56 protein-coding genes are annotated in these 54,141 nt (G+C 68.1%); 23 read left to right on the top strand and 33 right to left on the bottom strand.

Going from position 1 to position 54,141, the window contains the following annotated elements:
• Positions 1–208: 208 nt before the first annotated feature.
• The 7 genes from FZ033_RS21725 to FZ033_RS21695 all read right to left on the bottom strand — a co-directional run bounded on the left by FZ033_RS21725 (position 209) and on the right by FZ033_RS21695 (position 6,537).
• Positions 209–868 (bottom strand): 2-hydroxychromene-2-carboxylate isomerase, encoded by a 660-nt coding sequence (locus FZ033_RS21725; RefSeq protein WP_149578152.1) that lies wholly within the window; start codon positions 866–868, stop codon positions 209–211.
• A 25-nt stretch (positions 869–893) separates the two neighbouring features.
• Positions 894–1,643 (bottom strand): ABC transporter ATP-binding protein, encoded by a 750-nt coding sequence (locus tag FZ033_RS21720; RefSeq protein WP_232847606.1) that lies wholly within the window; start codon positions 1,641–1,643, stop codon positions 894–896.
• On the bottom strand, positions 1,640–2,389 hold the full coding sequence (locus FZ033_RS21715) for an ABC transporter ATP-binding protein (protein WP_149578151.1): 750 nt from the start codon (positions 2,387–2,389) through the stop codon (positions 1,640–1,642). Before FZ033_RS21715 ends, FZ033_RS21720 begins: the two co-directional genes overlap by 4 nt.
• Positions 2,389–3,336 (bottom strand): branched-chain amino acid ABC transporter permease, encoded by a 948-nt coding sequence (locus FZ033_RS21710; RefSeq protein ID WP_149578150.1) that lies wholly within the window; start codon positions 3,334–3,336, stop codon positions 2,389–2,391. The genes FZ033_RS21715 and FZ033_RS21710 overlap by 1 nt, the downstream gene beginning before the upstream one ends.
• Complete coding sequence (locus FZ033_RS21705) at positions 3,333–4,199, bottom strand: branched-chain amino acid ABC transporter permease (protein ID WP_149578149.1); 867 nt, start codon at positions 4,197–4,199, stop codon at positions 3,333–3,335. The genes FZ033_RS21710 and FZ033_RS21705 overlap by 4 nt, the downstream gene beginning before the upstream one ends.
• Before the next feature lie 156 nt (positions 4,200–4,355).
• Entirely contained in the window at positions 4,356–5,543 is a 1,188-nt protein-coding gene (locus FZ033_RS21700; RefSeq protein ID WP_149578148.1) for an amino acid ABC transporter substrate-binding protein, read from the bottom strand.
• A gap of 280 nt (positions 5,544–5,823) precedes the next feature.
• Positions 5,824–6,537: a dienelactone hydrolase family protein gene (locus FZ033_RS21695; protein WP_149578147.1), complete on the bottom strand. Its 714-nt coding sequence runs from the start codon at positions 6,535–6,537 to the stop codon at positions 5,824–5,826.
• A gap of 109 nt (positions 6,538–6,646) precedes the next feature.
• Here FZ033_RS21695 and FZ033_RS21690 point away from each other — a divergent pair, with 109 nt between their 5' ends.
• The 5 genes from FZ033_RS21690 to FZ033_RS21670 all read left to right on the top strand — a co-directional run bounded on the left by FZ033_RS21690 (position 6,647) and on the right by FZ033_RS21670 (position 11,223).
• The gene (locus tag FZ033_RS21690) at positions 6,647–7,816 is read left to right on the top strand and encodes an ABC transporter substrate-binding protein (protein ID WP_188079626.1); all 1,170 of its coding nucleotides are present in this window, start codon (positions 6,647–6,649) and stop codon (positions 7,814–7,816) included.
• Between the two features lie 99 nt (positions 7,817–7,915).
• Complete coding sequence (locus FZ033_RS21685; protein WP_149578145.1) at positions 7,916–8,764, top strand: branched-chain amino acid ABC transporter permease; 849 nt, start codon at positions 7,916–7,918, stop codon at positions 8,762–8,764.
• Between the two features lie 35 nt (positions 8,765–8,799).
• Positions 8,800–9,717 (top strand): branched-chain amino acid ABC transporter permease, encoded by a 918-nt coding sequence (locus FZ033_RS21680; RefSeq protein WP_188079625.1) that lies wholly within the window; start codon positions 8,800–8,802, stop codon positions 9,715–9,717.
• Positions 9,718–9,719: 2 nt separating this feature from the next.
• The gene (locus FZ033_RS21675; RefSeq protein WP_232847609.1) at positions 9,720–10,499 is read left to right on the top strand and encodes an ABC transporter ATP-binding protein; all 780 of its coding nucleotides are present in this window, start codon (positions 9,720–9,722) and stop codon (positions 10,497–10,499) included.
• Complete coding sequence (locus tag FZ033_RS21670) at positions 10,489–11,223, top strand: ABC transporter ATP-binding protein (RefSeq protein WP_149578143.1); 735 nt, start codon at positions 10,489–10,491, stop codon at positions 11,221–11,223. The genes FZ033_RS21675 and FZ033_RS21670 overlap by 11 nt, the downstream gene beginning before the upstream one ends.
• A 32-nt stretch (positions 11,224–11,255) precedes the next feature.
• On the opposite strand, the gene FZ033_RS21665 is transcribed toward FZ033_RS21670, so the two are convergent.
• From FZ033_RS21665 to FZ033_RS21650, 4 genes are all read right to left on the bottom strand, one after another.
• Positions 11,256–11,690, bottom strand: a complete 435-nt coding sequence (locus FZ033_RS21665; RefSeq protein ID WP_149578142.1) for a carboxymuconolactone decarboxylase family protein — start codon at positions 11,688–11,690, stop codon at positions 11,256–11,258.
• Between the two features lie 122 nt (positions 11,691–11,812).
• On the bottom strand, positions 11,813–12,892 hold the full coding sequence (locus tag FZ033_RS21660; protein WP_149578141.1) for an ABC transporter substrate-binding protein: 1,080 nt from the start codon (positions 12,890–12,892) through the stop codon (positions 11,813–11,815).
• Positions 12,893–12,936: 44 nt separating this feature from the next.
• Complete coding sequence (locus tag FZ033_RS21655; protein ID WP_149578140.1) at positions 12,937–13,734, bottom strand: ABC transporter ATP-binding protein; 798 nt, start codon at positions 13,732–13,734, stop codon at positions 12,937–12,939.
• Between the two features lie 3 nt (positions 13,735–13,737).
• Complete coding sequence (locus FZ033_RS21650) at positions 13,738–14,598, bottom strand: ABC transporter permease (protein WP_149578139.1); 861 nt, start codon at positions 14,596–14,598, stop codon at positions 13,738–13,740.
• Between the two features lie 345 nt (positions 14,599–14,943).
• Between FZ033_RS21650 and FZ033_RS21645 the strand changes: the two genes are divergently transcribed.
• Positions 14,944–16,173, top strand: a complete 1,230-nt coding sequence (locus FZ033_RS21645) for an acyl-CoA dehydrogenase family protein (RefSeq protein WP_210247932.1) — start codon at positions 14,944–14,946, stop codon at positions 16,171–16,173.
• A gap of 76 nt (positions 16,174–16,249) precedes the next feature.
• Here FZ033_RS21645 and FZ033_RS21640 read toward each other — a convergent pair whose 3' ends face one another.
• The 3 genes from FZ033_RS21640 to FZ033_RS24175 all read right to left on the bottom strand — a co-directional run bounded on the left by FZ033_RS21640 (position 16,250) and on the right by FZ033_RS24175 (position 18,369).
• A complete protein-coding gene (locus tag FZ033_RS21640) occupies positions 16,250–16,795 on the bottom strand; it encodes a sigma-70 family RNA polymerase sigma factor (RefSeq protein ID WP_149578137.1) in 546 nt (181 codons plus the stop codon).
• Between the two features lie 144 nt (positions 16,796–16,939).
• Positions 16,940–17,626 carry an NrsF family protein gene (locus FZ033_RS21635; protein WP_149578136.1) on the bottom strand — a complete coding sequence of 229 codons (687 nt, stop codon included), beginning with the start codon at positions 17,624–17,626 and terminating at the stop codon, positions 16,940–16,942.
• 152 nt (positions 17,627–17,778) lie between these two features.
• Positions 17,779–18,369 (bottom strand): CGNR zinc finger domain-containing protein, encoded by a 591-nt coding sequence (locus tag FZ033_RS24175; protein WP_149578135.1) that lies wholly within the window; start codon positions 18,367–18,369, stop codon positions 17,779–17,781.
• A 177-nt stretch (positions 18,370–18,546) separates the two neighbouring features.
• Here FZ033_RS24175 and FZ033_RS21625 point away from each other — a divergent pair, with 177 nt between their 5' ends.
• Together FZ033_RS21625 and FZ033_RS21620 are read left to right on the top strand one after the other, a co-directional pair.
• Positions 18,547–19,476 carry an alpha/beta fold hydrolase gene (locus FZ033_RS21625; protein WP_149578134.1) on the top strand — a complete coding sequence of 310 codons (930 nt, stop codon included), beginning with the start codon at positions 18,547–18,549 and terminating at the stop codon, positions 19,474–19,476.
• Positions 19,477–19,564: 88 nt separating this feature from the next.
• The gene (locus FZ033_RS21620) at positions 19,565–20,578 is read left to right on the top strand and encodes an alpha/beta fold hydrolase (protein WP_149578133.1); all 1,014 of its coding nucleotides are present in this window, start codon (positions 19,565–19,567) and stop codon (positions 20,576–20,578) included.
• Positions 20,579–20,642: 64 nt separating this feature from the next.
• Here FZ033_RS21620 and FZ033_RS21615 read toward each other — a convergent pair whose 3' ends face one another.
• Together FZ033_RS21615 and FZ033_RS21610 are read right to left on the bottom strand one after the other, a co-directional pair.
• The gene (locus FZ033_RS21615) at positions 20,643–21,284 is read right to left on the bottom strand and encodes an NrsF family protein (RefSeq protein ID WP_149578132.1); all 642 of its coding nucleotides are present in this window, start codon (positions 21,282–21,284) and stop codon (positions 20,643–20,645) included.
• Positions 21,281–21,838 carry a sigma-70 family RNA polymerase sigma factor gene (locus FZ033_RS21610; protein WP_149578131.1) on the bottom strand — a complete coding sequence of 186 codons (558 nt, stop codon included), beginning with the start codon at positions 21,836–21,838 and terminating at the stop codon, positions 21,281–21,283. The genes FZ033_RS21615 and FZ033_RS21610 overlap by 4 nt, the downstream gene beginning before the upstream one ends.
• Before the next feature lie 264 nt (positions 21,839–22,102).
• Between FZ033_RS21610 and FZ033_RS21605 the strand changes: the two genes are divergently transcribed.
• Complete coding sequence (locus tag FZ033_RS21605; RefSeq protein ID WP_149578130.1) at positions 22,103–22,381, top strand: hypothetical protein; 279 nt, start codon at positions 22,103–22,105, stop codon at positions 22,379–22,381.
• 124 nt (positions 22,382–22,505) lie between these two features.
• On the opposite strand, the gene FZ033_RS21600 is transcribed toward FZ033_RS21605, so the two are convergent.
• From FZ033_RS21600 to FZ033_RS21590, 3 genes are read right to left on the bottom strand one after another with little or no spacing between them, the layout of a single operon-like run.
• A complete protein-coding gene (locus FZ033_RS21600; RefSeq protein ID WP_149578129.1) occupies positions 22,506–24,518 on the bottom strand; it encodes a hypothetical protein in 2,013 nt (670 codons plus the stop codon).
• Between the two features lie 38 nt (positions 24,519–24,556).
• A complete protein-coding gene (locus tag FZ033_RS21595) occupies positions 24,557–25,348 on the bottom strand; it encodes a molybdopterin-dependent oxidoreductase (RefSeq protein WP_149578128.1) in 792 nt (263 codons plus the stop codon).
• A 12-nt stretch (positions 25,349–25,360) separates the two neighbouring features.
• Positions 25,361–26,029, bottom strand: a complete 669-nt coding sequence (locus tag FZ033_RS21590) for a cytochrome b/b6 domain-containing protein (RefSeq protein WP_149578127.1) — start codon at positions 26,027–26,029, stop codon at positions 25,361–25,363.
• 119 nt (positions 26,030–26,148) lie between these two features.
• Between FZ033_RS21590 and FZ033_RS21585 the strand changes: the two genes are divergently transcribed.
• The gene (locus tag FZ033_RS21585) at positions 26,149–26,613 is read left to right on the top strand and encodes a PRC-barrel domain-containing protein (RefSeq protein WP_188079624.1); all 465 of its coding nucleotides are present in this window, start codon (positions 26,149–26,151) and stop codon (positions 26,611–26,613) included.
• 26 nt (positions 26,614–26,639) lie between these two features.
• Here FZ033_RS21585 and mtnK read toward each other — a convergent pair whose 3' ends face one another.
• From mtnK to FZ033_RS21550, 7 genes are all read right to left on the bottom strand, one after another.
• A complete protein-coding gene (gene mtnK / locus FZ033_RS21580; protein ID WP_149578125.1) occupies positions 26,640–27,914 on the bottom strand; it encodes an S-methyl-5-thioribose kinase in 1,275 nt (424 codons plus the stop codon).
• Positions 27,915–27,932: 18 nt separating this feature from the next.
• Positions 27,933–28,805, bottom strand: a complete 873-nt coding sequence (locus FZ033_RS21575) for a nucleoside phosphorylase (protein WP_210247930.1) — start codon at positions 28,803–28,805, stop codon at positions 27,933–27,935.
• A gap of 72 nt (positions 28,806–28,877) precedes the next feature.
• Positions 28,878–29,588: a glycosyltransferase family 2 protein gene (locus FZ033_RS21570; RefSeq protein WP_188079623.1), complete on the bottom strand. Its 711-nt coding sequence runs from the start codon at positions 29,586–29,588 to the stop codon at positions 28,878–28,880.
• Positions 29,588–30,655, bottom strand: coding sequence for a radical SAM protein (locus FZ033_RS21565; protein WP_188079622.1), 1,068 nt, complete (start codon positions 30,653–30,655; stop codon positions 29,588–29,590). The genes FZ033_RS21570 and FZ033_RS21565 overlap by 1 nt, the downstream gene beginning before the upstream one ends.
• A 31-nt stretch (positions 30,656–30,686) precedes the next feature.
• A complete protein-coding gene (locus FZ033_RS21560) occupies positions 30,687–31,529 on the bottom strand; it encodes a TIGR04282 family arsenosugar biosynthesis glycosyltransferase (RefSeq protein ID WP_232847605.1) in 843 nt (280 codons plus the stop codon).
• Between the two features lie 92 nt (positions 31,530–31,621).
• Positions 31,622–32,299 carry a pyridoxamine 5'-phosphate oxidase family protein gene (locus FZ033_RS21555; protein ID WP_149578124.1) on the bottom strand — a complete coding sequence of 226 codons (678 nt, stop codon included), beginning with the start codon at positions 32,297–32,299 and terminating at the stop codon, positions 31,622–31,624.
• A 55-nt stretch (positions 32,300–32,354) separates the two neighbouring features.
• Positions 32,355–32,906: a carboxymuconolactone decarboxylase family protein gene (locus tag FZ033_RS21550; RefSeq protein WP_149578123.1), complete on the bottom strand. Its 552-nt coding sequence runs from the start codon at positions 32,904–32,906 to the stop codon at positions 32,355–32,357.
• Between the two features lie 184 nt (positions 32,907–33,090).
• Between FZ033_RS21550 and FZ033_RS21545 the strand changes: the two genes are divergently transcribed.
• Complete coding sequence (locus FZ033_RS21545) at positions 33,091–34,020, top strand: LysR family transcriptional regulator (RefSeq protein ID WP_149578122.1); 930 nt, start codon at positions 33,091–33,093, stop codon at positions 34,018–34,020.
• A gap of 12 nt (positions 34,021–34,032) precedes the next feature.
• On the opposite strand, the gene FZ033_RS21540 is transcribed toward FZ033_RS21545, so the two are convergent.
• The gene (locus FZ033_RS21540) at positions 34,033–34,932 is read right to left on the bottom strand and encodes a LysR family transcriptional regulator (RefSeq protein WP_149578121.1); all 900 of its coding nucleotides are present in this window, start codon (positions 34,930–34,932) and stop codon (positions 34,033–34,035) included.
• Positions 34,933–35,027: 95 nt separating this feature from the next.
• On the opposite strand from FZ033_RS21540, the gene FZ033_RS21535 reads away from it, so the two are divergent.
• The 5 genes from FZ033_RS21535 to FZ033_RS21515 all read left to right on the top strand — a co-directional run bounded on the left by FZ033_RS21535 (position 35,028) and on the right by FZ033_RS21515 (position 38,856).
• Positions 35,028–35,654 carry an FMN-dependent NADH-azoreductase gene (locus FZ033_RS21535; protein ID WP_149578120.1) on the top strand — a complete coding sequence of 209 codons (627 nt, stop codon included), beginning with the start codon at positions 35,028–35,030 and terminating at the stop codon, positions 35,652–35,654.
• Positions 35,655–35,806: 152 nt separating this feature from the next.
• Entirely contained in the window at positions 35,807–36,763 is a 957-nt protein-coding gene (locus tag FZ033_RS21530) for a metallophosphoesterase family protein (RefSeq protein WP_149578119.1), read from the top strand.
• Between the two features lie 42 nt (positions 36,764–36,805).
• Positions 36,806–37,180: a cupredoxin domain-containing protein gene (locus tag FZ033_RS21525; RefSeq protein WP_232847604.1), complete on the top strand. Its 375-nt coding sequence runs from the start codon at positions 36,806–36,808 to the stop codon at positions 37,178–37,180.
• Positions 37,181–37,252: 72 nt separating this feature from the next.
• Complete coding sequence (locus FZ033_RS21520) at positions 37,253–38,023, top strand: sigma-70 family RNA polymerase sigma factor (protein ID WP_232847603.1); 771 nt, start codon at positions 37,253–37,255, stop codon at positions 38,021–38,023.
• Positions 38,020–38,856, top strand: a complete 837-nt coding sequence (locus FZ033_RS21515) for an anti-sigma factor family protein (protein WP_149578118.1) — start codon at positions 38,020–38,022, stop codon at positions 38,854–38,856. Before FZ033_RS21520 ends, FZ033_RS21515 begins: the two co-directional genes overlap by 4 nt.
• A gap of 3 nt (positions 38,857–38,859) precedes the next feature.
• Here FZ033_RS21515 and FZ033_RS21510 read toward each other — a convergent pair whose 3' ends face one another.
• From FZ033_RS21510 to FZ033_RS21500, 3 genes are all read right to left on the bottom strand, one after another.
• The gene (locus FZ033_RS21510; protein WP_149578197.1) at positions 38,860–39,612 is read right to left on the bottom strand and encodes a haloacid dehalogenase type II; all 753 of its coding nucleotides are present in this window, start codon (positions 39,610–39,612) and stop codon (positions 38,860–38,862) included.
• Between the two features lie 61 nt (positions 39,613–39,673).
• Entirely contained in the window at positions 39,674–40,264 is a 591-nt protein-coding gene (locus FZ033_RS21505) for a TetR/AcrR family transcriptional regulator (RefSeq protein ID WP_149578117.1), read from the bottom strand.
• Between the two features lie 62 nt (positions 40,265–40,326).
• Positions 40,327–41,040 (bottom strand): glutathione binding-like protein, encoded by a 714-nt coding sequence (locus FZ033_RS21500; RefSeq protein WP_149578116.1) that lies wholly within the window; start codon positions 41,038–41,040, stop codon positions 40,327–40,329.
• Positions 41,041–41,208: 168 nt separating this feature from the next.
• Between FZ033_RS21500 and FZ033_RS21495 the strand changes: the two genes are divergently transcribed.
• From FZ033_RS21495 to FZ033_RS21475, 5 genes are all read left to right on the top strand, one after another.
• Positions 41,209–41,919 (top strand): glutathione S-transferase family protein, encoded by a 711-nt coding sequence (locus tag FZ033_RS21495; protein WP_149578115.1) that lies wholly within the window; start codon positions 41,209–41,211, stop codon positions 41,917–41,919.
• Between the two features lie 37 nt (positions 41,920–41,956).
• Complete coding sequence (locus FZ033_RS21490) at positions 41,957–42,763, top strand: SDR family NAD(P)-dependent oxidoreductase (RefSeq protein WP_149578114.1); 807 nt, start codon at positions 41,957–41,959, stop codon at positions 42,761–42,763.
• A gap of 391 nt (positions 42,764–43,154) precedes the next feature.
• Positions 43,155–45,173: an anti-phage ZorAB system protein ZorA gene (gene zorA / locus FZ033_RS21485; RefSeq protein ID WP_188079621.1), complete on the top strand. Its 2,019-nt coding sequence runs from the start codon at positions 43,155–43,157 to the stop codon at positions 45,171–45,173.
• Between the two features lie 12 nt (positions 45,174–45,185).
• Positions 45,186–46,076 carry an OmpA/MotB family protein gene (locus tag FZ033_RS21480; RefSeq protein ID WP_149578112.1) on the top strand — a complete coding sequence of 297 codons (891 nt, stop codon included), beginning with the start codon at positions 45,186–45,188 and terminating at the stop codon, positions 46,074–46,076.
• Positions 46,073–47,482 carry an EH signature domain-containing protein gene (locus FZ033_RS21475; RefSeq protein WP_149578111.1) on the top strand — a complete coding sequence of 470 codons (1,410 nt, stop codon included), beginning with the start codon at positions 46,073–46,075 and terminating at the stop codon, positions 47,480–47,482. The genes FZ033_RS21480 and FZ033_RS21475 overlap by 4 nt, the downstream gene beginning before the upstream one ends.
• Before the next feature lie 108 nt (positions 47,483–47,590).
• Here FZ033_RS21475 and FZ033_RS21470 read toward each other — a convergent pair whose 3' ends face one another.
• Positions 47,591–48,538 carry an aldo/keto reductase gene (locus FZ033_RS21470; protein WP_149578110.1) on the bottom strand — a complete coding sequence of 316 codons (948 nt, stop codon included), beginning with the start codon at positions 48,536–48,538 and terminating at the stop codon, positions 47,591–47,593.
• Positions 48,539–49,281: 743 nt separating this feature from the next.
• Positions 49,282–50,475, bottom strand: a complete 1,194-nt coding sequence (locus FZ033_RS21465; RefSeq protein WP_149578109.1) for an MFS transporter — start codon at positions 50,473–50,475, stop codon at positions 49,282–49,284.
• A 125-nt stretch (positions 50,476–50,600) separates the two neighbouring features.
• Between FZ033_RS21465 and FZ033_RS21460 the strand changes: the two genes are divergently transcribed.
• Both FZ033_RS21460 and FZ033_RS21455 read left to right on the top strand, forming a co-directional pair.
• A complete protein-coding gene (locus FZ033_RS21460; RefSeq protein WP_232847602.1) occupies positions 50,601–51,485 on the top strand; it encodes a LysR family transcriptional regulator in 885 nt (294 codons plus the stop codon).
• A 146-nt stretch (positions 51,486–51,631) separates the two neighbouring features.
• Complete coding sequence (locus FZ033_RS21455) at positions 51,632–52,264, top strand: response regulator (protein ID WP_149578108.1); 633 nt, start codon at positions 51,632–51,634, stop codon at positions 52,262–52,264.
• Here the strand turns inward: FZ033_RS21455 and FZ033_RS21450 are convergent.
• On the bottom strand, positions 52,257–54,116 hold the full coding sequence (locus FZ033_RS21450; RefSeq protein ID WP_188079619.1) for an ATP-binding response regulator: 1,860 nt from the start codon (positions 54,114–54,116) through the stop codon (positions 52,257–52,259). The two genes, FZ033_RS21455 and FZ033_RS21450, sit on opposite strands and share 8 nt — an antisense overlap.
• Positions 54,117–54,141: the final 25 nt, after the last annotated feature.

Below are 54,141 nucleotides of genomic sequence, written 5' to 3'. Positions count from 1 at the left end.
CAATGGGCGCGGCGGTGGAACCAGGCCTGGAAACAGGCGCCGCGATCCTAAGATTGCCAATTTACATATATTGTCTATAGAAAAAGTGTTGTTAATTTGCCGCATCTGGGTGGCGCGACGCGCATGCCTCAACCGCGCCCACCGCTTGAAAAATGACGACCGCCGATGGGCGGGTGAACGGCTCAGGCAGGTCGTGTCGCGCAGATCCTCAGAGTTCCGAGGGCGACGTCGGCGGCACCGGAGGACGGCCGGAGGCGATGGCGGCGTCCAGCAGGTCGAGCCGGTCCTGCCCCCAGAAGGGTTCGCCGTTGTAGAAATAGAACGGCGCGCCGAACAGGTCGCGGTCGATGGCCTCCTTCGTGAGAGCCGCAGCGCGGTCGGCGTGAGCCTTGTCGTCGGCTGCGGCCAGCAGCGCGCGGCCGTCGAAGCCGGCCCGGTCGGCGAGCCCGACCAGGGTGTCGGGATCTTCGACGTTGAACTCGTCCGCCCAGACGGCCCTGAGGCCCAGGTGGGCGAAGGTGGCAAGGTCGCCGGCGCCGCCGGCTTTCACCACCTCCTGCGCCGCGAGGAAGAGCCGGTGCCCGCGGGCCGGATCGGCGGGATAGAATTTCGGATGGATGACCAGGGGGATGCCGCGGATGTCGCGCCAGCGCTTCATCTCCACGATGCGGTAGGCCTGCCGCTGCAGCGGGCGCTGCTTCACCGGCTTGCCCCCGCCCGAGGCGAACACCGCAAGCAGGTCGATAGGCTTGTAGTCAACTTCGATGTCGTGGCGCTTCACCAGGTCCTGGAAGGCCAGGCTGCCCACATAGGACCACAGCGAGATGAAGGAGAAATAGTATTCGACCTTGCGCTTGGGGCCGGACATGGTTGTTCCTCTCTGGAGCCGTTTTTCAGATGCCGAGATAGGCGCGGCGGACCGCCGGGTCGGCGGCGATCTCACCCACCGGCCCGCTGATGCCGGAGCACCCCTGGTCCAGCACGTGCGCGTAGTCGGCGAGGCCGAAGGCGATGGCCACGTCCTGCTCCACCACCAGCAGGCTGGTGCCGGCCGCGTTGATGGTCTTCAGCGCCGCCACCAGTTCCTCCACCACGGCCGGAGCGAGGCCCAGGGACAGCTCGTCGATGAGCAGCAGGCGCGGATCGGCCATCAGGCCTCGGGCGATGGCGCACATCTGCTGCTCGCCGCCGGAAAGGGTGGATGCATCCTGCCGGCGCCGCTCGGCGAGGCGGGGAAAGAGCGCGTATATGCGCTCCACGTCCGCGCGCACCTGCCGCCGGTCCGTGCGCGCATAGGCGCCGAGCAGCAGGTTGTCGTAGACCGAGAGCCCGGCGAACAGGCGCCGGCCTTCCGGCACCAGCACGAGGCCGCGCGCGACACGGCCGCGGGCATCGTCCGCGGTCACGTCCTGCCCGTCCAGGAGGATGGTGCCGCGGCGCGGCCGGAGCGTGCCCGCCAGGGTCTTGAGCAAGGTGGTCTTCCCCGCGCCGTTCGACCCCACGAGGGCGACGATGCTGCCGGCCGGCACCGTGATATGGGCCTGCCAGATCACCGCCACGTCGCCGTAGGACACCGCAAGGTCGCGCGCGTCCAGCAGCAGGGGAGCGGCGAGGGGCATAGGAGCGTCTTGGCCTGCGCTCATGGCCCCACCTCCCGCAGCCGGTCCGCATAGCCGCGGCCGAGATAGGCCTCCACCACCGTGCGGTCGGCCAGGACGTGATCCACCGGACCGTCAGCGATCAGCCGGCCCTGGTGCAGCACCACCACGCGGTGGCAGGCCTGCGTCACCACCTTCATCAGGTGCTCGATGACGAGGACGGTGATGCCCCGGGCGGCGATGGCGCGGATGAGGTCGAGGGCGTGGTCGATCTCCGCCGGGTTGAGGCCGGCATTCACCTCGTCGAGCAGCAGCAGGCGCGGGCGCTGGGCGAGGCTCTTGGCCAGCTCCAGCCGCTTGCGGCTGGCGAGCGTCAGGGTGGAGGCCTGCTTGTCCGCCTCGGCGGTGAGCCCGCAGAAGGCGAGCGCCTCCCGCGCGCCGTCCCGTGCCGCGCGCAGGGAGGGGGCGCCGCCGGCGAATAGCGCGGCGGCCGCCACGTTCTCCAGCACGGTCATCTGTGGGAAGGGCTGCACGATCTGGAAGGTGCGCGCCAGCCCCCGCCGGGCGATGCGGTCCGGCGTCAGCCCGTCGATCCGCCGTCCGTCGAAGGCGAGGCTGCCGGCATCCGGCTTCAGCACGCCGCTGACCACGTTGACGAGGGTGGTCTTGCCGGCGCCGTTGGGGCCGATGAGGCCGACCACCTCACCCGGATCAAGCCGGAGCGATACGTCATCGAGCGCCACGAGACCGCGGAAGCTCTTGCGGATATTGGTGATTTCGAGGAGCGCCATCAGCTTCGCGTCCCCGGTGCGGCGCGCGGTGCGATGATCCCGCGCCAGCGGATGGATTTCAGCCCATCCGGCAGGAACAGCACCAGCGCCACCACCAGCAGGCCGAGGAGGCCGGCATGGAAGGAGAGCAGGTTACGCCACAGCAGCTCTTCGGACGCGAGGAAGACAAAGGCGCCCACCACCGGCCCCATCACCGTTCCCGCCCCACCCAGCAGCGCCATCAGGATGGGCTTCACCGACAGGGAAACGTCGTAGACGTCGCTCGGATCGATATAGGTGACCCAGGAGGCGTAGACGCCGCCGGCTGCCCCGGCCAGCAGCCCGGACAAGGCGAAGGCCGCGACCTTCGCGCGCCGGGTATCGATGCCGATGATCTGCGCCGCATCCTCGTTCTGGGCGATGCAGCGCACGGCGACACCGAGGCGGGAGCGGTCCACGGCGACGGTGATGCCGAGCGCGATCAGTGCAAGCCCCACCATGACCCAGAAATAGAACTGGGCCTGCGCCGCCACGCTGCCGCCGACCAGCGGCAGGTTCAGCCCCATGCCGCCGCCGGTGAGGCTGGTCCAGGAATTGGTGACCTCGCGCAGCACGTCGGCCACCACGAGGCTGGCGATGGCGAAGTAATGCCCGCGCAGGTGCAGGATGGCGAGGCCCAGGAGGCCGGCGAACAGGAAGGGCACGAGGCCGCCCGTCGCCCAGGCAAGCGGCAGCGGCAGGCCGGAGGTCTGGGCGATGGCGGTGGCATAGGCGCCGAGGCCGAAGAAGGCGGCCGTGGCGAAGGAGGGATAGCCGGTATAGCCGCCCACCAGGTTCCAGGAGAGGCCGAGGGCGCAATACATGGCGAAGGTGGTGGCAAGCCGCAGCAGGTAGGTGTCTGCGAACAGGCCGACCGCCGCGAGGGCCGCCACGCCGGCGGCAATGCCGCCGAGAAGACGCGGGTTCATTCAAAGCCCCTTCGCCCGATGAGGCCCTGCGGGCGCACCATGAGCAGCAGGATGAGAGCGACGAAGGAGAGGGTGCCGGCATGCTCCGGCCCGAGGGTGAGCGCGCCGAAGCTCTCCAGCAGCCCGAGGGAGAAGCCGCCGACGATCACCCCCGGCACGCTGCCGAGCCCGCCCAGCACGCAGATGACGAAGGCCTTGCCGAGATAGACCCCCGACGCGAGCGGCGAGATGGGGAAGATGGCGCTGAGCAGCGCCCCCGCCACCCCGGCCATGAAGGCGCCGAGGCCGAAGGCCACCGCATAGGTGGCGCGCACGTCGATGCCCATCAGCTCGGCGGCGCCGCGATCCATGCGCACCGCCACGATGGCGCGGCCGAGCTGGGTGGTCCGCAGCAGCACCCACAGGCCGGCCACCACCAGCAGGCCGAGGCCGGTGGCATAGAGGCGGTCCTTCGGCACGATCACCGGGCCGAGGTCGAGCAGGCCGGCGGGCGGGGTGAGTATGACCTTCTTATAGTCGGCGCTGAACAGCTCGATCATCAGATTGTCGAGGAACAGGTTGAGGCCGAAGGTGAGCAGCAGGCTCATGAGCACCGGGCGGCCCATCACGCGGTTCACCACCGCGGTCTGGATGAGGAAGCCGAGGCCGAACAGCGCCAGCCCCGCCACCGGGGCGAACACGAACGGGCTGATGCCGAAGGCGGCATGGGCGAAGAAGGCAAGGTACGCGCCCAGGACCACCAGCGATCCGTGCAGGATGTTGATGACGTTGAGCACGCCCCAGACCAGCGAGAAGCCGGCCGCGATGCACGCATAGAGCCCGCCGAGGGCGAGCCCGTTGGCGAGGACCTGAAGCCAGAGCATGGGTTCGATCCGGAAAGGGGAGGGCGTCACGGGCACCGGCGGTTTCACGCCGGCCGATGCCCGTATCGCCTGAAAACACATTGCGACTGCGCTGCTCGACGCGCCGGCCCTGGCAAGCAGGGGGCTGGCGCGTCGGGCCGGGCGCGGGCGGCCCCGTCAGTCGCGGATGCCGGTGTTGAAGGGAGCGGAGGCGAGGCTCTCGGGCAGCACCACTTCCACCTTGCCGTTCTGGATCTGCAGCACCGGCGGCACATAGCTGTCGGCGATGCCGGTGGGCGAGAAGGAGATGGGGGCAAAGAAGGTCTTGAAGCCACCCTTCTGAAGCTCCGCCCGCACCTTGGCGCGATCAGTGGAGCCGGCGCGCTCGATGGCGGACTGCAGCACCACGCCCACCGCGGCGCCCGAGGCCTGGGTGAAGTCCGGCTCGCTGCCGTACTTCGCCTTGAAGGCGTCCACGAAGGCCTTGCTGGAGCCGAACACGTCCTCGCTCTGGTAGTTCACGGCGGGGTGGAACCAGCTCGCGGTGGTGACATTCTCGGCCAGCGGCCCCACCGCCTCGATCCACTCCTTGTAGGCCGGGCCGTTGATGAGGGTGAGCACCTTGGCGCCGATCCGCAGGTCGCCGGCCTGCTTGCGCACCAGGATCAGGTCGTTGATGTAGCCGGTGGCGATGATCCAGTCGGGCTTGGCCGCGCGCAGCTGGGCGAGGGCGGCCGAATGGTCGAGGGTGCCAATGGGGTATTTCTCGAAGAACACCACCTCGAAGCCGCGTTTCTTCGCACTCTTCTCGAACTCGTTGGCGAGGGAGAGCGGGTAGAGGTCGTTGCGGGCGAGGATGGCGACGCGCTTCACCTCCGGCACCTTGGTCTTCACCAGTTCCGCGAGAGGCTCGGAGAAGGTGGAGTTGTCGGTGTAGACGCCGAACAGGTTCTTGTAGCCCTGGTCGAACACCTCGGCTGAAGAGGCGGAGGAGGCGATGAGCGGGATCTGGTTCTTCTCCGCCACTGCGCTCACCGCCTTGGTGGCGCCGGAGCCGAAGGGCGAGAACAGGAAGTCCACCTTGTCGTCGGCAATCAGCTTCTCGGCAAGCTGCACCGCCTTGGGGGTGGCCGACTGGTAATCGTAATAGACCAGCTCCACCTTGAGGCGCTTGTCGCCAGCCTTGACGCCGCCGGCGGCGTTCACCTTCTCCTGCCACAGCTCGTAGCCCTGGCGCAGCTTCGCGCCCTCAGGCGCCAGCGCTCCGGTGACCGGAAGCGGGGCGCCGATCCTGAGCACCTCCTGAGCCTGTGCCGCCGTCACCACGGACAGGGCCGCCACGGCGGCGAGAACCGCAAATTTCATCTGGTCCATCTCCTGATTTGAAGAGACGCCGAGGCGAACGGGCGGACATCCGGCCGGGACGCTCGACGTGAGAATGGCGCTGGAGACTGCGGCGGTGGATTCGATGTCGCCACAATTCAATAAAACCTATAGATATTATGTTTAATGTGTCAATCCCCGCGATCTGGTAGTGAAATCGGCTTTCACCAATCCCCGGTGGTTGCGACCGGGCGCGCGGTGACGCTCCCGCCCGGCCAGCATCCGCGAGGTGCGCGCAGGCTCGCCGCACCGATGCTCCGGCTCAGCCCGCAGCGGGAGCGGGCGGCAGCAACGCTGCCTCGAACAGCGCCAGGGTGCGCGCGTGGGCGCGTTCGGCGGCATCTTCCACATGGGGCGGATAACCGTTGCGGGCGAAGCCGTGGCCGGTGTCCGCATAGCGGTGGAAGCCGACGTGCGGCACCTGCGCATAGATCTGCTCGACGGCGGCAACGGTTTCGGTCGGGACCCACGGATCGGTGGCGCCGAAATGAATAGTGGTCGGTACGGCGAGCTTCGGCAGTTCGTCGAGATGGCGTTCGAGCTTCACCGCATAGAAGGCCGATACCCCGTCAACCGGCTCGCGGATGCCGGCGAGCAGGGCGAGGCGTCCGCCGAGGCAGAAGCCGATGACGCCCACCTTCGCGCCCTCGCCGAGACGCTCGCGCAATGCCCGTGCCGCCGGCCCCACATCGCTGACGACCCCATCGACATCGACCGCCTCGCCCTGCGCCCGGGCGCGCTCGACCTGGTCGTAGTCGAGATGCACGCCCGGCTGCTGGCGCCAGAACAGGTCGGGCACCAGCACGGTGTAGCCGGCCTTGGCGTAGCGAGCGGCGATGCCCTGCACCCACGCATTGACGTTGTAGACCTCGGGCAGAATCACCAGCCCCGCCCCATTCGGCTGGTCGGGAGGTGCCAGGAATGCCTCGAACGGGTGTCCGTCCTTACTTTGCAACTCAGTGAATCCATTACTCATTCGCGATCTCCGGAACGGCTGCCGGCGGTGGCTGAAAACCGCCGGGTCCAGCTTGACTATAGTTTATTTATAGTTTTAGTAGATTAAATAGTCGATGGAGATGCCCCAGATGCCACCGCTTTCCCGCCGGGTCGTTCTGGCCGGCACCGCAGCGCTCGGCGCCGCGGCGCTTGCCCCACGCGCCTTCGCCCAGGAGACCTTGAAGATCGGCGTGCTCGGCACCCTCACCGGTCCCGGCGCACCGTGGGGGCTTGCCATCGACGGTGGCGCGCGCATCGCGGCGAAGGAAGTGAACGACAGGGGCGGGCTGAAGATCGGTGACAAGTACTACGCCATCGAGATCGTCGCCTATGACGACCAGTACAAGGCGGCCAATGCGGTCACGGCGGTGAACCGCCTGATCGAGGTGGACGGGGTGCGGTTCATCCTCGGCCCCATCGCCTCGGCCTCCACCCTCGCCATCAAGTCGCTCACCGAGAAGGAGAAGGTGCTGCTGTTCACGGCGAGCTGGTCCAGCGCCATCCTGAAGGACGCCGACTATGTCTACCGGGTGGGGCCGACCACGCAGGAGTTCGCCTCGGCCACCGTGGCCTGGGTCAAGGCCAACCGGCCGCAGGTGAAGCGGGTCGCCACCATCTCGGCCAATGACGAGACCGGCTGGAACAGCCAGCGGGTGCAGAAGGAAGCCTACACCAAGGCCGGCTTCGAGATCGTCGCCGCCGAGCATTTCGAGCGCCAGCAGACCGACTTCCGCCCGCTCGTCACCAAGCTGCTCGCGGCCAATCCCGACAGCATCGAGCTGGACACCACGCCGCCCGCCACCTCGGGCCTCATCATCCGGCAGGCGCGCGAACAGGGCTATCGCGGGATCTTCACCAAGTTCGGCGGCTTCGACGTGGCCGAGATCGTCCGCACCGGCGGGGCGGAGAATGTGGAGGGCGTGGTCGGCATCCTCCAGGCCGACCCGGAGAGCCCCGAGTGGGCGCGGCTCAAGACCGCCTTCGCCCAGTTCCATAGGAATGAGATGGGCGACTACACGTTCCTGTTCTACGACGCCGCGCGGCTGCTGTTCTCCGCCCTGGAGAAGGCCGGCCGCACCGACGCCGATGCCGTCGTCGCAGCGCTCGCCGCCCAATCACCGTTCCCAGGCACGGTGGGCGAGCTGCACTGGGGCGGACGCGAAACCTACGGCGTGGCCCACCAGCTCTACACGCCCTTGTTCTTCCTCGAGATCGCCAACGGTAGCGGCCGGGTGATCGGCAAGGCCGCTCTGTCCTGAGGCCGCGCGCCGGACCGGGCGCGGCAGATCCCCTGCCATTACACACAGATCATCCCGCTCCCGCCGCCGCGGGGCACCCGCCCGAGTACGAGCCCCGCGATGTTCCAGCAGTTCCTCGTGATGTCGATGCTCTCGGCGGCGATCCTGATGCTCGTTGCACTTGGATTCACGCTCATTTTCGGCATCATGCGGGTGGTGAACTTCGCCCACGGCGAGTTCGTCATGATCGGCGCCTATGGTGTCTATGTGGGCCAGGCTCTGCTGGGCCTGAACTACTTCGCGGCACTGCCCCTGGCGGCGCTCGGCGCCGGTCTCCTGGGGGTTGCGAGCGAGCGGGCCATCTTCCGCCGGTTCGGCGGCGACGAGCTTGGCGGCATGATTGCGGCGCTGGCGCTGGCGGTGATCATCAAGGGCGCCGTGACCGTGATCTTCGGGGTTGAGGGGCCTCCCATCAACCGGCCCATCTCGGGCGCGATCCGCCTCGGCTCCGCCGTGCTGCCCAAGGACCAGCTCTTCGCCGCCGGCGCCGCCTTCCTCCTGGTCCTCGCCACCTATCTCCTGCTCCACCACTCCCGCCTCGGGCTCGCCATGCGGGCGGTGGCGCAGGAGCCGGAAAACGCGCGCCTCCAGGGCATCGCACCCTGGCGCATCTATCCCGCCGCCTTCGGCATCGGATGCCTTCTGGCGGGCTTTGCCGGCGCCCTCATCGCCCCGCTGTATTCGGTGGAGCCCTATATGGGCGACAGCGCGCTCATGAAGGCGTTCGTGGTGGTGGTGCTGGGCGGGCTCGGCAGCATCCCGGGCGCCATCGTCGCCGCCCTCCTGCTCGGCGCCATCGATGCCGGCATCTCACTGCTCTACGACGCGACGGCGGCGGCGCTCGCCTCCTTCGTTGCGGTGATCCTGCTGCTGCTGGTCCGGCCCGCTGGCCTCATGGGGCGGGCCTGATGGCATTGCCGCTCCCGGCAGGGATATCCGCGCCCGTGGTCTCTGCAGCCGTGACCTGGGCCGGCTTCGCGCTTCTTGCCGCGATCCCGGTGATGGCGGGCAATTCCTTCGTCTATCACGTGGCGATCCTCGTCGGTATCGAGGGGCTGCTGGCGCTCAGCATCCATCTCATGCTGCGGATCGGCCAGCTTTCCCTTGCCCAGGCGGGTCTCATGGGGCTCGGGGCCTATGCGTCCGCGCTGCTGACGCGGGATCTCGGCGCGCCGTTCCTTGTCGGCCTGCTCGCCGCCGTGCTCGCCCCGGCCCTGGCGGCGGCGGCCGTCGGCACGGTGGCGTTGCGTATCAAGGGGGTGCATTTCGCCCTCCTCACCTTCGTGCTCGGCGAGGCCATCGTGCTGGTCTTCGTCGAGTTCGTGGTCCCGTTCGGCGGCAACAACGGGCTGATGAAAATCCCGGCCGCCGCCATCGGCCCGTTCCTCCTCAAGGCGCGTCCGGCGTATTACGCGCTGGTGGTGGCGGTGCTGGCGGGTGCTCTGCTCGTCTCCCAGCGCCTCCTCGGCGGGCGTTCCGGGGAGGTCATCCATGGCCTCCTCCACAATGAGCCGCTGGTGCAGTCCCTGGGCATCGATGTCCTCAGCTGGCGCCGGCTGATCTTCTCCGTCGCCGGTGGCATCGCTGGGGCGGCGGGCTGCCTCTATGCCCACTACCTCTCCTACATCTCGCCGGAGGCCTTCAACGTCTCCACGGCCGTGAACGCCCTCACCATGAACGTGGTGGGCGGAGTGAGCGTGCTGGCGGGGCCGATATTGGGCGCGGTGCTGCTGGTGCCCTTGCCGGAGTTGTTCCGCTCCGCGGTGCTCTACCAGCAGCTCCTGAACGGCCTCGCGCTGCTCGGCCTGATGGTGTTCTTCCGCCACGGGCTCGCCGGCCTCGTGCGGCGGAGGCAGCCTTGAGTGTGGAGCTGCGTGCGGAGCTGCGCCTATCCAACATCAGCCGCCGTTTCGGCGGCCTCGCCGCGGTCAGTGATGTATCTTTGGTGATCCCGGAGGGCCAGATCACCGGCCTCATCGGCCCCAACGGTGCCGGCAAGACCACGCTGTTCAACCTGGTCACCGGCACGCTGCGTCCCACATCGGGGCAAATTCATTTCGGCGGCGCGCGCATCGACGGCCGCGACCCGGGGGATGTGGCGCGGCGCGGCCTCGTGCGCAGCTTCCAGTCGCCCATGGTGCTGCCCGGCCTCACGGTGGCCGGGCATCTGCGCCGCGCCGCCCTGTTCCATGCGGCTGGTCGCCCCCGCGACCTGCTGCGCCGTCGCAGTCAGCGCGCGGCCGAGGCGGCCGCCGATACCCTCACCGAGGAGCTTCTCGCCTTCTGCGGGCTCGGTGCCCACGCGGCGCAGGAGGCCAGCGCCCTCGCCTACGGCCTCCAGAAAGTGCTGGGCCTCGCCATGGCGCTTGCGGCCCGCCCCCGCCTGCTGCTGGCCGATGAGCCCGCCGCCGGCCTCAATGGCGCCGAGACCGCCCATATGGAAACCCTGCTGCGGGCGATCCGCGCCGAGCGCGGCGTTTCGCTGGTGGTCATCGAGCACGATCTGCCCATGGTGATGCGCCTGTGCGAGCGCATCGTCGTTCTCGCCCAGGGAGAGGTGATCGCGGACGGGCCGCCCGGCGCGGTGCGGCACGACCCCGCCTTCATCGCCGCCTATCTCGGGAGCGACGCCCATGCGGCTTGAACTCTCCGGCGTCAGCGTGCGCTATGGCGGCATAGCGGCCCTGAGCGAGGTCTCCCTCACCGTGCGCTCGGCCTCCGTGGCGGCGATCATCGGCGCGAACGGGGCTGGCAAGTCCACGCTGCTGCGTGCCGTCATGGGCCTCACAACCCTCGCTGCCGGTCGCATCCTCGTGGACGACAGGCCGGTGGATGCCCTCGCCACCGAGGCGCGGGTGGGGCTGGGCATGGCGCTCTCGCCGGAAGGCCGCCGCCTGTTCGGCGAGATGAGCGTCCACGACAACCTGCGCACCGGCGCTTATGGCCGGCGCGACCGGGGGGGCATCGGCGCCGACCTCGCGCGGGTCTATGACCTGTTTCCCCAGATCGGGCGGCGCCGAAACAGCATCGCGCGCACCCTGTCCGGCGGCGAGCAGCAGATGTGCGCCATCGGGCGGGCGCTCATGGCGCGCCCGCGCCTCCTGCTGCTGGATGAGCCTTCCCTCGGACTTGCGCCGGCCATCGTCCAGGACATGGCCCGGGCGATCCGCGCCATCGCCGAGGAGGGGGTGACGGTGGTGCTGGTGGAGCAGAATTCCCGCCTCGCCCTGTCGCTCGCCGGCGACGGCCACGTGCTCGCCTCCGGCCGCCTCGTGCGCTCGGCACCGGCGGCGGAACTGCTGGCCGACCCGGAACTCCACCGCGCCTATCTCGGCGACGATCCCCGCTTCCTGCCTGCGGAAGAGTGACCCTTTCCGGTGAACCCGGCGCCGCCATGTCTTCACCGCGCCGGGGCTGGCTCCAGGGCGGCGATGATTTCGATGCCCAGTGAATAGGCGGGCACGCCACCGGTGATGAAGGCCGTCTCGACCACGCCGAGCAGTTCATCGACGGTCGCGCCGGCCTTGAGGGCGGCCTGGGCATGGTGCTCCGCCGCGGGCTTCTTGCCGAGCGCGACCAACTGCCCGAACTGGACCAGCTGCTGCACCTTGATGCCGAGGCTGTTCTCGTGGATCGCCTTGATCCGCAGATCCTCGATGAGTCGCACCAGATCGGTGCGGCCGAGGCGGTCCGTCACCTCCCAGCGCCGGTGCGCGTTTTCCGAAACGTCGCCGAACAGGGCGATGTAGTTGGCGTCGTAGCGATCGCGCTCCGACGGGGTGAGGGCGGTGCCGGCATCCTGGGCGGGCGATGAAGCGAGAGCTTGCACGGACATGGAGGTCTCCTTTCAGGGCAGGGCAGACGGTGGAAGCCGGAGCCCGGACGTGACGCGCCGGTTCGGCATAAGGACCGGGACCGAGGGCCGGCACGCGGCTTGGCTCGCGCGCCGGCGCCGCGTCAGTTCGTCGGGGCCTTGTCGCCGCTCACGATCTGCTCGGCGAAGTGGCCGTCGACCACGGTCGCGAAGTCCACGGGACGAGGATAGAAGCCAGCCGTCACCAGCTTTCCGGTGGCCACGATCTCCTTGTCGAAGCCAGGGCTGCCGGGATTGACCGGGATCAGCGTCACCGCCTTGGCGCGGGCCGCGTTCAGCGCGTCCTTCTGCGACAATTGCTGGGTCTTCACATAGGATTTGGCCACATCCTCGGGGCGGGCGGACGCCCACCGCAGATACTTCGCCAGCCGGTTGAGGAAGTCGCCGATGGCGGCGCCGAGCTTGGGGTCCTCGATGGCCGCCGTGCGGCCGGTCACCGAGACATAGCCGGGGAAGCCCACGTCGATGTCGCGGGCGATCTCCACCAGCGTTCCGTCGGCGAGCGCGTCCGCCACCCGCGCGCGGGTGACCGGAGCGGCGTTCACCGCTCCGGCGATAAGAGCCGTGGAGGTGGCGTCATAGGTGAGCAGGCGCACCTGCACGTCTTTCGTCGTCAGGCCCGCAGCATGCAGGCCGAGCAGGGCCAGCGCATTGATGTTGCCGCCTTCGTTGTAGGCGTATGTCTTGCCCTTGAGGTCCGCGAGCGTCTTGATGCCGGCGTCCTTATGGGCGGCGATCAAGCTGTTGGAGAATTTCTCCTCGTCCAGCGGCTTCAGAAGCGCGATCACCTTGATGGGGGCGTTCTGCGCGGTCCAGTTCTGCCGGTCCTCGGCGGATGCCTTGGCCGGCGCGGTGTCGCTGAGGCCCCACGAAATGTCGATGGCGTTGCCGCCCAGCGCCTGCACGGTCGGCCCCGCCCCGTTGAGGCGCGCCCACTGGATCTTGTAGGGCGTGCCTTTGAGGAAGTCGGTGGCCTCGATCGCATCGCGGGTCACGTCCTCGAAGATGCCGATGCGCAGCGTGACGCTGGAGAGATCCAGCGGCTCGGCGGCTTTGGCGGAAGAGAGGGGAGCCGTGAGGCTGCCGGCGAAAACGCCGGCAAGGGCGACAGCCAGAACGCGGCGGCGCGAGACGCGGATGGGCCGGGAAGACGCGGTGCTCATGGATCGGTCCTTGTGGGCAGTGAGGGACGAAGGGGGCGGGTGAATCAGACTGCGCGGGGGCCCGCGCTCGGATGCGGGGCCTGCTCGCGGCCGAGCGGATCCACGCCCAGCTCGGCATAGAGGCGGGACCTGAGGCGAGCGCCGGCCGCAATTGTGCTGTCGCGGGCCTCGCCGACGATGACGTCGAGGGTCAGCCGGCGTTCGCGCAGCACGAGGACGCGGTCGGCGAGGCGGACGGCCTCGTCCACGTCGTGGGTGACGAGGAGCGTGCCGGGGTGATGGCGTCCGCACAGGCGCCGCACCAGGTCCTGCATCTTGAGGCGCGTCAGCGCATCGAGGGCGGCGAACGGCTCGTCGAGCAGCAGCAGGGCCGGCTCCAGGACCAGCGCGCGGGCGAGGGCCACGCGTTGCGCCTCGCCGCCGGAGAGGGTTACCGGCCAGGCATCGGCATGGGCGGCAAGGCCCACCTCGGCAAGGGCGTCGAGAGCGACCTGCCGGTGCTGGCGGCGGCGCGGTATGCCCATGAGCACGTTGCGCCACACCGGCTGGGAGGGCACCAGACGCGGCTCCTGGAACACCGCCGCCCGCGGCGTCGCCACCTCGCCCGCGCCGGCGTCGAGGGTGTCGAGGCCGAGAAGGATGCGCAGCAGGGTCGTCTTGCCGGAGCCCGAGGCGCCGAGCAGGGCCACGAATTCGCCGCGGCGGATGGACAGGTCCACGTTCTCGAACAACAGGCGCCCGCCGAAGCCTTTGGTGGCGCCGCTTATGACGACTGCGTCCTCGCGGTGCACAGAGGTTGGCGCGAGGGGTGAAGTGAGGGGCGTGACGACGGCCTGGTTCATGGCTCAGCGCGCCTTCTCGAGGATGGTGCGGTGCCAGGGCAAAAGGCGGTCCTGCGCGGTGCGGATCAGGAAATCCACGAACAGCCCCAGCACCGAATAGAGCAGCACCACGCCGAGGATGATGTCGGTGCGCAGCGAGGCGCGGGGATTGAGCGCGAGATAGCCGATGCCCGATGTGGCGTTCACCTGCTCGGCCGCCACCAGCGACAGCAGCGCCACGCCCATGGCATAGCGGATGCCCACCATGATGGACGGCAGCGCCAGCGGCGCGACGATCTGCGTCGCGATGGCCGAGCGGCTCATGCCGAACACCGTCGCCGCCTCGATGATCTTGGGGTCGACGTTGCGCACGCCGGAGAAGGTGTTGAGATAGACCGGAAATATGCAGGCGAGGGCGATGAGCAGGATCTTCGGCTCCTCGTCCACGCCGAACCAGATGACGAACAGCGGGATGACCGCCAGGAACGGCACCATCCGCAACATCTGCAGCAGGGCGTCATAGGCCCGCTCGCCGGCCCGCGAGAGCCCGGCGACCACGCCGAGCAGCAGCCCGAGGCCGCCGCCGAGGAGGAAGCCCAGGCCGGCGCGCTTGAAGGAGGCGACGAGGCTTTCCCACAGCACGCCCGAGGCCGTCAGTTCCACCAGCGTCTGCGCCACGGTGAGCGGGGATTCCAGCGTGCGCGGACCGACGAAGCCGAACGAGCACGCCCCCTGCCAGATCAGCAGCAGCACGATGGGCAGGAGCAGGCGCGAGGCATCGGCGCTCACCAGCCGGATCCGGCCTTCGCGCGGCTTGGGCGTGAGCTTCAGGGCGAGGCGTCCCGGTGCGGGATGTCGCGCGTCGGTGAAGGTTTCGACGGTCATGGGCTCTCACGTTGGGCGAGCGGCGGCTGGCGGAGTTCCACGTTCTCGACGAGCGCACGATCCGGGATCTGAAGCGCCGCGGCTTGATGCGATGCGCCCCGGAGCCTGCGCCCGCAGACGGGTGCCGAGGCACGGTGGCGCCCCTTTCGCCTTCGACGTTTCACGCCTTGAGTGCTCAAGCTGACGACCGTTTTGCCATTAATCAATAATATCGATAAAAATAATATATAAAAGGTGACCGATCTCGGCTAAATGACCATCTGCGCTCTCCGGCTTCCACCGTCACCGCGCATCCGGTGGCGCCGGCTGAGTGGGCCAACCACTTCGTCTGACATGGGAGAAACAATGATGGGCAAGATTGAACGGACACCGGACGCCTCCACCGCGACGCCGGCGGCGAGCATCGGCTCTCCTGAGCTGCAGGCCTTCATCGTGGCCGTGGCCAAGGGAACCGCGGCCCGCGATGCCGGCGAGCTGCCCACTCGCGAAGTGATCGACCGAGCCCGCGGCATTCGTCTCGGCGCCCTGCGCCTCGGACGGGAGGAGGGCGGGGGCGGCGCCTCGCTGCCGGATCTGTTCGCGCTGGTGATCGATCTCGCGCAGGCCGACCCGAACGTCCCCCACATCCTGCGCAATCACTTCGCCTTCGTGGAAACCGCGCTGCGTACCCGGCGCAATGTCAAATACAGCCGCTGGCTCGACCATGTGCGCGCCGGCCGCTTCGTCGGCCTGGGCGCCAGCGAACTCGGCATCCCCAACATCGGCAGCGGGCGGGGCGAGACACGGCTTGAGGAGCGCGACGGGCAATTCGTCCTCAATGGCACGAAATATTACAGCACGGGCAATTTCTATTCGGATTTCATCTTCGTGAACGCATCGACGCCCGATGGCCGGCCGGTCTCGGCGCTGGTGCCCACCGATGCGCCCGGTGTGAGCGTGGATGACGACTGGGACGGCATCGGCCAGCAGCGCACCGCGAGCGGCACCAGTGTGTTCAAGGATGTGGCGGTGGATCGGGACGCGGTGATCTTCACTGCTGAGGAAGACCTCAAGCTGCCGTACTTCGCCACATTCCAACAGCTCTATCTCACCGCCATCGTCGCCGGCATCGTCCGCAACGTGGTGGATGATGCCGCCGCGCTGGTGAAGCGGCGCGACCGCAATTTCTACCATGCCGTCGAGGCGCAACCGGCTGCCGATCCGCTCCTGCAGCAATCCATCGGCCGGCTGGCCAGCATCGCCTACGTCGCGGAGGCTGCGGTTCTGCGCGCTGCCGAAGCACTGGGCGCCGCATACCAGAGCGCAATCGACGGGGAGCCCGATGCGGATCTCTTCGAGGAAGCGGCCCTACGCGCCGCGAAGGCGAAGGTGGTGATCGACGACCTAGCCCTCGGCGCCGCGACGCAGCTGTTCGAGGTCGGCGGCGCCTCGGCGGCCCGTCAGCGCGAACGGCTCGACCGGCACTGGCGCAACATCCGCACCATCACCGCGCACAATCCGGTGTCCTACAAGGCCCGCGCCATTGGAAACCGCCTGCTGAATGGCGTCCCCCTGCCCAACGCCGCCTTCTTCTGAGGCCAGCGATGTCGTATCGCCGGAACAGGCTGTCCGAGCCGTGATCGCGTTCTCGCCGGAGCCGGCCAGGGTGCGATCATCGGCGGGAATTGCCCACCTTTGCCGACATGGCCTTGACCGCGCGGTGCAGGAGCACGCGGATCGCGATGGGGGACAGGCCCGAGCGCAGCGAGACTTCGGCCACCGACTGCCCTTCGATCTTCACCGTGCGCACGATGTCGCGGGAGCGTTGGGGCAGGCCGTCCAGGAGTCGCTCCAGGTCGAGCCGCGCGCTGGCAGGTGCCTCCTCGTCCGCTCCGGCGAGGTCCTCGATATCCTCCACCGGGCTCGACGCGCTCCGGCGCGCAGCCCGGAGATGGTCAATGAGCTTGTAGCGGGCGATGGCGAAGAACCAGGCCGCAAACGGCCGAAGCGGATCATAGGTGGCGCGGCGTTCGTGGATGGCGATCAGCGTGTCCTGAACCAGATCTTCCACTGACGCATCCCGGCCGAGTCGGCGCGCGAAATAGCTGCGGAGGGTCGCCGCCAAGGCCTTCAGGAGGGCGCGATAGGCTGCCTCGTCGCCCGCTTGGGCGGCGATCATCAGGGCGTCGAGTGGCGGGTTTGGCGCCGACACGTCCATCTCCGCTTCAGATCCGCGTACGACGAGACCCCTGCAGCCTCCGGGCCGCAGGAGATTGTCGCTTGGCCCAACGATCGAACTTATTCTAGATCGATCGCCCTAAAACACAAGCGGGCCATGGCCAATGAAAGGCGCGGTCGGGCCTTACCACCGCAGCAGGCGAGGCCCCAGAAGCGCACCGAGCACACCCGTGAGAGCAATGCCCGCGCCGTACCACAAGGTGACGAAGGGCAGCGCCGTCTCATCGCAGGCGATCGCGTAGATGGCGGCCGAAAGCGCACCAGCCGTCACGCCGACGGCGGCGCCCGCAAGGCGCAGCCGTGTGGGGGCCATCTGGCGCATGGCATACATGCCGGCGGCCAGGATGGGCAGCGCGAGCAGCATGATGAGGGCGGTGCAATGGTCCAGCGTGTGCCCGAGGAGGAGCGGCCGCATGGCGTCCCGCGGCGCGGTGGCGAGCTGGACGCTCGCGAGCAGGGCCATGGTGCCTGCAACGGCGATCCCCACCGCATAGCCGCGACCGGCCGCGGCGCCCGGCCGGCCCAGACGGTCGACAGCCATCACCATCAGCCCGGCCACCGCGAGGCCGAACGGGAAGATGAGCTTGATCCAGAACGACGCGGTGGCGAGGGCCGAGGCCATGTCCGGGCGCAAGCCGAGCAGCGCCAGCATGGCCGCCGCGGACACCGCGCTTCCGACGGCGAACGCCAGGGCGAGCGTGCGGCGCACGGATGGGACGGGTGTGGCCGAAAGATCCCCCGCGAGAGCGTCGATCAGCGCATCCGTCGAGATGCCCTGTTGCCCTCCAGCGAAGCGCACGCCGTCGCGCATCGTGAACCCGCCTTCCAGTTCAGACCCGCGGCTGATGAAGAACGCCCATCGATGAGTCCCTCAAGCCACGCACCAAAGCGAAAATCATGTCAAATCATCCATCCGGGGTGCGGCGAAAGCAAGGACCGGCCCGTCGAGATGCGCTGACAAAATCAGGAGCATTCCAGCTTCGCGGCGCGCATGCGGTGGCTGCGCACCTTGTGCCGGTTGCCGCAGGCGGACATGGAGCACCAGCGCCGGGTCCCGTTCCGCGCGGTGTCGTAGAAGATCAGGCTGCATTCCGGGTTGGCGCAGTGCCGCAGGCGCGTGCTCTCGTGCTGGGCCGCGAAGTCCGCGAAGTCCGTAGCGATGGCCGCCAGCGGGTCCATGTCGCCCGCCTCTTGCTGCTCCACCCGAAGTCCGCCGTCGCGCCAGGAGAGCCGTGGCGGCGTCGCGCCCGCTGCCAGATATTGATTGACCAGATCCAGGTCCGAGGCGGCGGGACGGCTGCCTGTCTGCAACGCGTCGAACAGGCGCGAGAGGGCTGCCCGTAAGGCATGCACTTCCGCCAGGTCGACGCCAGCCGTGCCTTTGCGTCCCGCCCCCGCCTTCAGGCCGGCAGCGGCGAGCCATCTCGCCCATCCCTCAGGTGTCGCCAGAAAATCCCCCAGAGCCACCGGCGCGGAGTTTGCGAAATCGATCCAGAGGCGGCTGCCCAGAAAGGGCATGCCATCCCGGAAATCGCTGTCCTGCGGTGTGGTCAAGGCCCGCGCCCTTCCTCAACAGGCGCCTCAAGGGTCGCCGTAACCGGGAAGATAGTTCGTCACAGGTTTGGCGCAAGGCCGGAGTGAGCGAGACTGAAACTATTAAAAATAATTTGACAGGTTACAAATGACGTGTAACTCGTTTCGCGGCATCAAGCCAGTTACGAAAGGTTCCCCATGTTGAATGCGTTTCTCCAGGCCGTCCGTCCCGCTGCGGCCGGGTCTCTACCGGTGGCCGAGGTGTCCTATCGCCGGGCGGCGATCGGCGGCCTCGACATCTTCTATCGGGATGCGGGACCGGCCGACGCGCCGGTGATCGTGCTGCTGCACGGCTTCCCGTCCTCCTCCCACATGTTCCGCGATCTCATTCCCGCGCTGGCCGACCGCTATCGCGTGATCGCGCCGGACTATCCGGGCTTCGGCTATTCCAGTGCGCCGGCGCCCGAGGATTTCGCCTACAGCTTCGATGCCCTCGCGGACGTGGTGGAGCAGCTGCTCGCCGACCTCGGCGTGCGCCGTTACGTGCTTTACATGCAGGACTTTGGCGGACCCGTGGGCTTCCGCATCGCTGCCCATCATCCGGAGCGGGTCATCGGCCTGATCGTGCAGAATGCGGTGGCGAACCTGGAAGGCTTCGCCACCAGCGCGGCAGGCGCCTTCGCGCCCTATTGGGCCGACCGCAATAGCGAGACGGAAAAGCCCGTCCGCGGCTTCCTCACCGCCGAGACCACGCGCTTCCAGTATGAGCATGGCTCTTCCGCCCGCGCGGATCGCGTCAGCCCGGATGCCTGGCAGCATGACCAGGCGCTGCTGGACCGCCCCGGCAACGACCGGATCCAGTTGGAGCTGCTCTACCGCTACCAGGACAATGTGGGCGCCTATCCGCAGTGGCAGGCCTATCTGCGCGCCTACCAGCCGAGCATCCTCGTGACCTGGGGTGACAACGACCCCTTCTTCACCGCTGCCGGCCGCGACCTGTTCAAGGCGCTGGTGCCGGCCACCGAGGTGCACTCCTACGACGCCGGCCATTTCGCGCTGGAGACCCACGGGCCGGAGATCGCCGGCGCCATCCGCGCCTTCCTCGCCCGCGTGGCGCCGGCGGCCTGACGCCGTTCGCAAACGCCCTCACACATCGCCTGCCGCCGCGCTCGCCGATCCCGGCGCGGCGGCCCCCTGCCTCTCGCGGAGTCTTCCGATGCCTTCCCTGTCCCGCACACTGCTCGCCATCGGGGCGACGGCGCTCTGTCTCGGCCTGCCGCTCCCTGCCGCCCGTTCCGCCCCACCGGCTGGCGCGCCGGGAGCGTCGCAGCCTGTTCTTTCGCCCACGATCCATTATCGGTCGAAGACCATCGACGGCATCGACGTCTTCTATCGCGAGGCGGGACCTGCTGACGCGCCGGTGCTCCTGCTGCTGCATGGCTTTCCCTCGTCCTCGCACATGTTCCGCAACCTCATCCCGTTGCTGGCGGACCGCTACCGGGTGATCGCGCCCGACTATCCCGGCTTCGGCCACAGCGCCGTACCGGACCGCACCCGCTTTTCCTATGGGTTCGCCGCCTATGCCGGACTCGTGGACCGGCTGATGGGTGCGCTCCACGCCAGTTCGTATGCCCTCTATGTGATGGATTACGGCGCTCCCGTCGGCTACCGGCTGGCCCTCATGCATCCCGAGCGGGTGACCGCGCTGGTGGTGCAGAACGGCAACGCCTACGAAGAGGGCCTCAGCCCCTTCTGGACGCCGCTGAAGGCCTATTGGGCGGACGGCTCGCATGCGAACCGCAATGCCCTGCGTGCGGGGCTGACGCGAGAGGCGACACGCGCACAATACGTCAACGGCGTCTCGGATGTTTCAAGGGTCGATCTCGATACCTGGCTGGTAGACCAGGCCCTCCTCGACCGGCCGGGGGTGGACGAGATCATGCTCGACCTATTCAAGGACTACGCGAGCAATGTGGCGCTCTACCCCGCCTTCCACGCCTACTTCCGCGACCGTCACCCACCCACCCTCATCGTGTGGGGCGCCAACGACGAGATCTTTCCCCCCGCCGGGGCGCAGGCCTATCTGAAAGACCTGCCCAAGGCGGAACTGCATCTGCTCGACAGTGGGCATTTCGCTCTGGAGGACAAGGGCTCCGAAATCGCGTCGCTGATGCGTGATTTTATCGCCCGCTCCCTGCCGGTGAAGGGAGACCGGCCGGCCGCACGCTGAGCCACCCGACAAGGGCCGCCTGCACTGGGTGTGAAGGCGGCCCTTTGAGTTCAGCTGAGCGACCTCACCAGCGCAGCAGCTTCGGCCCCATGGCCCAGCCGAACACGGTGACGAGGGCGATGCCGGTGGCGTACCACACGCCCACATAGACCGGCGTGTCGTTGAGGCAATAGCCGGCATAGGCGAGGGCGCCGATGCCGCCCGCTACCAGTCCCAGAAGCGCCCCGCAATAGGGCAGTTCTGTCGGCGCCGCCTCGCGCAGGACCAGGGTCAGCAGCACCAGCGGGATGGCTGAGAGCAGCGGGATGGCCACCACGCACAGCCGCCATTCGCGGAACATGACCACCTCGTACCACCGGGACGGAGACAGCGACGCGAGCTCAACGCCTGCCGCGAACCAGACCAGCCCCAAAGGCACCAGCACAAACAGCAGCGTGCCCGACCGGGTGTTGCCTGCGCGTGCGGCGCGGCGCAGCCCGTAGAACGCAATCGCGACCACGGTGGCGAGAAAGCCGATCTTCAGGAAGAAGCCCGGCGTGCGGATCGCCTCCACGATGTCGGGACGCAGGCCGAGGGTGAGCATGCACACCAGCGCTGCCGCCGCCAGCGATCCGAACACGGCAAGCGCCACGATGCGGTCTTGCCGGCGGGGATCCACGGCCTCGACGCGGGTCGAGAGGAAATCGATGAGGTCATCGGTATTCATGAGCGTGCCTCCGAAAGCACGGCGGAGAGCCGCTTCATGCCGCGATGTATTCCGATCTTCACCGCCGCATCGGACATGCCGATCCGCGCGGCCGCTTCCGAGATGCTGAGGCCCTCGATCTTCACGTATTCGATGGGAAGGCGGAAATGCCGCGGCAGTGTCGCCAGCGCCCGATGCAGCTCGCGCGATGTATCCACGGCGGAGAACCCGTCATGCTCGTCGGCGAGATCATCCAACTCGTCGATCTGGACGTGGCGCAGGGCCCGGGCATTGGCCCTGAGATAATCGATGAGCTTGTAGCGCGCGATGCCGTAGGTCCAGGCCAGCACCGGCGAAGAGCCGTCATAGGTGTGGCGCTTGGTGTGGAGCACGAGAAGCGTGTCCTGCACCAGGTCCTCGGCCTCGTCCATGCCCGCGCCGGAGCGGCGGAGCCTGTTGCGGAAATAGCTGCGCAGGCGGCCGGACACGTGGTGCAGCAGCGCCCGGTGCGCTGCGGCGTCGCCGGTCTGGCTCGCCCGCATCAGCGCCTCGAGATCAGGTTCAGGACTTGTCATGAAGTTCCCCCTCATGCGGACGTCTTCGCCCCGGGGCGGTGGTGTGTTACGTCGCGTCGGATCACGAGACTGCGAGCGCGTCGGCCGGAAGCATCAGATGAGAGGGAAGACTTCCCCGTGGCTCGTTTTATTCCCTTTTTCTGGACTTATTTCCCGAGGCTCTGGTCAAAAACAGTTGACTAGATGAAAAATGATCATCTGTAACCTGAGCGGCAATATTTGCGGAAACCTCCATGTCAACGCTTTGAACATGGAGATTACATCATGCGTAAGTCGATCCTTTCCCTCGCGATCCTCGCCGGGGCTCTTGCCTTCACTGCCGCTGCCCGAGCCGACGACAGCGTGACGGACGCCAACCGCGAGAGCATCCGCGTGGCGCGGGGCGTCACCGCCGTCCACGATGGCGGCGCCCAGCGCGCTCTCGGCTATGGCAACCAGGTGCACACCGGCGGGTTCGCCGGCGCTGAGCACGGAACGGCCGGCATCTCCGCCAACGATGCCTTCCTCTTCGAACTCGGCGATCGCGGTCTGGGCCACAACTGACCGCAGCCCGGCCGCAGCGGCAGGTCCGCTACGGCCGGGGCTTCCATTCGAGGCCGGATCTGCTCAGGTTGGCGAAACCTGAACAGATCCGGCTTTCTGTGCTGGATTGGTCTGATGCCGGGCGCTACGGCGGCGTGCCGGGCTGGCTCGCCACCGCGACATAGATGCGCCAGCGGCCCTCTTCCTCCTGCGCCAGACGGAAGAGGGGGCTTGCCGCGAAGGGATCGTTACGCCACGCCCCGTCCTGCGCCGTCACCACCGCCGCCCCACAACCGAAGCTGAGGCGCATCTGGGCGAGGTCGGCGGGCATTCCAGCTCCGTCGAAGACCCGTGCGAACAACTCTGCAGCTTCCGAGCGCTGCTGCGGTGTCAGCGGCGCGAAGGCGAGGGCCATTTCGGATCCCGCAAAGCAGGAACGCCGCCGCGCCAGAAGCGCCCAGGACAGGTTGATGGGCCAGGGCGTGAGCTGTTCCAACCGGCCCGGATTGCTGGCGATGCGTACCTCCGCCGCCACCTCGCGGCGCACGGCGGCCCACAGGGCCGGGTCACCTGCAAAAGTTCCGCCATCGATGCTGCGCATGCCGCGCAAATTGCCGGTCGCGAGCACCACGCTATCCGGCAGGCCGGCGGCAATGAGCAGCGCCGCCACTCCCATCGCAAGCCATCGCCGGCTTTGCACGACATCTGCGATGGCAGCGCCTGCGAAACCGGAAAGCACCAGCATTGCCGGTAACACAGCGCGCCAGCCGAGATCGTTGTTCTCGCCCGCCGTGCTCACGAGAAAAGCACTGATGGCCAGGGCGCCGAGGGTCAGGGTGCCGAGCGCGGACGCGAGGCGGTTCGTGCCGGGCTGCCTGCCGTGTCGCCCGCGAAGTGCCATGATGAGGCCGACGGATCCGGCGAAGGCGATGGCGGGAAATTCAATGGGCAGCAGGACCAGCCAATAGGCCGGGATGTCGAGGATTATCCGCAGCCCAGGCGGAACGGCGGGGCCGAGCACGGCAAACGGCTCGATCCGGATCGGTGGCCCGCCCCCGCGCGCCGCCGCGACGTGCAACTGCGCGAGCAGGATCGGCGCCACCAGCACGCCGGCGCCGAGGGCGACAGCCGCCACCAGCGCCAGGAAGCGCCCGCGCCCCTCGGAGGGACGGCGCGCGGCGAGCATCAGAACGGCAGCTCCGCCCGCCAGCGCGAAGGTGACGCCGCCCACCCACAGGGAGCTGTCGAACCCCGCCGCGACCAGGAACGCGAGCACCACCGCCGCTCCGGGGGAGGGCCGGTCGCGCATCTGCGCCAGCAGCCAGACGGCGAGCACAACGCATGAGGCAGACGCCACATGGTGCGGGCTCCAGCTCGCCTGATACAGCATGCCCGCGAGCCCCGTCGCCGGCTCGACGAGCTGGTCGATGCGCGCCGCGCCGAACAGGGACGCCAGGAGCGGCCTAAGGGAGCCGGAGGCCGCGGCTGCCAGTGCCAGCAGCGGTGCCATTGCGGAGGGGCGGAGCCGGAAGGCGATGCCGGCCACCAGCGCCAATGCAGCGAAGGCCGAGAGAAAGGTGACCGCGGCATCCGCCTCCCATCCCGTCACGCCGGTGAGGATGGCGAGTTGGGCCGCGCCGAAATGCCAGAGATAATAATAGGATATCACCCCTGGTGCGCCGCCGGCGCCGAACACCGGATTGCCCGGCGGCACCACCCCGTGGAGCGCGATCTCGTCGATGAGCGCGATCTTGGCGTGATCGTAGATGGGGGTCGCCAGCGCGATGGCGCTGTCCGCACCCACCTTGGGGAGGACGGCGGCTGCGGGAATGCAGGCGAGCAGCGCGGCGGCCGCCAAGGCGGGCAGGAGAAGGCGGGCTCCGGTGTGTGCTGTGGGACGCGTTTCCCGTTCCCGGCGCAGGAGTGGCGCGCTGACGCACACAAGAGCGGTGACCAGCAGGATCGTGCTTCGCGATAGTCCTATGACCGGGGCGAGGGCGAGGAGGGCCATGTTCTGCACCGCCCAGCCGAGTGCGGGTGCCAGCGCAATGGCCGGGACGCCGCGGATCATCACGGCGCGGGCGACGAGCCAGCCGGGGCCGCACCACAGCGCGAGCCCGGCGAGGATCGAAAACAGGATATGCGCGGTCGAGACCATCACCGGTCAGCCCCGAAGCCCGGCCCCATCGACGGCCCTCACAGGCCGGCGAACCAATTGAAGCCCTGCTTTTCCCAGAAGCCGAGCGGGTAGGTGTTGGTGACCTCGATGGCGCGGATCCATTTGGGATTCTTGTAGCCGAGCTTCACCGCCGTGCGCAGGCGCAGCGGGAAGCCGAAGGGATCGGTGATGGGTTCGCCGGCGTATTTGGTGGCAAGGATGGTCTGGGGATGGAGCGCCGAGGCCATGTCGATGCTTTCCATGTAGTCGTCGTTGCCGTAGAAGGCGATGTATTTCGCCGAGAGGTCGGCGCCGATACGGGTCAGGAAATCCTTCAGGTTCGGCCCGGACCACTGGCCGATATAATCCCAGCCCTCCACGCATATGTGGCGGATGATCTCCTCCTGCTCGGGCAGGGCGTAGATCTGGTCCAGTGTCCAGGGGCGCTTGTCCTTGATGAGGCCGGAGAGTTCCAGCTTCCAGGTGGAAACGTCCACCGGCTTCACCTCGTCGATCTCGTAATAGGCGTTGAAGCGCGGCGGCTTCACCACGAGGTCGGGGGAATAGGTGGGAGCGAGCTTGTGCGGGTTGAACAGGGCCGCCTGCACGCCGTCGTTGAAGTCCGAGACGGTCTTCAGCACGTTCTGCACCGCGCCGCGATCGGAGATGTCGCAGCCGGCGAGCAGCGAGAGGGCGCCGAGGCTGAAGGTGCCGCGCAGCACTTTGCGGCGATCGATGGCCTCGACCAGCTTGCGGTTCTCGACGAGCAGGCTCTTGTCCGGCGAGATGACCGGGGGACGCCGCGCGGCGAAGGGATTGCGGAATGCCATTTTCGCCTCCGGTCAATGGGGAGTGGTGGGCGCGGGGGCGCCCTCGGGATGCGGATCTTCGGCGGGCACGGCCGGCCCGCCGGTGAGCATGGCGAGAATGGTGCGCGGCACGAGCAGCGCCAGCGCCACATGCACCACCATGAACCCCACGATGGCAGCCATGCCCAGGAAATGGGCGAGCCGCGCTCCCTGGAAGCCGCCGAACGGGCTGACGAGAAAGGAAAATTGCACCGGTTTCCAGATCGCGAGCCCGGTCGTCACTTGCAGGATGATGATCCCGATGACGCCCACGTAGAGCACCTTCTGCACCGCATTATAGTGCGTCAGGTCCGCGTGCTTCAGGCGGAAGGTCAGCGCCGCCACCATCTCGGCCACCACCTCGCGGGGGCGGATGGGGAAGAACAAGCGGGCGAAGCGCCCGGTGGCGACCCCGTAGGCGAGATAGAACAGGCCGTTGAAGACCAGGATCCACATGCCGAAGAAGTGCCACTGCAGGGCGTGCTGCGCCCAGATGCCGAGCACGATCTCCTGCGGGAAGTGCAGGAAACCGAAGATCACTTCGTCATTGTAGATCTTCCAGCCGCTGCCGATCATGATGACCATGGATAGGGCATTGGTCCAGTGCATGATCCGGATTGGAATCGGATGCATGCGTCTTGTGTGAGATGAGATTGATTTCATGGTCGCCTCCAATTATAATTTATGTATTTATTTTCGATATTTTCGCATTTCATGATTTTACTATTGTAGTTTTGATGTATTGTGGCGTCGAAAGTTGGCGTGTTCGGAGGATCAGAGTCATGCGTGCGGCCCCCTTGCTCTTCGCTCTTGCCCTCGTCGGCGCGGCGCCCGTCTCTTCCGCCATCGCGGGCGGGCCGCCCCACGCCAACACCCAGGCCGGCCCGGCGGACGACAACCTCACCCCCGCCGAGCGCATGGCCGAGCGCTTCCCCCAGAAGGTCCGCGTTGGCGACCTCGTCGGGCTGCCGCTGCTTGATTTCGATGACCGCACGCTGGGCTATGTGCGCGAGGTGGCGCGCACGCCCGAGGGCGGCATCGTGCTGGTGGTGCCCGTGGGCGGCTGGTTCGGCCACGGCGGCCGTCCGGTGGCGGTGCCCATCGAGACCGTGGCCATTCTCGGCCGCCAGATCGCCCTGCTCGACATTCCCCGTGCCGAGTTGCCCCAGCGCGCCAGCTGGGCGGCGCAGGACGGCGCGCCCATCGCCGGCGACGAGAGCATCCGGATTGCCATCACCCGCAGGTGAAGCCGGCGTGGGCAGGGGGCGGCCCATCACTGCCGCTCCATGTCCCGGGCGACGCGGTTCACCGCATCCACCGTGTCCAATTCCACCGTGTTCACGTCGCGCCGGTTCACCGCCAGGTGGCGGCCGAAGGCGAGCGCGGTGCGCTCCAGCGCCGCGCGCAGGCCGAGATCTGCGATGACCTCGAACTCCGCCACATGGGCAAGCCCCAGGATGCGGCGATGAATCTCGATGCCGGCAAAGCCGAGCGCATCACGCCATACGGTGTCGAGGTGACGGGCGAGTACAGCTTCGCTGCCCACCGCATCGCCCTGGTCCTCGAACAGGTCGCGCCCGCCGAGGATGCCGGTGCGCTCGGTGCGCCACAGGCGGGAGAATTCCGCCGCAAACACCCGCCAGCAGGTCTCCGCCGTGGCCAGCAGCTGATCGCCAGTCCGGGCCGCGGCGCGCATGTCGGGGCGGTGGGCCTTGCGGGTGAAGAAGGCCATCCACAGGTGCGCCAGCAGCACGCCCACATCGAACCCCATGGGGCCGTAGAGGGCGAATTCGGCGTCGATGACGCGGGTGTCGTCCGCCGTCGCCATGACCGAGCCGGTATGAAGGTCGCCGTGCAGCAGGGTTTGCGCGCAGGTGGCGAAGCGCGCCTTCATCTCCTGCGCGGCGATCTTCAGGGCCCGGTCGGCATGCACCGCCTGCGCCACTGCCTCAAGTCCCGGCGTGTGGCGGTTGAGCGGTGCGTCCTTGAACGGGTCCGAGAACACCAGCTCCTCGGTGATGCCGGCCAGCTCCACGTTGCCGGAAAACAGGGCGAGGTCCGCCTTGCGCGCGGCGGTGGGCATGGACCAGTCGGAGCCGCGGAACAGGGTGCGGGCGAGATAAAGGCCGAGATGCTCGCCGAGGCGGGGCAGTTCCTCGCCTTCGATCAGCGCGCGGCGCACCACCTTGTGGGGCGTCAAATGCTCCATCACCAGGAGCGCCTGGGCGGGGTCGAACAGCTTGAGGTCCGGCACCCGGCCGGGATCGCGCGCGCCGAGCCGCTTCAGGGCTTCATGCTCGAAGAAGGCGCGGTCGAGCGACATGGGCCAGCTTTCACCCACCACGCGGGCGTAGGGCAGGGCTTGCTTCACCACCAGCGAGCCTTTGTCGCTCTCCACGATGAAGACGAGGTTGAGGTTGCCGTCGCCCACCTCGCGCACCCGCCATCCGGTGGCCGGGCCAAGGGGGGCGAGCAGTTCCGCCCGCTCGCCGAGGCGCAACGGCAGGCTCTCGCAATCGATGGGGCGGTAGGAGATGCGCTCGAGCATGGCGGTTTTCTCCCCCTGTCAGCGGGCGGTGGGCAGGACGGCGTGCGCGTCCCACGCCAATGCGAATGCGGCGGCCAGCGCGATGGAGCGGCAGGCGCCGTTGTGGTCGCCCTTCTCGAAGTCGCCATCCACGCAGCCGAGCTGGTTGGTGACATGGGCGAGGCACAGCACCGGCCGGCTCTGGGCGCGGGCGAAGGCGTAGAGGGCGGCCGCCTCCATCTCCACCGCCAGCAGCCCCTCGGCCTTGCGGCGGGCGATGGCTGCCTCCGTCTCGCGGAAGGGGGCGTCGGTGGTCCAGGTAGCGCCGGTCAGCACCGGGCCATCGGCATGGGCGAAGGCCCGCCGGGCCATGGCGATGAGATCGGGATCCGCCGCCGCGAAAGGCGCGGCCGGCAGGTAGTGATAGCTCGTGCCCTCGTCGCGCAGCGCCCGGTCGATGAGGACATGGTAGGAGGGCGGCGCGTGGTCGGCGATCTGGCCGGCGGAGGCGATGGAGATCAGAAGCTCGCAGCCGCAGACGAAGGCCTGCTCGGCCACCAGCACGGAAAAGGACGAGCCCACCGCATAGCCGACGACGCCGAAGGCTAGCCCCTCTTCCTCCCACTCCCACATGTCGGTGTGGTAGCAGGCCCAGACCGACGAGCGGCGCGCGGCACGGTGGGTGCGCACATAATCCACCATGTCGCCATCGGGATCGAGCAGGACGATGCGCGGCACCGGCCCGGCCGCCAGGCCCTTCTGCCGGCGCGCCTCGCGCATCATGTTTTCAGGCCGGAAGACCGATGGGGCGCGATGGTCGGCCCGCTCGATCAGCGGCAGAAATCCGGATGGAAGTGGCGAGCGCACCGGCCATCTGGTGTCGTCGGGCTCGTGCAAAGGCTTTAGCAGCATGGAAGGGTCTCACATCTTGTTCGGCCAGGGCGGTCTTCACGCGAACCGGTAGTCACTTCGCTCGAAAGCCCTCTAGGCGGGCCCGGACATCTTCGTCGCCACCCGCAGGAAGGTGGAGACGATGCGGGTGCCGGCGGTGAGCGTGGTTCCCAGGTTGCCGGCGACCTTGGAGACGCCGCCCCGTCGTCGGCGGTAGGCGACAGGGATCTCCACGATGGCGAGGCCGGCGCGGGCCGCGCGCATCTGCATCTCGATGTTCCAGCCGTAGGTCAGCTCGCGCATCCCGAGGCCCACGAGCGCATCGCGGCGGATGGCGCGGAAGGTGCACATGTCGGAATAGGCGACGCCGTAGAGCGCCCGCATGCCGAGGCCCGCCGCGCGCCCTGCCGCCACCTGGTGCCAGGCCATGCTGCCCGGCTCCCGCACGCCGCGGGTGCGCGAGGCGATGGCGAAGTCCGCCGTTCCCGCCTTCAGCGGCGTCAAAAGCGCGGGCAGGAAGGCTGGGTCGTCCGCGCCGTCGGCATCCATGAAGGCGATGATGTCGGCGCCGCGCGCCTCGCACACGCCCTCAAGGCAGGCACGGCCGAAGCCGCGGCCGGACGCGAGCACGGTGGCACCGGCGGCGATGGCGATCTCGCGGGTGGCGTCGGTCGAGCCGCCATCGGCCACGATCACCTCGTCCACCACGCCCACGGGGATCTCGGCGAGGGTTGCGCCGATGGCCTGCGCCTCGTTCAGCGCCGGAATGACGAGGGCGATGCGATGGGCTGCGGTTTCGGCCATCACAGGCTCCATCGCAGGCCGCAATTGGCGCAGGCGGCGGGCGGCGCCTCGGAGAGCAGCCCGTCGCGGAAGCAGCGATAGGCTTCGCCCTCCCAGATTTCGGACAGGCTTTGACGGGTTGCGTCGCCGAGCGTGTAATTCTCGTAGCCGCGCTGGGAGAAGGGCGCGATGCAGCAGGGCAGGGCGCGGCCGTTGGCGGTGAAATACATCACTGTCCAAGGGCGCCGGCACATGGACCAGGGAGACCCATTCTCTGCCCGCTTCAGGCTCATGCCCGGCTCGGCGGCGGCGCCGGACGCGGAGAAGACCATGCCCAGCGCGTGGGCGATCTCGCTCGCCTCCGCGATATAGCGGGCCTCGTCGGAATTGATCTGCTCGTAGAGCGCCTGGTCCGGCCGGGCGAGGCCGATGGCCTCCTGTTCGAAGAAGACGAGGCGCTGGAGATAAACTTCCTTGACGCCCAGCTCGGCGGCCACCTTCACGAAGGCCGGCAGTTCGGAAATGGTTTCCTTCAGCCCGGTAAGCCAGGCGGACACGCGCGGGTTGGCGTGGCCCTCGCGCTCCTGCAATTCGCGGAAGGCGCGCACGTTCTTCAGGATGCGGTCAAAGTAGTTCTTGCCGCGAATGGCGCGATAGGAGGCGGCGTTGGACGCGTCCAGGGAGACGCGCAATTCGTCGAGGCCGGCGGCGATCATGGCGCGGCCGTTCTTCTCGTTCAGCACCGTGCCATTGGTGTTGAACAGCACATAGGTTCCGCGGTCCTTGAGATAGCGCACCATGCGGTCGAGGTCCGGCACCAGCATGGGCTCGCCGATCCCGTGCAGGACGCAGCGCTCCAGGTCCGGGATCTGGTCCACGATGGAGGTGAACAGCTCCCAGCTCATGTCGGCGGGGGGCTCCAGCTCCTCATAGGTGCGCGGGCAGGTGGTACACAAAAGGTTGCAGCGGTTGGTGGTCTCCAGATAGAGGCACACCGGTTTCTTCATCGGGACACTGGTGCGGCTCGCCTCCGCCCGCTCGAAATAGCGGCGGGCATCGAGGGAGCTGCCGGTGGTGATCACATTCATGGCGCGTTGTCCGTCAAGGGGATGGGAGCACTCACGAGGCGCGGCGTTGTGGGAGATCGCGGGGCACCACGTCTGCGGGTATCTCAGTGGGCAGGCCGAGGCGTTCGGCGAGGTCCTGCGTGGCGAGGAGGCGGCGCATCAGCCGTTCCGTATGACGGGCAGCGCCGCGCTGAAGGCCCGACTTACCGAAGGGCACGGCCTCGATGACCTCGCCATGCAGCAGCCGCAGCGCGGCAGCATCGTCCACGTCGTACCAGGGCGGCAGCAGGTGAACGTCGAGGCCGATTTCGGATGCACGCTCCAGCGTCTGCTGGCAGACCCGCTCCGTGCTCCAGTCGATGTCCTCGAACAGCCGCCAGCGCGGAGTCTTGAGGGCCAGCACGTAATAGCCACCGTCGGTGGAAGGGCCGAGCACGGCCCGCTCGCCGGGACGTGCCAGCACCTCGGCCATCTCGGACAGGAGGGCAGGGGGCAGGGTGGGGCTGTCGGAATTGAGCACCGCCGCCGCTGGATGCCCGAGGGCGAAGAGGTGGCCCATGGTGGCCCGCAGGCAGGCGCCGAAGCCGGGCAGCGCCGCCTCGATGCGGCCGACGCCGGGCGGCAGCAGGGCATCGAAGAAGTGGCCGGCGCCCGCCGGCCCATAGGCCACATAAGGCGTAACCCGTGACACCGCGCCGGCGGCGAAGACGTTGCCGACGATATCCTGCACGAAAGCGGTATTGAAGGCGGCGGCCTCGTGGGGCGAAAGCGGCGGGCAGAGCCGCGTCTTGGTGCGCCCCGCCGCTGAGGCTTTCGCCATGACGGCAATGGCGCAGGAGGAAATGCCGGGATTGGACACGCCGGAAGTGGAACCGCCGCCTGGTCCTTCAATCATCGCAAGCCCCCGCTCTGGTGTGTCATTGGTGTGGAATTCGCTCGCCGCAGGCCGCGCGTTACACGCCTCACGAAGGAGTGAACGCACCGCCTTCAGCCCTTGCGGTCGCCGCCTGTCCCGTTGCTGTCTGCGCGCGCGCCGAGCCGCGCGCGCAAATCCCTGACCTCCGCCTCCAGTGCCGCGATGCTGTCGTCGCGCTCCTTCAGCGCGGAGGCGACGAGGGGTGCGTCGATCTTCTGCGGGATGTGCTGCGGGCAGTTGATGTCCCAGGCGCGCACCCGAAACAGCAGCGCGCGCTCCGGCAGGGCGCTGTAGTCTTCCGGCATCAGGCGGGCGACGAGATCCGGGTCGTTCTCCACCGCGCGAAGCTCGCCCCAGATCTTGATGCGGCGGCGATGGGCGTAATCCATGAGGAACAGGAAGGCCTTGCTGTTCTCGCTCAGGTTTCCCAGCGTCACATACTGGCGGTTGCCGCTGAAATCGGCGAAGCCCAGCGTCTCTTCGTCAACGACGCGGATAAAGCCCTTCGGTCCGCCGCGATGCTGCACATAGGGCTGTCCCGTCGCGTTGGCGGTGGCAAGGTAGGCCGTGTCCAGCTCGCCGAGGAAGGCGACGAGATCGGGCGTGATGCGGGTGCGGAAGCCGCCGCGGGCCTCGACGCGGGCATACATGGCGCGCGAGCCGCGTTCGGCCTGCGCCGCCTTCACGGCTGGCGTGAAGGCGATGTCGCTGGCGGGAACCGGATGAAGCGGGTCTGACGGATCGGGCATGGCAAATCCTCCAGAGGGGGGCCGGGACCGCACGACGGTCCCGGCCGATGGGATGTCAGGCCGCGCGCGGGGCGCCGGAGCGCACCACCGGGAAGTCGATCTCGGTTTCCGCGACGCTGTTGAGGTAGTTGGTGAAAATGTTCATGGCGACCTGCGCCACGATCTCCACGATATCGCCGTCGCCGAGCCCGGCCTGGCGGGCATGGGCGAGGTCCCCATCGCTCACCTTGCCGCGGCTCGCGACCACCGCGCGGGCAAAGGCGAGGGCGGCCTCGGCCTTGCCGTCGGCGGCGCGGCCGGAGCGGGCCTGGTTGATGTCGGCGTCGCTGAGGCCGGCGCCCTTGCCGATGAGCGAATGGGCGGAGAGGCAATAGTCGCAGCCGTTCACCTCGGCCACGGCGATGGCGAGGCTCTCGCGGATCTTGGCCGGGAGCGCGCCGCCGCCGAGGGCGCCGGACAGACCAATGAGGGCTTCGAGGGAAGCGGGCGAGCGGGCCGCAACCTTGAACAGGTTGGGGGTCGAGCCGAACTTGGCTGCGACGGCGGCGAGAAGATCCTTCGCCTTGCCAGTTGCGGTGGCGGGATCGAGGGCGGGAATGCGGCTCATGGGACTGATCCTTCCTTCGGCGTCCCCGCACAGGAGGGGGCTGAGGCGGAGGGGCGACGAAGCCGCTGCGGCCGCGTCGTGTCCGGCTCGTCATGGGGCGCCGTGAGGGAAAGCTAGGGCTTCCAGTCGTTGTGCAGAATGAGTAGAGTTTGAAAGCTATTATTTCGAAAAGTGAAATCACGGCATGGACCGCATCGACGCCATGACCGCCTTCGTCACGGCACTGGACGAGGGCAGCCTTGCCCGCGCCGCCCGCCGGCTTGGCCGCTCGCCGGCAGCGATCACGCGGGCGGTGGCGCAGCTGGAGGAGCATCTCGGTACGCGCCTCCTCCACCGCACCACGCGCGCCCTGCACCTGACCCAGGCGGGCGAGCTGTATCTCGCCTCCTGCCGGGCCATCCTCGCCGATCTTGCCGAGGCGGACCTGCTTGCCGCCGGCGAGCGCACCGATCCCAGGGGCGTGCTATCCGTCACCGCGCCGGCCACGTTCGGCCGCCTGCACGTGGCGCCCGTGATCGAGGATCTCATCGAGGCGCATCCGGCGCTCGAGGCGCGGCTACTGCTGGTGGACCGGGTGGTGAACCTGGTTGACGAAGGCCATGACGCGGCGGTGCGCATCGGCCATCTGCCGGACTCGAGCCTTGTCGCGACGCGGGTCGGGGAGGTGCGGCGCGTGGTGTGCGCGAGCCCGGATTATCTTGCCGTTCGTGGCACGCCCACCGTGCCGGCGGACCTGTCGACGCATCGGATCATCTCGTTCTCGCAGATCACCGAGAATGCAGTGTGGACCTTCGCGGCGGGGCCTTCGGGCGGGGCGCGCAAGCAGGTGAGCGTTGCGGCGTGCTTCACCGTCAACAGCGCCGATGCGGCCATCGCGGCGGCGGCGCGGGGGCGCGGCATCACCCGTGTGCTGTCCTATCAGGTGGAGGAGGCGGTGGCCGCCGGGCGCCTGCGCCTGGTGCTGGAGGATTTCGAGGGCGAGCCGCTGCCTGTGCACGTGGTCTATCCGGGCGCACGCCTGCAGGCGGCGAAGCTGCGTGCGTTCGTGGATTTCGCGGTGCCCCGCCTGAGAGCGCGGCTCGCAGACCTGCCGGTCTCTTCGGGGCGGGCCTGAAGGGCGTGATGCTCAACCGGGCCTGCCGAGGCGCTCGCGCAGGAACTTCGTCACGAGCCGCACCTTCTGCGGGGTGTAGCGCCGGCTCGCATAGATGAGCCACGCTGCGGTGTCGAACGAGGTGGCGGTGATGTCGTGGTCGGGAAAAAGGTCGATGAGCCTTCCGGCGGCAAGGTCCGGCCCCACCAGCCAGTCCGGCAGCAGCGCCAGCCCCAGCCCGTCGCGGGCCGCGTGGCGGATGGCGAGGCCGCTCGATATGGCGATATCGCCGCGCACCGGCACCTCCTCCACCTGGCCGTCGCGGCGAAACAGCCAGCGCAGGCGGAAGTCCGGCAGGCCGAACACGATGGCGGAATGCTTTTCCACCTCCTGCGGCATGCGCGGGGTGCCCTCCCGCGCGCAATAATCGGGGCTCGCCACCACCCGGTATCGGGTGGCGAACAGCTTCACGCCGATCACGTCTGCCCGCATGTCCGGCGCCAGCCTGAGCGCCATGTCGATGCGCTCGGCGGCAAGGTCGAGGTTCGCGTCGGTGAGGATGAGATCGAGCTTGAGGCGGGGAAAGCGCATGCGCATCTCCGGCAGCAGCGGCATCAGGCAGGCCTCCCCGAAGGCGACGGAGGCTGTCAGCCGGAGCGTGCCCACCGGCTCCGCGCGCGCGGATGCCACCTCGTCGCGGGCGCGGTCGAGTTCGTCGAGGATGGGCTCCACCCGGGCGAGATAGGCGAGCCCCGCCTCGGTGAGTGACATGGTGCGCGTGGTCCGGTGCATCAGCCGGGCATCAAGCTCCGCTTCCAGAGCCGCTACGGCACGGGAGACGGCGGAAGCGTCCATGTCGAGATCGCGGGCGGCGGCTGCGAAGCTGCCCCGTCTCGCCACGTGGACGAAAATGCGCAGCTGGGCCGTGTCCATTCGTGCAGCTTATGCACGATTGTACTGTCGCAGCCACCATTTTTCCCCGCCGTAAGCACGCGCCATCTTGCCTCTGCTTTTGGAGGCATCTTGGCATGAAGACTTTGCTTCGCATCGATTCCAGCGCACGTGACGAGGGCTCGCGTTCGCGGCAGCTCGGCGATGCGCTGGAGGTACGCTGGCGTGCCGGCATCCCCGGCGGCGTGGTGGTCCGGCGGGACCTCGCGGTCGATCCCGTTCCACACATCGACGCCACCACCATTGCCGGCTTCTTCACTCCGGCGGACCAGATCACCGACGCGATGCGGGCCGCTACCGCGCTTTCCGACCGCCTCATCGGGGAGGTGGAGGCGGCGGATGCCCTGCTCATCACCGCGCCCATGTACAATTTCGGCCTGCCTTCGGCGTTGAAGGCGTGGATCGACCACGTGGTGCGCATCCGCCGCACCGTCGCCTATGACGGCGTCACCTTCCGCGGCCTCGTCACCGGCAAGGCGGCCTATGTGGCGTTCGCCTATGGCGCGGGGAGCTACGAGCCGGGCGGGGCGCTTGCCCCCTTCGACTATGCCAGGCCCTATCTCACCCACGTGCTTGGCTTCATCGGTTTTCGCGACATCGAAGTGGTGGGCGTGGAATGCACCAATGGCGAGGAAGGCGCTGCCGCTGCCGCACTTGATGCAGCGCTCAAGACCATCGAGCGCCTGCCGTCGCTCGTGGCCTGAAAATTCCCGACGAAAAATCGCCGGGCGCACGAATAAAACGGAACGCTCCGTGGTCTTGGCTGGTGTGGGTCCGCCCACGCCAGCCGAAGCGGCCGCTCCCTCGGGGCGCCGCTCTCCCGCGCCGGACGTGTCCGGCCCACCCGGAGAGACCCATGACCAAATCCGACACCACCACACCCGCCCCCGATGCGGATGGCATCCACCGCCGCGGCTTCCTGGAATGCATGACCTGGGCCGGCACCGGCATCCTGTGGACCCTGTCCGGCGGCCTGCCGAGCGGCCTCGGCCTTGGCTCTGCCTTAGCGGCGGAACCGGCCAAGGCCTTTACCTTCCTCCAGATCAGCGACAGCCATGTGGGCTTCGACAAGCCCGCCAACCCCGACGCCCTTTCGACGCTGCGCGAGGCGGTGGCGCGCATCAGGACGCTGAAGGAGAAGCCGGCGTTCATGATCCACACCGGCGACATCAGCCATCTGTCGCGGGAGAAGGAATTCGACGACGCCGACCAGATCATCAAGGAAGCCGGCCTCCCGGTCTTCTACGTGCCGGGCGAGCATGACCTGCTCGATGATGGGCAGGGCAAGGCCTATCTGGAGCGCTACGGCAAGGGCTCGAAGGGCGCCGGCTGGTACAGCTATGACCATGACGGCGTCCACTTCATCGCCCTCGTGAACGTGGTGGAGCTGAAGGCCGGCGGCCTCGGCAATCTCGGCACCGAGCAGCTCGAATGGCTGGAGAGCGACGTGGCGGGCCTGCCATCCTCCACGCCCATCGTGGTGTTTGCCCACATCCCGCTCTGGACCGTCTATCCCGAATGGGGGTGGGGTACGTCGGACGGGCTGCAGGCGCTGGCCTATCTCAAGCGCTTCGGCTCGGTGACGGTGCTGAACGGCCACATCCACCAGGTGATGCAGAAGGTGGAGGGCAACGTGACCTTCCACACCGCTCGCTCCACTGCCTTCCCCCAGCCGGCGCCGGGCAGCGCGCCGTCGCCCGGCCCGCTGAAGCTGCCGGCGGGGGAGCTGCGCAAGAATCTCGGCATCGCCACGGTGAACTTCGTTCGTGGCTCGCAGCCCCTCGCCATCATCGACCAGCCCCTCGAAGGCTGAGCGCGCCCACGCCTCTTCCAGCTGTCCTGAAAGGAGTTTTCCGTGCGTCAGTCCTTCGCCCAGGTCCCCGCCTTGCGGTCCAGTCCCGCCACGGCCATCTTCGCCGCAACCCTCCTCGCGCTTGTCCTCGGCCTTGCGGCACGGCCGGCCGCCGCCGGCGAGGAGGTGACGGTCTCAATCGACAATTTCACCTTTACCCCCGCCGAGGTGACGATCGTGCCCGGTACCACCGTGACCTTTGTGAACAATGACGACATTCCGCACACGGTGGTCGACAAGAAGCAGGCCTTCCGGTCCAAGGTTCTCGATACGGAAGGCAAGTACTCCTTCACCTTCAACACGGCCGGCGACTTCACGTATTTCTGTTCGCTGCATCCCCACATGACTGGCAAGGTGGTGGTGAAACCTGCGGGCTGATTTCAACGAATAAGACTCGCAGCGGAGCACGGGGTTCCGCTGCGATAGAGCTCGAGGAAGCGGGGCAGGTCGATGCTGGCAACAGGTTCGGGATACGCGCCGTGGTATCCCTCCGGGGAGGCGGGAGGGACGGGCGCATTTTTCGTCCGGCCCGGCGAATGGCGGGCTTTTGTCCTCGGCCTTGCCGCCCTGGTGCGCGGGGTCGCCTGCATCCGCTCCGCCCGTGCCCATCCCATGGCGGAACTTTCGGCCCGCCATGGGCACGCTGCGCCTGCTGCCGATCGCGGGCTCGATGCGGCCGGGGCGGCGCGGTTCGACGCGCTGATCCTGCCGCACCTCGACGCGGCCTATAACCTCGCGCGTTATCTGAGCCGGGATCCGGATGCGGCGCAGGACATCGTGCAGGACGCCTTCCTGCGCGCCTATCGCAGCTTTGCCGATTTCCGGGGCCTGAGCCCGCGGGCATGGCTGCTCGCCATCGTGCGCAATTGCCACGCAACGTGGCGGATGCAGCGTCGGCGGGCGCCGCAGGCCGCCCCCCTGCCCCATGGCGAAGGAGAGGAGCCGGACGATGCGACCGCTCTCCTTGTTGATGGGGACACGCCCGAGAGCCTTCTCCTACGCCGCACCGAGGCGGAAGCCGTGCGCGCGCTGCTGGAACACCTTCCCGAGCCGCTGCGCGAGGCGCTGGTGCTGCGCGAGCTGGATGAGTTGTCCTACCGCGAGATCGCGGAGGTTGCGGGGGTGCCGGTGGGCACGGTGATGTCGCGCCTGTCCCGTGCGCGCCGGCTGTTCGCTGACCTCTGGTCGCGCGCCACGCCGGGCGGGGAGGCGACCCCATGAGCACGCCTATTCCAGAAGCCGGGCCCTGCGCCGCATGGGAGGGGCTGCTGAACGGCTACCTCGATGGCGAGCTGGATGCCGCCCATGTGATGGACGTGGAACGCCACATCGCCGGTTGCCCCGCATGTGCGGGCGCTCTCCAACGCATGATGCTGGTCCGGCAGCGCATCACCCAGGATGACGTGCGCTGGCGCGCGCCGCCGGCCCTGCGCGACAGCGTGATCGCAGCCCTGGCGCGGGAGCGCGGCGCGGCGACGGCCCCGCCTTTGGCCTGGCCTTCCGGAATGGCCGGTCTGGCCGACAGGCTGCGCGCCATGCTGCCTTTGCTCCGGCGCTGGAGCATCATTCCCTCGCTGGCGGTGCTTGCGGCGGCGCTGCTCCTGGTGGTGCTGCCGCCGAGGGGCGGGGCGTCGCTGGAGGAGGAACTGGTCGCCGGCCATGTCCGCTCCCTGCTGGCGGAGCATCTCACCGACGTGGCAAGCTCAAACCAGCACACGGTGAAGCCCTGGTTCGGCGGCAAAATCGATTTCTCGCCCCCGGTGGTGGATCTCGCGGCGCGCGGCTTTCCACTGGCGGGAGGACGGCTCGACTATATCGGTGGGCGGGTGGTGGCGGCCCTCGTCTATCGCCGCAACGGGCATGTCATCAACGTCTTCATCTGGCCCGCCGGTTCCGACGCGCACCTGGCCAAGGCATTCATGGCGCGCGCCCATGAGGGCTACACCCTTCTCAACTGGTCCGAGGCCGGCCTGACCTATTGGGCCATTTCCGACCTCAACACCGTGGAACTGAAGGAATTTCAGGAGGACTTCCTGGAGGCGCTGCCGAAATAGGGCTCAGGCGGCGACGGCGAGGCGCGACAGGTCGGCGAGCGAGGAGACCACGAAGTCGGGCGCGTAGCCGAGTGCTTCCTCTTGAGTGCGCAAAGCCTTGTAGAGCGTCACCGGCCGCAGCGCGCCGGGCGCGCCAGTCATTTCTTCGGCGAGCTCCTGGGCGAGCGCAGCCTGGGGGACGCGCACAATACGGGCAACGCGGAAACCGAAGCGCTTGGCGCCGGCGATGTCGAAGCCGTTCGAGGAGACGAAGACCACCTCGTGCGGCTTCACTCCGAGCCGCTCCTCCACCAGCTCGTAGGCACGCGGATCGGGCTTGAACGCGCGCTTTTCGTCCACGCTGATGGTGGCTTCGATCAGGTCGCGCAGGGCAGAGCCGCCCACCAGCGCCTCAAGCATCTGCGGGCTGCCGTTGGACAGGATGGCGCGGCGCACGCCGGGCAGGCCGCCAAGTGCCGCTACGGCATCCGGATAGGGCGCAAGGCGGTTATAGGTCTCGGCGATATCGTCGAAGAGGGTATCGGTGGGCGTGAGGCCGAGCACGCCGAGCGTGTAGGCCAGTGCCTCCCGTGTCACCGTCCAGAAGTCGCGGTAGTCGTTCATGAGCGAGCGCAGCCAGCTGTATTCCAGCTGCTTCATGCGCCAGATCTGGGTGATGATCTCGCCATGACCGGGAAACGCCCGGTCGGTCACGTCGGCGACGGACTGCACGTCGAAGAGCGTGCCGTAGGCGTCGAATACGAAAGCCTTGATCATGGGCATGTTTCCCTCCGGATCGGTCTTGGATGCACTGCTGTGCTGAACACGTCCGGTACGCTCAGCGCGGCTCCAGTGCCGCAAGCGCCGGACGCAGCACGCCTTCCAGCAGCGCCCGTTCGGGGTGGATGCGGGACAGGACCCGGATGCCCAGCAGCACGCCGAGCAACATGCGGGCGAGATCCTCTGCTGGCTGGGTTGCGTCGATGGTGCTGTCGTTCTGGCCCGCCGCCACGCGACGGCGGAAGAAGGCCTCGATCTCGCCGAGGGTGCGGCCTGCGGCGGCCCGCATATCGGGATCGTGCGGGCCGAGTTCCACGGCGGCGTTAACCACCATGCAGCCCTTCATATCCGGATCGTTCAGCGAGCGCTCCATGACCTCGTCGAAGAAGGCGCCGATGGCCGCACGCGGGGCGATGGCGGGATCCTCGAGGCGCCGGATGCGGTCGGCCACGCTCTCGTCCACGTAGCGTTGGAGCGCACGTTCATAGAGCGCGTGCTTGTCGCCGAAGGCGTTGTAGAGGCTGGCGCCGGTCAGCCCCATGCTGGACGCGAGGTCGCGCACGGAAGTGGCCTCATAGCCGCGCGTCCAGAAGCAGCGGATCGCCGCGTCAAGAACCTCGTTTTCGTCGAACGCCCTTGGCCGTGCCATGTCTCGGATGGTCTTTCTTCGTTGGGGAAGGCAGGCGAACCTAATGCCCGCCCGCGTTTCAGTCATCCGGCGCGGCGCGCGGTCTGGCCGAAGAGGATCTTCTTGCCTTCCTCGGTCACCGCCGGTCGGCTGGAATAGGGCTCGCCCCTGGCATAGGCGGCAATGGTCGCCGGCCGCGTCGCCACGGCCTCGAACCACCGCTTGAGATGGGGGAAATCGGCGAGATCCTGGCTCTGGCGCTGGTGGGGCACGATCCAGGGATAGATGGCCATGTCGGCGATGGAATAGTCCGCGCCCGCCACATATGCCGCGCCGGTCTCGGCGTTCGCGGCCAGCCGGCGGTCGAGCACGCCGTAGAGCCGGTTCGTCTCCTTCACGTAGCGCTCGATGGCATAGGGGATTTTCTCCGGCGCATACTGGCTGAAATGGTGATTCTGCCCGGCCATGGGGCCAAGCCCGCCCATCTGCCAGAACAGCCACTGGGTGACGCTGGTGCGACCGCGCAAGTCGGCGGGGATGAAGCGCCCCGTCTTCTCGGCGAGATAGAGCAGGATGGCGCCGGATTCGAACACCGAGATCGGGGCACCCTTATCACTCGGAGCATGATCTACTATGGCCGGCATACGGTTGTTCGGTGCAATGGCAAGAAAATCCGGCTTGAACTGGTCTCCGGAGCTGATATCCACCGGGATAATCCGGTAATCGAGCCCGGCCTCTTCCAGAAAGAGCGTGATCTTGTGGCCGTTCGGTGTTGGCCAATAATAAAGATCGATCATTCTCAGAGCCTTTGATGCGCTGAACGCCACGCGGAGCCGCCGGCGTCACATAAAATTCGCGGATGGGATCTTGCGGTCCCCACGTCGCCGTGCATTCTATATCAGTCGATCTAAAATGCAAATGCGGTCCCGCCCCAAGGTTCGGACCGCCCTGGCAAAGGTGCTCCCTTGATCCGCTTCTACTTCCATCCCACGCCCAATCCCGCCAAGGTCGCCCTGTTCCTGGAGGAGGCGGGCCTTTCCTACGAGGTGGTGCCCATCGACACGGCCAAGGGCGAGCAGCACCTGCCGGCGTTCCGCGCCATCAATCCCAACGGCAAGGTTCCGGCCATCGTCGATACCGAGGGTCCGGGCGGGCGCGAGGCGCGGGTGTTCGATTCCACCGCCATCCTGCTCTATCTCGCCGAGAAGACCGGCCAGTTCCTGGGGGTGCCGGAGGATCGGCCGGAGCTTCTGTCCTGGCTGCTCTTCCTTGCCAGCGGGCTCGGCCCGTTCTCGGGGCAGGCGGTGCATTTCCAGCATGCGGCGCCGCAGGGCCTCGACTATGCCGTGAACCGCTACCGGCGGGAGGTGGTGCGGCACTACAAGGTGCTCGACGACCATCTCGCGACCCGCCGCTTCGTCGTGGGCGAGACCTACACCATCGCCGACATGTCGGCCTGGGGCTGGCTCGACCGCGCCGCGCGGGTGTTGAAGGTGGAGAGCGATCCCCTGTCCGGCTTCCCCAACCTGAAGCGCTGGTTCGCGGAGATCGACGGCCGCGCGGCGGTGGCGCGTGCCCGCGCGGTGGGCACGGACCACAGCTTCAAGGCCACCCGCGACGAGGAGGCCCTCCGCGCCCTCTTCCCCTCCAACTACCCGCCCGCGGCCGCAGAGTGAGCCGGCTGGCGCTGGTGGTCTCTTCAAGGAAGAAGCCATGAAGATCGAAGGCAAGCGGGTCCTCGTCACCGGGGGCTCAAGCGGCATCGGCCGGGCCATCACCGCCGCTCTTCTTGAGAAGGGCGCGCGGGTGGTGATCAGCGGCCGCAGGCAGGATGCCCTCGACGCAGCCGTCGCGGGTCTTAAGGCCAAGGGCGGCGACGTCCATGGCATCTGTGCGGATGTGACCGAGACGGCAGGGCGGAAGGTCACCCTCGATGGCGCGCTGGTCTACCTGGGTGGGCTCGATATCCTCGTCAACAATGCGGGCGGCGTGCGCGCCGGCCGCCTGGAGGAGACGAGCGAGGCCGAAATCCGTGCCATGGTGGAGGTGGACCTTATCGCCCCCATCCTGCTCACCCGAGCGGCCCTGCCGGCGCTCCGGGCCAGCGGCGAGGGGCTGATTGCCGACGTCACCTCAGCCATCGCGCTCATCGGCATGCCCTTCTACGCCACCTATGCTGCCACCAAGGCAGGTCTTGCTCGCTTCGACGAGGCGCTTCGGCGGGAACTGGTGGGTGAGGGCGTGCGTGTGCTGACCATCTATCCCGGTGCGACGGACACTCCGATGATGCGCACCAGCCGGGCCGGCGCCGAGGTGGGTTTCACCAAGGAGCCGGCGGAGGCAGTTGCGGATGCGGTCGTCGTCGCCATCGAAGGGGATGGATTCGAGGTGGTGCGCGGCGGCGAGGCGCGGGCACAGATGATCGCCCTCAATCGCTCCGACCCCACCGTCCTCGACCGACGCTTCGCCGATCTCAAACCGGCACTGGCCGAGGCGGTGCGCGACCACTCGGCGCTTTAACAAGCGGTGGATAGGTTTGCGGGCCTGTCCGAATGGGTTCCCGCGTGACCCGTGCAAACCTCCGGTGCCCTCGCCATCATCAGCGGCGACCCGACCTATGTGGACGCGAAGGACGCCCTGCGCAGCGGACGCCTGAATCGCATCAACCTGTGGGTTGCGACGGGTCCGCTCGTGTTGGTCCCTCGGGCACAATCCGGGGCTTGCTCCCCGGTCGTCCCGCACGCCATTGTGCCGGGTAGTGTCGCGGTGGGACCGCGTCGCGCGCGGAAGCGCGACCGGCGGGAGCGGGGAAGGGATGACGATCTTGAAGGGCTTGGGGCGCTGCGTTCTTTTTTGGACAATCGCATTCGGTATCTTTGGCGTCTTGTACTGGCTCTTTCCTGTTGTCGACATGAGCGCGCTCTGGGGCGGGACCGCGCGCGCGTTCAGCGGCGATTTTTCCACCGTCGGCACTCAGCCCTATGCTTTCGCCCTGGCTTTCTGCCTGATCGCCACGGCGGCCGGCTTCGCCGCCGCCTTCCTCATCCTGCACGTGGGCCTGATTGGGGTGACACTGCGGCGTCTGCGATTGCACGTCGCAGGCACGGGAGACATGGAAGGCTTCGCCAGAGCCTATGACGCGACGCGCGCTGTCCTGGAGCGCGATCCACTGGTCAGCCATGCGTGGAAGCAGTTCGACACCGTGCTCGTTCATCGGCCGGACGAACGCATCATCCGCAGCACGGCCCGCGCCCACGCCTTCTTCAATCTGGGCATGGCGCGGGAGAAGTATTTCGGCTTGAAGATGATGGGCGCGCTGCCGGGTTATTTCGTCGGTATCGGTCTTCTGCTCACTTTCGCGGGCCTCGTGCTGGCCCTCAACAAGGCGGCCATGGCTGTCAACAGCTCGGATGCTGCCGGAATGCAGGGCGCGACGCGCGAACTGCTTCAGGTGGCGACCTTCAAGTTTGCCACCTCCATCGCAGGCCTTGGCGCCTCCATCGCGCTCTCCCTGGTGTTCCGCATCTATACCATTCTCATGGAAGGCTTCTTCAACAGCTTCTGCGAGGTGGTGGAAAGCCGGGTGCGATATCTGTCCGCGCAGCAGATCGCGGCCGAGAGCCGGGATCTCGCCGCCCAACAGGTCAATGAGCTGAAGTCCATCAACAGCGCCGACTTCTTCGTGCGCATGGGGCAGGAGCTGACGCCGGGCATGTCCCGCGTGTTCGAGACGGCGCTCGACAAAGTCATGGCGCCGGTGGCCACCAGCATCGGCGAGGCGGTCCACAAGCTTGCCGACAGCAGCCAGAGCGGCATGTCCGAGATGCTGACGCGTTTCTCCGCTTCGGTCCAGAACGGGGCGGGAGCCGAGCTGCGCGAACTCGCCGAGACGCTCCGGGGCATGCAGAACGCCATGGAGGGGGTGCAGCAGGGGCTGACCGGTTCCGGCGAGGATTTCGGCCGCCGCATGTCGGAAGCCGCCGAAAGCCTCAACCGCCTCGTCACCGATGCCGGCGCACGGCTGGGTGAAGGCACGGACCAGAGCCGTGCGGTCCTCATGGAGGCGGTCACCGCCATGCGGGAGACCTTCGAGCAGGCGAACCGCAAGGTGGACGAGGGCTTGGGCGCCGCAGCGGGTGGTGCTTCGGCACGGCTGGAGGAGGCCATGGGGCGGGTGCTCGGCAGCCTCGAAGCCCAGGTCGGCGGCTTTCGCGAGAGCCTGTCCGGCTTCCAGGAGCGGATGGCCGGCCAGCTCGATGAGACCCGGGTCCGCGTCTCCGCGGCCCAGGCGGAGGCGACCGATGCCGTCGCACAGGCGTCGGCCCAGGCGGCGCGCGCGCTCCAGGACGGGCTTGCGGATGCGCTAATGCGCATCAATGGCGAGATCGAACGTTTCGTCGTCGCCATGCGGGCCAGCGAGGTGACGCTCGCGGCGCAGGCCAAGGCGATGCTGGACGCCACCGACAAGTCGCGCCAGGTGGCTGATGCCTTCAGCCGCACCGCGCAGGAGGTGCGCGCGGCGAGCCTGCCGCTGGCCCAGTCGGGCGAGCGCATCGCGGGCGCGACCGAGAAGCTCGGCGAGGCCGCCGGCCGGTCGGTGGCGGTGCTCGACAAGAGCCAGGAGGAGGCGCGGCGGCTGTCCCAGGCGCTGACCGGCCATGTTTCCAACCTCGATCAGGTCTGGCGCAGCTATTCGGCCCGTTTCGAAGCGGTCGACGAGGCGCTGGGCAAGGCGTTCGAGCGCCTGACGCGCGGAACCGACGAGCAGCAGGACCGGATCGCCACTTTCGTTCGCGACGTGGACCAGACCTTCAAGGAAGCGGTGGACACGCTGGCCGGCTGCATCGGCGGCCTGAAGGACAATACCGAGGAGATGGTGGAAGCGATGGACGACCTGAGACGGGCGCTGCGCGTCGAGGCCGCGCAATGACCGGAGCGCACCATGGCCATCACTGACGACGCCGAACAGGCCGGATCCGAGGAAGGTGAGAACTATTTCATCTCCATGACCGACATGATGGTGGGGGTGCTGTTCATCTTCATCATCATGCTCATGGTGTTCGCACTGGACTTCCGCACCAAGACCGATGTGCAGGAGGATGCCATCGAGGTCACTCGCGAGGTGGCGCGCAAGCTCGATGCCCTGAGCGGGCAGGTGCGTTCGGCCATCGCCACGGTGGATGCCTCCCAGCAGGTGCGTCGCCAACTGCTGCAGGACATCGAGAGCCAGCTGCGCGCAGAGGGCCTCAACGTGCAGATCGACGAGCAGAACGGCGTGCTCCGCCTGACCGAGGATGCTGTGCGGTTCGAGCCGAGCCGGTCGGACCTCGCCGGGCGGGCGCGGTCAAATGTCGACAAGATCGCCCGGGTCCTCGACCGGGTGCTTCCGGCCTACACCGCCTGCCGCGTGGCCGCAGCACCGGCAGCCGGCCCAGCCTGCCGGCCGGGGGCGGGTCCCTCCCTGGAGACGGTCTTCATCGAGGGCCACACCGACAGCACCGGCGAGGACGGCGCCAACTGGCAGCTTTCCACCGAGCGGGCGGTGAACACCTATCGCGCCATCGTCGCGGGTGCGCCTGACCTGCGCAGCCTGCGTAACCTGCGCGGCGAGGAGATCCTGTCGGTCTCCGGCTATGCCTGGACCCGGCCTATAGACGCCACCGAAAGCCGGGAGGCTTGGGCGCGAAACCGTCGCATCGACCTGCGCTTCGTGATGGAGGTGGACAGCCGGCGCCGCCTGGAGGAGATCCGCACGCTCACCGACGAGATGAAGCAGCAGATCGATCGCCTCACTGCCGCAAGCGCCGCGCGGTCGGGCAAGGGCGCACCGTGAACGAGGTCCCAACCCGTCTCAAGGATGCCCTGAGGGCGGTCGGGCGCAGGGCCGCGCCGACGGCGCTTCTTCCCAGGGAGCCGGCGGTCGCCAGGGCGCTCGCGCGGCTCCCGGCCGACATGCTCGGCTTCTCCGCGCCCGCCCGGGGGCGGAACTACAAGCACATTGCCGAGGCGATTGCGGAGGCCTGTCACGCCGGCCGTCCGCTGGATCGCCGGGGCTTGCGGGATGCGCCCTGGTGCCTGTGGCAGACCCGACCGGCGCTGGCGCAGGACCCGCGCTGCCTCGCGGCCGTGCTCGGCGCGGTTGCCGCCAGCCCGCGGCGCCGGCCGCTCAGGAGCCTGGCCTCGGCCTGGATGATGAGCTTCGAACCCGGCCAGCCGGGCATGGCGGAGGCGGCCCGGCTGCTGCGCGACAGCGCATCGATGATGGGCAGTCCTTGGGACAGGCTCTCGGCCAGCTTTGGCCTGTTCCATGAGGCGGAAGGGCCGCGCCGGGTTGCGGAGGCCGCGCTTTCGGGACGGGTGACCCCCGTGGCGGTTCTGAAGCAGGGCGGCATAGGCAGCCTCGACGCGACCAGCGGCTATGCCAAGGCCTGCCTCGCCCTGCTGCTCGGCATGATCGAGGCGGGACAGGTGCGCGACCCCATGGAGCGGCTGAAGCGGGTGCGCGATGTCGCCGTGCGGCCCGACGGGCGTCTCGTGTTTCAGGAGCTCGGACCCCAGACCTGCTGCGCCCTGCTTCGCCCCTTCCGGGAGGCCCTGCCGGACCGTGCGGTTCGCGATGCCTATCTCGACCTGCTGCTGATGCTGTTCGGCGACCCCCGGCTGCGCCCCGCCGCCTGGGCGCGGATGGTGGAGGAGGGCGAGATGGTCCGTCACTGGCTGACGGAGCAGTCGCTGCGCCAGTTCCTGGACGTGGCGGACCGGGCGGCGGGGGCGCACGATTTCGGATCCATGTGGCCGGCCCGACGCCGGTTCTGGGAAGCAGTGTACGATGCGGGCGTGGTGAGCGAAGCCTGGGTGGTCTTCAGTCCTTTGGGCGTTGACCTCGCGAAGCGGCTTCTCGGCGAGACTGCCAGCTTCGGCCGCTTATCGCGGGGCGGGGGGAAGCCGCTCGCCGAGGGCCACACCGTGCTCCTGCTGCGCGTGGGCCAGCGCGGGCTCGTGGCCGACTGGAGCTTCAACGGCCAATGCAACATCTGGTTCGACCACGAGGTCACCGACGCGCCGCGGCTCTACAAGGCCAATTATTCGTCCGATGAGCTGGGTGTGCGTGACACGGCGGCAGGGCGCGCGCGGCAGGACACCGTGAGCTTCATGCACAGCGGCGACTGGCAGGCGCGCGTCGCCGACGAGATCGGGAAGATCACCGGCGTCCACATTCCTTCCTCCAGCTATCTGTGAAGCCATTTCAGATCTTCTCACCGCGACTGCGGACGACACGGGCTTCAGGATCCGGGCCGGACCCGCCGTTCGCGTACCGCGATGGCGGTGACGAGCATGTTGCCGGCCTCAGATGCTGGCGCGGTCGAGACGGCTCAGGGCCGCCGCATCGAGGGCGAGGCCGGGCGCCGCCATGATGTCGTCGAGCTGGGCGAGGCTGGAGGCGCTGACGATGGGGGCGGTGACGCCCGGCTGGGCGATGAGCCAGGCGAGGGCGACCTGTGCCGTCGTTGCGCCGAGGCGCGCGGCGATCTTGTCCATCTCGGCGAGGAGGTCGAGGCCGCGTGGATCGAGATAATGGGCGACGGTGCCGGCCCGCGCCTTGCCCTCGAGGTCTTCGGGCCTGCGATATTTGCCGGTGAGAAAGCCTGCCGCGAGCGCGTAATAGGGAATGACGCCGATGTTTTCCATCAGGCAGAGCTTCTGTAGCGCGCCCTCGAACAGGGCGCGGTTGACGAGATTGTAGTGTGGCTGCAGCACGCTGAAACGGGGATAGCCCTTGGCGTCGCTCGTGGCGAGGGCTTCGGCGAGGCGGGGAGCGGTGTAGTTGGAGGCGCCCACCGCGCGCACCTTGCCGGCCTCCACCAGGCGGGCGAATGCTTCCAGGGTCTCCTCGAGCGGCACGGTGTTGTCGTCGATGTGCGCCTGGTAGAGGTCGATGTAGTCGGTGCCGAGCCGGCGCAGCGAAGCCTCAGCCGCGGCGATGATGTGGGCCCTGGAGAGGCCCTTGCCGGCGGCCTTCATGTCCATGCCCACCTTGGTTGCGAGGTGGACCGCCTCGCGCCGTCCGCCGCGCTTCAGCCAGGCGCCGATGATGCGCTCCGATTCCCCGCCGGTGTGTCCGGGCAGCCAGATGGAATAGACGTCGGCGGTGTCGATCAGCGAGAAGCCGCGCGCCACGAAGGCATCGATGATGGAGAAGGAGGTGGCCTCGTCCGCGGTCCAGCCGAAGACGTTCCCGCCGAGGGCAAGGGGCGCGATGCTGATGCCGGAGGTGCCAAGCGTGCGCTTGTCCACGCTGATATCCTCGAAAAATGGGTGCGCCGGGTGCGCCGCTGCAGTCGCGGCGTACCATAGCTGCCGGCGGCGGCGGATGGAATGAGCCATCGGTCGCCCTGCGGTGTCTTGATCGCCCGCATGCCAAGCCCGCCTGTGATGCACTGGGCGAGATGCGAGACCGGTGTTTTCGACAATCGACGCTCCCCGCGCCGGTCCTTGCGAGACGGGGCGCGGGTTCGCGCGATGCAGGCCGGGGGCAACAGGCGGTGGTGAGACCGTCGCCTGTTGTGCTGGAGCTGGCCGGGCCGGAGCGGCGCCATCAGGAGCCCTGGGAGGCGGCATCCTCGGCCGGGCCCCAGTGCGGGTTCCGGGAGCTGACGAGCACGATGCCGGTGCCGGGTGGCGCAGTCCGTTTGGCATGCGAACCGCCTGCGGCCGGTTGAGGGAGAAGAGGGGGCGATCGTACCCGTTGGCATAGTCTTTCGCGAAGATCTGGTATTGTTGTTCATTTTCTTGGCGCTGTATTCATCAGAATAGGCGTTATTGACGGTGCCGATGATGGCCAGTGTTCCGATGATATCGAAGATCTTGAGATGGGCGTTCACGGCCATAATTCGGTATTAAATACAGGATTAAGCTGTGATCATGACGATTTATGTGAAGTTTTTCGTTCAGATTGCAGTCTATTTCATGGATATGGGGCGGGCGAAATCTTCGTATGAGGGCGGGGCACTCGCCCTCCCGTGTCGCGGCCCCTTCGCTCAGGCTCGGTGACGCGTCAGCCGGGCCCGCACCTGCAGGGCGGTGGCCACCGTGCCGATGCCGATGCCGAGCGCGCTCACCAGCGCCCATCCGCCGCTCGTCCAGGCGGCCGTCGCAAGGGCTGAGCCCGCCGCGCCGCCGAGGAACATGGCGCCCATGAACAAGGTGTTCAGCCGGGCCCGCGCCGCCGGCCGCAGGGCGAAGACAATGTGCTGGTGCGAGACCAGCGCGCTCTGCATGCCGAAGTCCAGCAGCACGCATCCCACCACGAGGCCGGCGATGGACCCCCAGGCGCCGAACACGACCCAGGCGAGGAGGGTCACCGCCGTTCCCAACACCACGGCGCCGGTGGGGCCATGGCGGTCGGCAAAGCGGCCAGCGATGGGCGCCGCCAGGATGCCCACGGTGCCGACGAGGCCGAACAGGCCGGCAATGTCGGGGCCAAGGCCGAACTCAGGGGTTTCCAGCCGGAAGGCCAGGATGGTCCAGAACACCGTGAAGGCGGCGAAGAGCAGGCCCTGGGTGACCGCCGCCAGCCGCAGCGCCGGGAATTCGCGCCACAGCTCCACGATGGAGCCCATGAGCCGGCCGTAGCCCATGGCGGAATCCGGCGCGCTGCGGGGCAGGATGGCGGCCATGAGCGCCGCTGCCCCAAGCGACATGGGCACCGCGAGCCAGAACATCTCCCGCCAGCCCGCATGGGTGGCGACGACGCCGGCAAGCGTCCGGCTGAGCAGGATGCCGCTGAGCACGCCGGCCATCACCATGCCCACCGTGGCGCCGCGCCGCGCGGGGGCGGCGAGGTGCGCCGCCAGCGGCACGATCTGCTGCGCCACCGTGGAGGCAAGGCCGACAGCGAAGGAGGCGAGCACGATCACCAGCGCGCTCGGGGCGAGGGCGGCCAGCGCCAGCGCGCCGGCGAGCACGACGAACTGCGCCACGATGAGCCGCCGCCGCTCCACCAGGTCGCCCAGCGGCACCAGCAGGAACAGGCCCAGCGCATAGCCGAGCTGAGTGGCGGTGGGGATGGCGACCGTGAGGCGTCCGGGCAGGTCCTGCCCGATCACCGCCAGCATGGGCTGGTTGTAATAGATGTTGGCAACCGCGATCCCCGCCGCAGCCGCCATGGCGAATGTGGCGCCGGGGCCGGCGGTGGCTTCCCCGGCCGTGATCTCGTGGGTCGTCATCTCCATCTCCCGTTTCGGCTCGCCGGCACGCGTCCTCGGGGGCCGGCCGGCGTCTGTCGCGATGGAAGATAGGCTGTTGCGATCTGGGATATAGTGCTGTCCATTGATGCACAATCATATCGGATTTCGTTATGATGGACCTTGGCGCCCTCACCCTCCTCGTGGAGACTGCTTCAGCGGGCAGCCTTGCTGCGGCGGCCCGCCGGCTGCGGTTGTCGCCCATGGCGGCGAGCCGGCTTCTGGCGAGCCTGGAGCGGGAACTCGACGTGCGGCTGATGCATCGCACGACGCGCGCCCTGTCGCTGACCGACGAGGGCCTCGCCCTGCTACCCCATGCGCGGGCCATCCTGGAGGAGCACGCCGCCGGGCTGGCGAGCGTGAAGGGCGAGGGTGCAGGCGCGAGCGGGCTTCTGCGCGTAACCACCTCGCTCGCCTTCGGCCGCCAGATGGTCGCGCCCATGGTGGCGGACTTCATGCAGGCCAATCCGCAGGTGCAGGTGGACCTTCAGTTGACCGACAGCGTGGTGGACATCGTCGCCGAGGGCATGGACCTCGCCATCCGCATCGCCACGCCCAGCGACAGCAGCCTCGTCGGCCGCCGCATCGAGGACAGCCCGCGGGTGCTGGTGGCATCCCCGGCCTATCTCGAACGGCATGGGTCGCCGCACGACCTCGCGGCGCTTCAGCATCACGCCTGCCTTACGGTGAGCGCGGCGCCGCACTGGAGCTTCCGCGCCGGCGGCGAAATTCGCCGGGTGAAGGTGGCGGGGCGCTTCACCGCCAATTCCATCGACGCCCTGCACGAGGTCTGCCGTGGCGGCCTCGGCATCGCCAACCTCTCCGGCTGGAACGTGCGGGAGGACCTTGCCTCTGGCCTTCTGCGGCAGGTCACCCTGGCCGATGCCGTCCCCGAGGCGCTGGGCATCTGGGCGGTCTATCCCACGCGCCGCATGGTTCCGGCCAAGGTGCGCCTGTTCATCGACGCGGTGGCCGCGCGGCTGAAGCAAACGGCTTGAAGCCAAGCCCCGTGGCCGCATCACCTGCGGCGCCGTCCTAGGCCCATTGGCCCATCTTGCCGGGCATTGCCGTCAAGATATAGATTGTGGTCCAGCGATTTTCGCGCCAGCCGCTCGAAGTCCGGGGCGTTCGGTGGTTGCCGGCCATGAAAATACTCATCGTAGATGATCACTCCGTCGTGCGTGAGGGCGTCGCCGCCCTGCTCCTGAGCGGCTTTGCCGGGTCGTGCGTGCTGGAGGCCCACGATTGCGCCCGCGGCCTCGACATCGTGGACGAACACCCGGACCTCGACATCGTGGTGCTGGACCTTGGCCTGCCCGGTATGGGCGGCATGTCCGCCATTCCCGAATTCGGCCGGCGCCGGCCAGCGCTGCCGGTAATCGTCCTGTCCTCGTCCGAGAATGCCCACGACGTGAAGGAGGCGCTGGCGCTGGGAGCGCTCGGCTATGTCCCCAAATCGGCCAGCCGCCAGACCCTGCTCGATGCCATGGAGTTCGTGCTGAAGGGGCACGTCTATGTGCCGCCCTTCACCCTTTTGCCCGATACCGCGCCGGTGGCCGCGAGCGAGGCGGTGGAGGAACCGGCGCCCCACCTCACGACCCGGCAGCTGGAGGTGCTGAAGCTGCTCTCGCGCGGCCTCTCCAACAAGGAGATCGGCAACACCCTCGACCTGTCCGAGAAGACGGTGAAGGTGCATATCACCAGCATTTTCAGGTCGTTGCACGTGATCAACCGCACCCAGGCGGCGAGCGCCGCACGCCAGGGCAATCTTATCTGACCCGTGTATCCGCCTCCGAGGGCAGCGTTCGCGCGCCCTGGGCCAGCAGGTTGGTGATGGCCGCCCTGAGCTTGCTGTTGTGAAGCGGCTTGTGGAGCAGCAGGAAGCCGCTTTCGCGGGCTTCCTTGAGCCGGTCGGGCGCGGTGTCGCCGGTGATCAGCAGGGCTGGAATGTCCTCGTTGTATTCGGACTGCAGCCGCTGGATGGTCGCGATGCCGTTCTCGCCCTGGCGTAGGCGATAATCGCAGATGATGAGGTCCGGCTGCCGCGGGCAGGTGGCGACCTTTTCCAGCATCTGCGTCACCGACTCGGCGACGATGACCTCGTGTCCCCAACTTGCGAGCAGGCTCTGCATGGCGGACTGGATGGCGGCCTCGTCGTCCACCACGAGGATGAGGCCAGACACCATGGCGCCGCGGGCAGGCCCGGCGCTGGCGGCGGGCTGTTCCGGCGCCGTGGCCGCGATGGGCACGGAGATCGCGAACACCGATCCCTTGCCCGGTCGCGACCTCAGCGCAAGCGGGCAGGCCATGAGTTCGGCGAGCCGCTTCACGATGGCGAGCCCCAGCCCGAGGCCCATGGCCCGATCCCGCTCCGCATTGCCGAGCTGGTAGTATTCCTGGAAGATCCGCTGCTGTTCCTCGCCCGGGATACCCTTGCCCGTATCCCAGACCTCGATGGACAGGCGCCGACCCCGCCGGCAGCCGATGACGACGCGGCCCCGGTCCGTGTAGCGCACGGCATTGGAGACCAGATTGCGCAGCACGCGCTCCAGCAGGATCGGGTCGGCAACCACCGCAAGCGAGCAGGGCTGCACCACAAGTGCGATCCCCTTGCGCGCGGCTTCCTCGTCGTAGTCGCGCACGATCCGTTCCACCAGCGGGTGGATGTGGAAGGCGCGGGAATCCGATTGCACCACACCGGCGTCGAGGCGCGAGATGTCGAGCAGCGAGGTGAAGAGGCCGTCGAGGGCGGAGACGGATTCGTCGATGTGCCCCAGGATCTGCCGGGCCGGTGCATCCAGGCTGCAGTTCTGCATGGCGCCGAGAAACATGGTGAGCGCGTGCACCGGCTGGCGCAGGTCGTGGCTCGCGGCGGCGAGAAAGCGCGACTTGTCCCGGCTGGCCTGCTCGGCGCGTTCCTTCTCGTTCCGGACCTCCACCAGCAGGTCGATGTTCTCGAACCGCAGGCGCAGGGCCTCCACCAGGCCCCGGTTGGAGCGCCAGCCGAGCGTGGCCATGGCGACCACATAGAGCAGATCCAGCAGCATCAAGGCATGGGAGAGGATGCCGCCATGCAGCACCGCCCATACCGGATAAGGCAGCATGGCGGGAAACAGCAGCGCATAGAAGGCCGGCAGGTAGCTGCCGAACGCCGAGGCGGCGCCGGACGCCACCGCCGAGGTGACGATCATCACCCAGAGCTGAAGCTCGATGCGGCCGGGAGATACCAGGAGAACCGATCCCGCGCCCCAGGTGATACCTTCCAGCAGGCTTATCAAAATGAAGATCGTGGCGAGCATCGGCAGGCGGGCGGGGAGCGCGACGCGCCAGTAGACCCAGCACAGGACAAGGTGGCCGAGCGCGACGGCGACGAGCACGGCGGACCATGTGACCACGGTGTCGAAGGCCACGCCGTCATGCAGCAGCAGCACATAGGCGAGGATGAGGCCGCCGATCATGGCGCCCAGCACGCCGACGGGGGTATTCCGGAACAGGACTTTGAGCTGCTCGGACTGGACCCGGTCGTGGGCACCCACAGGCTCCGGAGCGCGCTCGCGCAGGTCCGTCCTTCCGCTCGCGAGCGGTGCCGCGCCGGGGGACAGGGACAATGTCGACCTCAGGAGCGTCACCGTCGCCTCGGATCTGCTGAGACGT

This window comes from Xanthobacter oligotrophicus (genome assembly GCF_008364685.1).
Taxonomy (GTDB): Bacteria; Pseudomonadota; Alphaproteobacteria; order Rhizobiales; family Xanthobacteraceae; genus Xanthobacter; species Xanthobacter oligotrophicus.
Note: the sequence above shows the minus strand (reverse complement) of the source record. Positions and strands in the feature narration are given on the sequence as shown.

Excerpts from the sequence above, each read along its gene's own strand:
- FZ033_RS21725 (WP_149578152.1), bottom strand. The coding sequence starts at position 868 with ATGTCCGGCCCCAAGCGCAAGGTCGAATACTATTTCTCCTTCATCTCG.
- FZ033_RS21720 (WP_232847606.1), bottom strand. The coding sequence starts at position 1,643 with ATGAGCGCAGGCCAAGACGCTCCTATGCCCCTCGCCGCTCCCCTGCTG.
- FZ033_RS21715 (WP_149578151.1), bottom strand. The coding sequence starts at position 2,389 with ATGGCGCTCCTCGAAATCACCAATATCCGCAAGAGCTTCCGCGGTCTC.
- FZ033_RS21710 (WP_149578150.1), bottom strand. The coding sequence starts at position 3,336 with ATGAACCCGCGTCTTCTCGGCGGCATTGCCGCCGGCGTGGCGGCCCTC.
- FZ033_RS21705 (WP_149578149.1), bottom strand. The coding sequence starts at position 4,199 with ATGCTCTGGCTTCAGGTCCTCGCCAACGGGCTCGCCCTCGGCGGGCTC.
- FZ033_RS21700 (WP_149578148.1), bottom strand. The coding sequence starts at position 5,543 with ATGAAATTTGCGGTTCTCGCCGCCGTGGCGGCCCTGTCCGTGGTGACG.
- FZ033_RS21695 (WP_149578147.1), bottom strand. The coding sequence starts at position 6,537 with ATGAGTAATGGATTCACTGAGTTGCAAAGTAAGGACGGACACCCGTTC.
- FZ033_RS21690 (WP_188079626.1), top strand. The coding sequence starts at position 6,647 with ATGCCACCGCTTTCCCGCCGGGTCGTTCTGGCCGGCACCGCAGCGCTC.
- FZ033_RS21685 (WP_149578145.1), top strand. The coding sequence starts at position 7,916 with ATGTTCCAGCAGTTCCTCGTGATGTCGATGCTCTCGGCGGCGATCCTG.
- FZ033_RS21670 (WP_149578143.1), top strand. The coding sequence starts at position 10,489 with ATGCGGCTTGAACTCTCCGGCGTCAGCGTGCGCTATGGCGGCATAGCG.
- FZ033_RS21665 (WP_149578142.1), bottom strand. The coding sequence starts at position 11,690 with ATGTCCGTGCAAGCTCTCGCTTCATCGCCCGCCCAGGATGCCGGCACC.
- FZ033_RS21660 (WP_149578141.1), bottom strand. The coding sequence starts at position 12,892 with ATGAGCACCGCGTCTTCCCGGCCCATCCGCGTCTCGCGCCGCCGCGTT.
- FZ033_RS21655 (WP_149578140.1), bottom strand. The coding sequence starts at position 13,734 with ATGAACCAGGCCGTCGTCACGCCCCTCACTTCACCCCTCGCGCCAACC.
- FZ033_RS21650 (WP_149578139.1), bottom strand. The coding sequence starts at position 14,598 with ATGACCGTCGAAACCTTCACCGACGCGCGACATCCCGCACCGGGACGC.
- FZ033_RS21645 (WP_210247932.1), top strand. The coding sequence starts at position 14,944 with ATGATGGGCAAGATTGAACGGACACCGGACGCCTCCACCGCGACGCCG.
- FZ033_RS21640 (WP_149578137.1), bottom strand. The coding sequence starts at position 16,795 with ATGGACGTGTCGGCGCCAAACCCGCCACTCGACGCCCTGATGATCGCC.
- FZ033_RS21635 (WP_149578136.1), bottom strand. The coding sequence starts at position 17,626 with ATGCGCGACGGCGTGCGCTTCGCTGGAGGGCAACAGGGCATCTCGACG.
- FZ033_RS21625 (WP_149578134.1), top strand. The coding sequence starts at position 18,547 with ATGTTGAATGCGTTTCTCCAGGCCGTCCGTCCCGCTGCGGCCGGGTCT.
- FZ033_RS21620 (WP_149578133.1), top strand. The coding sequence starts at position 19,565 with ATGCCTTCCCTGTCCCGCACACTGCTCGCCATCGGGGCGACGGCGCTC.
- FZ033_RS21615 (WP_149578132.1), bottom strand. The coding sequence starts at position 21,284 with ATGAATACCGATGACCTCATCGATTTCCTCTCGACCCGCGTCGAGGCC.
- FZ033_RS21610 (WP_149578131.1), bottom strand. The coding sequence starts at position 21,838 with ATGACAAGTCCTGAACCTGATCTCGAGGCGCTGATGCGGGCGAGCCAG.
- FZ033_RS21605 (WP_149578130.1), top strand. The coding sequence starts at position 22,103 with ATGCGTAAGTCGATCCTTTCCCTCGCGATCCTCGCCGGGGCTCTTGCC.
- FZ033_RS21600 (WP_149578129.1), bottom strand. The coding sequence starts at position 24,518 with ATGGTCTCGACCGCGCATATCCTGTTTTCGATCCTCGCCGGGCTCGCG.
- FZ033_RS21595 (WP_149578128.1), bottom strand. The coding sequence starts at position 25,348 with ATGGCATTCCGCAATCCCTTCGCCGCGCGGCGTCCCCCGGTCATCTCG.
- FZ033_RS21590 (WP_149578127.1), bottom strand. The coding sequence starts at position 26,029 with ATGAAATCAATCTCATCTCACACAAGACGCATGCATCCGATTCCAATC.
- FZ033_RS21585 (WP_188079624.1), top strand. The coding sequence starts at position 26,149 with ATGCGTGCGGCCCCCTTGCTCTTCGCTCTTGCCCTCGTCGGCGCGGCG.
- mtnK (WP_149578125.1), bottom strand. The coding sequence starts at position 27,914 with ATGCTCGAGCGCATCTCCTACCGCCCCATCGATTGCGAGAGCCTGCCG.
- FZ033_RS21575 (WP_210247930.1), bottom strand. The coding sequence starts at position 28,805 with ATGCTGCTAAAGCCTTTGCACGAGCCCGACGACACCAGATGGCCGGTG.
- FZ033_RS21570 (WP_188079623.1), bottom strand. The coding sequence starts at position 29,588 with ATGGCCGAAACCGCAGCCCATCGCATCGCCCTCGTCATTCCGGCGCTG.
- FZ033_RS21565 (WP_188079622.1), bottom strand. The coding sequence starts at position 30,655 with ATGAATGTGATCACCACCGGCAGCTCCCTCGATGCCCGCCGCTATTTC.
- FZ033_RS21560 (WP_232847605.1), bottom strand. The coding sequence starts at position 31,529 with ATGATTGAAGGACCAGGCGGCGGTTCCACTTCCGGCGTGTCCAATCCC.
- FZ033_RS21555 (WP_149578124.1), bottom strand. The coding sequence starts at position 32,299 with ATGCCCGATCCGTCAGACCCGCTTCATCCGGTTCCCGCCAGCGACATC.
- FZ033_RS21550 (WP_149578123.1), bottom strand. The coding sequence starts at position 32,906 with ATGAGCCGCATTCCCGCCCTCGATCCCGCCACCGCAACTGGCAAGGCG.
- FZ033_RS21545 (WP_149578122.1), top strand. The coding sequence starts at position 33,091 with ATGGACCGCATCGACGCCATGACCGCCTTCGTCACGGCACTGGACGAG.
- FZ033_RS21540 (WP_149578121.1), bottom strand. The coding sequence starts at position 34,932 with ATGGACACGGCCCAGCTGCGCATTTTCGTCCACGTGGCGAGACGGGGC.
- FZ033_RS21535 (WP_149578120.1), top strand. The coding sequence starts at position 35,028 with ATGAAGACTTTGCTTCGCATCGATTCCAGCGCACGTGACGAGGGCTCG.
- FZ033_RS21530 (WP_149578119.1), top strand. The coding sequence starts at position 35,807 with ATGACCAAATCCGACACCACCACACCCGCCCCCGATGCGGATGGCATC.
- FZ033_RS21520 (WP_232847603.1), top strand. The coding sequence starts at position 37,253 with ATGCTGGCAACAGGTTCGGGATACGCGCCGTGGTATCCCTCCGGGGAG.
- FZ033_RS21515 (WP_149578118.1), top strand. The coding sequence starts at position 38,020 with ATGAGCACGCCTATTCCAGAAGCCGGGCCCTGCGCCGCATGGGAGGGG.
- FZ033_RS21510 (WP_149578197.1), bottom strand. The coding sequence starts at position 39,612 with ATGATCAAGGCTTTCGTATTCGACGCCTACGGCACGCTCTTCGACGTG.
- FZ033_RS21505 (WP_149578117.1), bottom strand. The coding sequence starts at position 40,264 with ATGGCACGGCCAAGGGCGTTCGACGAAAACGAGGTTCTTGACGCGGCG.
- FZ033_RS21500 (WP_149578116.1), bottom strand. The coding sequence starts at position 41,040 with ATGATCGATCTTTATTATTGGCCAACACCGAACGGCCACAAGATCACG.
- FZ033_RS21490 (WP_149578114.1), top strand. The coding sequence starts at position 41,957 with ATGAAGATCGAAGGCAAGCGGGTCCTCGTCACCGGGGGCTCAAGCGGC.
- zorA (WP_188079621.1), top strand. The coding sequence starts at position 43,155 with ATGAGCGCGCTCTGGGGCGGGACCGCGCGCGCGTTCAGCGGCGATTTT.
- FZ033_RS21480 (WP_149578112.1), top strand. The coding sequence starts at position 45,186 with ATGGCCATCACTGACGACGCCGAACAGGCCGGATCCGAGGAAGGTGAG.
- FZ033_RS21465 (WP_149578109.1), bottom strand. The coding sequence starts at position 50,475 with ATGGAGATGACGACCCACGAGATCACGGCCGGGGAAGCCACCGCCGGC.
- FZ033_RS21460 (WP_232847602.1), top strand. The coding sequence starts at position 50,601 with ATGATGGACCTTGGCGCCCTCACCCTCCTCGTGGAGACTGCTTCAGCG.
- FZ033_RS21455 (WP_149578108.1), top strand. The coding sequence starts at position 51,632 with ATGAAAATACTCATCGTAGATGATCACTCCGTCGTGCGTGAGGGCGTC.